Genomic DNA, 56,636 nt, shown 5'->3' on the forward strand with positions numbered 1-56,636 from the left:
GCCACACGACCTACACGACGTTCCACGCGGACAGCGTCGGCGAGGTGCTAAAGCGATTCACTACCGAGCCAATCAACGTCTCCAAGACGATGTTCACGGCGCTCGACCTGGTCTCCGTCCAGACGTCGACGCGGGTACAGGGACGGAAAGTCCGCCGGAACAAGTCGCTGACCGAGATCAACCACTACGACGCCGAGAACGACGAGATCAACGTCCAAGATATCTACCAGTGGCAAGCCGAGACCGACCAGTATCTAGAGATGGGCGAGTCGAACACGCTCGAGGAGATAAAGTTCGACCGCGGCTGGAACCAGCAGACGCTTGAGGAGGAACTATTCAAGCGTGAGGTGGTCATCGCGTACCTCATCGACCGCGGGCTGAACACGTACACGGAAGTTGCGGCGACCCTTCAGGCGTTCATCAACGATGCTGACTCCATCCTCTCGCTGATAGCGACCGACGAACTCGAAGCGTCGCTCGAAGACCTCCGGGAGATGGAGTCGGTCCTCATCGACGTTGATCCCGAGATGGAGGCGATGGTCCCACGACCTGACCCGACCCCGGAAGTCATGGAACTCGCCGACGAGATTCTCGCACGAGCGGACGAAGACCTCTTTCCGCAATACCGCGAACATCCGACTGGCAGTATTGCAGAGGCGCTCGCTGACATCCGACCGGCCGAGCCCATCGAAGCACCTCCGTCCAGTGGCGAAGAGACATTCCCCGACCGTGATGGGAGTGATGACCGAGAGGAGACGTCCGCCACAGACGTAGGTGGAGATGACGAAGCCACTGCATTTGAGGACTGGGGCGACGCTGACGACGACCGGTTCGACGCGGGTATTGCCTTTAGAGAGAATCCTGGAGTAGGGGACGAACGCGACACTGACAGTGCGAGGGGTTCCCCCAACTCCGAGGCTGACAATACCACTGACCGCGGTGAAACCACCTCCGAAGAGACCGCATCCGATTCGAACGACGACGACTGGGAATTCGGCCGGTTCCACGATTCAAGTTCGCAGGCTAACCGCGATGAGGAGGAGGAGGAGGATCGATGAGCCTCAGGACGTCGCAGAGTGGGATGGGCGGCGACCGAGACGTACTCGGCGATGCGTTCTACCCGCTGTTCCAGCGCCTCTTTGACGAGGATGGTGACCTCGTCGACGATGTTGAGCGGAAACTTGCCGAGGCCCGGATGTCTACGACCGTCGAATTATACCTCTCACGATCGCTTGCCTATGGCGTCATCGTCGGGTTCCTGTTGTGGGTTGCCGGGACGCTGCTCGCGTTCATGCTATTCAATCTTGGTGTCATCACAGAGGAGATGCTCTCGCTCGGTGCACGCATCCCCAACATGAGGCTACTGAACCTCATCGTCGCCGCGAAGGTCCCAGTGGCCATCGGGCTTATCGGACTCGTATTCGGCTCTATCGGTTTTGGCATGGGCTTCGGAACGATGGTCGCGATTCCCTACTCGAAATCCTCCTCGCGGAAACGCGAGATCAACATGCTCCTCACCGACTCCGTCTCGTTCATGTACGCGCTGTCGGTCGGCGGGCTGAACCAGCTTGAGATCCTGCAGTCCATGGCAAAGGCTGAGGACACGTACGGTGAGGTTGCCAAGGAGTTCCAGAATATTGTTAACGAGACTGAATACTTCGGTATCGACTACCGGACAGCCATTCGCAATCAGGCGATCGAGACGCCAAGCGATGAACTCTCGCAGTTCCTCACCGACATGCTCTCCATAATCAACTCCGGCGGGGACATGGAGCAGTTCCTTGACGACAAGAAGGAGAAGCACATGCGCACCGCAAAACAGGAACAGGAGATGACCCTGGACACACTGGAGTTGTTCGGCGAAATGTTCATGACTCTCTCGTTGTTCCCCCTGCTACTGATCATCATCCTCGTCATCATGAGCATGCTCGGCAGCGCCGACGACGCCATGCTCTACGCGACCGTCTACGGGCTCATTCCGATGACTGGCATCGGCTTCTTGGTGCTGGTCTCGACGGTCAAGCAAGACGAGGTCGGCGACGGCTATCTCAGTCCGTCGGACTCCAGCACTCGTCTCAGAGGGGCACAAAGGGAGAGCCTGTTCCACCTCGGTCTCGTTGAATCGTTCGTCGGTGAACACAGCCTGTTCGATCGCGTCAGGTCCCGTGAGGGAACCTGGAAAACCAAGAAGCTCCTCACACAACCGCACCGCTTCTTCCGCGATCAGCCGGCGTACACGCTCGTGCTGACGGTGCCTGCGACCATTGCATTGCTGGCCGTTGCCGTCACATCCGGCTCTGCACCACGGTCATGGGAAGGCATGGTTGCCCAACCAGTCTGGGGGACATTCATCTGGATCTACGTTCCGATTTACGTGGTGGCAATCCCCTTGGCGGTGTTCCACACGTGGAACGTTCGCTCGCGCAACGCCATCATCGGGAAACTCTCGGATGACCTCCGGAAACTCTCGAGCGCCAACGATACCGGCCTCACACTTCTGGAATCGTTCAAGACTGTCTCCGAGACTTCCTCCGGAAAGCTCGCGAACGAGTTTGATATCATGTACGGAAAGGTGAAGTACGGGATGAGCCTCAAGGAGGCTCTGGTCGAGTTCAACAACAAGTACCACATTCCTCGGCTGGCTCGCACAGTCAAACTCATCACGAAGGCGCAGGAGGCGTCGAGCCAGATCACAGCCGTGCTGACGACCGCCGCTCAGGCCTCGGAGAACCAGGACGATATCGACCGCGAGCGCACGTCACGAACGCGCATGCAGATCGTCATTATCATCATGACGTACCTGACGATGCTCGCCGTCATGGCCATCCTGAAGACGCAGTTCCTCGATGTGATGTCCGGTCTGACCGCGCAGGCGGGTGGGAACAGTGGCAGCACACAGGCCGGAGGTATGAGCTTTGGTGGCGGTGTGGACACTAATGTCCTGTCGGTGCTGTTCTTTCACGCCGTCACGCTGCAGGCAATTCTCTCGGGGCTCATTAGCGGGTACATCGGGAGCGCCGACATCATGTCCGGCGTGAAATTCGTCGTCATCCTCCAGACGATCGCCCTCATGGTGTGGATGGTGGTCGGATGAACTGGCCGAAGGATAAGCGTCGGCGAACACAACGGCACCGAACGCTCCCCTCGCGGTTACAGCGGGATGGACGAGAGCGCTCGCGCGCCCAGACCACGGTGGACTTCGGCATCGGGGCCGGTATCTTCCTACTTGTCGTCGCCTTCACCGTTGCCTTCATTCCCAGTATGTTCCAGCCGTTCGATCAGGGGCTCCAGGAGGAGACGGTCGCCGCGGACCGCGTTACGGACCACCTCGCGGACGGAATACTTGCTCATCCAGCGGATCAAGGCACACTCGACATCGCCTGTACCGCGGCATTCTTCGATAACTCGCGCGACGACACCAGCTGTCGGTTCGACAACGCGGAACCGTTGGGCGAACGGGTCGGTGTCAGTGATCGAATTCGGGTGCGCGTGACAGTCATCGCCGACGCTACCGACGATGGAACGACCGGAACGGTCTGTCTCGCGGACGATGGAAACCCGAACAACGTCGGTCGCGTCGGTGAACGAACGGACGAAGGCGTCATCGCCGCGAATGGGGACAATCTCGGTCAATGCGAAGTCCCGTTTGAACTCGGTGGGACCTCACCCTCGGAGACCGGCTCGGTGGTATCGGCGCGGCGATTCGTGAGCATCGGCACCCTGGACGCCGCTCTCATTGTCAGGTCGTGGTGACAATGCGAGCACAGGCCCACACCCTTGAGGGACTCATCGCCGGGCTCATCGTGTTGAGTAGTCTCACCTTCGCGCTCCAGGCGATGGCGGTCACACCGCTAACGGCGAGTACGTCGAGTCAGCACATCGAGAATCAGCAACGGGCGTCGACGACTGGACTACTGAATGCGGCAGCGGATTCAGGCGCACTGAAGCGCGCGGTCCTCTACTGGGACGACACGGAACGCACCTTCCATGGCAGCAATCAGACGGGCTACTACGTCTCAAACAGCGAGTTGAGCAGGTTCACCTTCGGGCGAATGCTGACGAATGCGTACGACGGCCGAGGCATCGCCTTTAACGTCTACGTGAATTATCAACTGGCTGACGGCGACGTCCGCAGCAAGCGACTCGTCTATCGCGGTGAACCGAGCGACAACGCCATCACTGCTCGCAAGTGGATCACGCTGACCGATGGCGACCGGTTGTACGATGTTGACGAACAGCCAACTGGAACGGAACTGAATTCGAGTTCCACGTTCTATGCACCTGACGTCAGGAGTGGCCACCTCTACAATGTCGTCCAAGTGGAGGTGGTCGTATGGCGGATATGACTGTGCTGGATAGAGATCCCTCTAGTTCGAGGGATCACGCTGCCGTTGAGCGAGCCCAGATGTTTCTTATCGGTGGTCTCGCGTTAGCGCTCGTGCTTGTCGCTCTCGTCCTCGTTTTGAACTCGGCGATTTACACAGAAAACCTCGCGACGAGAGGCAGCGGCGGAGCGGGTGTTGATGCGACGCTTCAGGTGAGAGCCGATGTCCAGCAGGGGATGAGCGATATCGTCGAACAGTCGAACCGCGACCACGCGGCCTATATGGACCAACTCACCGCCATTCAGGCGGGGATTCCCGCGCTCGAATCGTTGTTCATGCGGTACGATGCTTCGGATGGCCGGTGGATTCGCTTGCAATACGTGGCCGGGAGTGACGAGCCGGGGATGCGTATCCATCAGGACACGGTAGCCGACTTCCAGGCAGATGCCGATGGGGACTCAATCGACGATCCTACGTGGACACTGGTTGAGCAGACACCAGCCGTCCGAAATTTCCAGGTCACGATTACGAACCGGACAGCGCTGGTGGGGACGGAGACTGACGCGTTTCGGATCGTCTTCGACCAGGACGCAACGACGACTGGCGATGAATGGACACTCTTACTCTACAACGACAGCGGCGCCACCGTCGTTGCGGTCGATGGCCCTGAGGGGTCGCTTGGCGAGTGTCATGACACGACGGGGACCGGAACAACCGTAGACGTGACCGCTGCGACCGTCGATGGTGAGCGCTGCCCGGCATTGGAGTTTCTTGAAGACATACCGGCCGACTTCGATCTCCGGTATGAGCATGGCGGTAACGCAACGGGAACCTACGAAGTCACCGGAAAGGAGGGCGAGTCAACTTCCCGCCCGTCGAGTCCGTATCTGACCGGAAACCCTGTTGCAAACGACTCAGTGTATGGTGTCACGGTCCACCTCTACACCCGGTCGTCAGACATCACATACGAAACTGACGTCCGGGTGGCACCGGGTGAGCAGGATGCGTGATGAGCGCGCGGCAGCGACGACGCTTGGTTATGCGTTGAACCTGACCGTCGCCACGCTTCTCGTCAGTGGATTGCTCATCGCCGGCGGCGGGTTCGTCTCGAGCGAGCGCGAGCAGAGCGTTCGAACCGAATTGCATGTCGTCGGCCAACAGCTCTCCGGCGACATTGGTGCGGCAGATAGACTCGCACGTTCGACGAGCGGATCGCCGGTTACCGTCGAACTGACCCGGCGCTTCCCCGAGGACATCGTTGGGGTACAGTACTACATTGCAGTTGACTGGAATGACGGCGACCCCTACCTCCAACTTGCAACGAACGATCCGGACGTGACCGTCCGCGTAGCAATCGCGAGCAGAACGACGCTGGCCACCAGCAGGGTGCAGGGCGGGAGCGTCCACGTTGTATACGACGCCACCAACGACCGTTTGGAGGTGACCGATGGTTGACCGGGCGGTGAGTGACACACTCAGCTTCGTGCTGGTCTTCACGCTGATCATCTCCTCGGTCGGCGTCGCCACAGTCTACGGAATCGGGAGCCTGCAGGAGACCCGTGACTTCGAACGGGTGAATAACGCAGAGCGGGCATTTGAAATTCTCGCGGACAATCTGCATGAGATCCATGCACATGATGCTCCGAACCGTGCGACGGAACTCAAGTTGGCCGACGCCCAACTCAAGCGGGGCGAGACGACCAGAATGACTGTCGAGATTACAAACGCCCAGTCACCGAACCCCCGGTTCAGCGTAGACACTGATCCGATTGTCTACACCGCAGCGGGGACGGACACCTCGATCGTCTACTCAAACGGGGCGGTTATCCGTGAGGATCGCGACGGTGCCATACTGAAGCGCGAACCACGGTTGCTGTTTGGTACTTCCGGGGGTGAGACGACAGCGGTAATTCCGTTCATTGAGACACGAATCAGGAGCGGAGGGGTTGGTGGCTCATCGACGGTTCTGATTCGAGCCGAACGCGCGAGTTCGGACCTGATCATCGGTGACGTCGAACCCGACGCCTCGGCCAATCCTAACGTCGGCGAAACATATGATGTGACAATGACTATCGAAACGACGACCAAACGTGGGCCGGTCTGGGACCGCTATCTCGATAACCAGCTTGAACCCATGACGGGGTCGATGAACAGCTGTTCCGAGTCCACCGGTATTGTGACGTGCTCGTTCTCGGTTCACGAACTCTACGTCTCCGCAACGCGAATCGACGTGAAGATCGAGTGATGGCGCTCGAGTGTCCTTGCCACCATCGTTTCAAACAGAAGCGGGAGATACCGTTTCGACCAGTGCTCCGAGGTCGATGTGCCGCAGAAGGTGAGTAGTGGTAGCGCCGCTGGACGTGCAGGGAGATGAAGTCCACGTTGGTCCAGGAGTGGATTGAACGCTGTCTACTTCTGGTGCGAAGATAAACGTCCTTCGAGCTACATCGACTGCATCAAGCGTCCAGACGGTCCTTGAGATGATTTCGTTCGGCCGCTATGTATCGATCTCGACGCCGTTCTCTGTAATGTGGAGGAAGGTGACGTATTGGTCCGACCCTTGGTACTCGATCGTTCCCGTTGATGCGTCCTCGCTGACCGTGTTCGAGTTCTTATCGTCGACGGTGAGGTCGAAGTCCGGTGAAATCAGGCCAAAGTAGTGATTGAGGAGACGTCCGCTCGTCTCCGTATCTCCGCTTGTGTAGGTCTTCGGCTCCCACTCGACAGTGTCTTCGTGTTCGTCGAACGTCGGCGAATTCACGAGTTGGCCGTTTGGATTGAAATGGCCGAGTTGACTCTGACTGAGCGAGGTATACGTGAGTGTCGGCCCTGGATAGGTGGGATCGAGGAACGTTGTGTCGAGGAGGATATTGTTGTCGGAATCACAGGAGGCGGTGAAGGCAGTATCCTGGGCCCATCCCTGGTAGGTGGATCCGCCGTCGTCGGAGTAGTACACCGTCATCGAGGCGATTGCGGGATTACTACAGGTCTTCCCACCGCCGCTCCTTCGCAGGTGAACCTCGAACTGCTGTTTGCCGTTGGCTCCCTCGGCCCAGAGCGACCACTGGAGATTCGAAAAATCCGCGCTGTCGGTGTTGTCCGGCCGGAGCGTCATACCGAATTCGTCGAGACTGTGTCCGCCCTCCAACCCCCGCACGCTGAGAGAACTATCTTCAGCTGGTGTCTGGAAAGGTCCGGATTGCCCCGTCGTGGTAAGGGTGAGTTCGACCTCCTCATTGGCGTGGTCGTAGACAATGTTTCCGTCAGTTCGGTCCTCGAAGTGCGACCCCCATGCTTGATAGTATCTACTCTGAACGGTAATGATGATTCTTCCCTCGTCAGTCGGATTGCGGTACTGTTTGCTGCTGCCCGTGTAGGTACTACTTGCGTCTGGGAACACCTTTTCAGAGGTTACATTCGGGTCCTTTTTCACCGTCGCCCTGACCGGCCCGCTATCGCTTTCACTCCCACCGGTGACACGGATGATCGGAAGCGTCAGAGTCGCGCCCCGGTAGTGAAACTCCGGCCGTGAGACCATCGTACTTTCGCTGCCCTGATGACGCCAGACGCCTCCTCCCTGATAGGCGATTTCCGTATCGCCATTCGCATAGACGAACGCGCCAAGCGGTTTCGAGAAGAGAACTTCGTCATTCGTCCCGTCCCAATTGACGTGAGTAACAGTGATTCGACCCGCTGACTTGTCGACCGAAAATGTCCCCTGAGTGCCCCCCACGTCAAGAGACCGCACTTCTGAGTCGCCAAGCGCAACCGTGGCGGCACCTGCGTCAAGCACGGTCATCGCGTGTTCAGTTCGCTGATTCTGGGTGTGTTCTTGTCTCTCAGTGATAAGGTCGGAACCAAGCGCAACGACCGTTGTCGTCCCAATAATGGCGATGGCGAGGATGAGAACAACACCGATGGTTTCAGACTGGCCGCGCCCATGTTGTTGACCCTCCCGCATTGCCGCCAATAAGCCGCTCTCGCGCATTATATCCAATACACAACCAGTGTACAAAAACACCGTTTTTCAACTTGGTAAGGAGTAGTTCGCACGGCACCAGTGTCAAACTCGAATATGAAGAAAAGTCTATGGTACAGGATGCGTTGGCTTGGCCCCTCATCAAGAGGTATATCTGATGCGGCGTCTACAACGGTAACCCATCAACAAGTTCAAACGAGATCTCCACTATCAACGGGATTCGACTTTAGTGGCAGGTTTGGAACCGTCAGTAGATTTCGAAATAAACTGAAACATTTATACTGCTTTTAGTTGAAACATGGTATTGGGATAGTTATTTTAGACATGGCCAACTTGAGTGAGGGTAGTGGGATCTGACTATCGCAGTCAAACAGATGGTTTTGAAGACGGGAATGCTGTCCACCGAATTTTGGCCACGATTTCGGAGGCTGTAAATACGGATGTAGTTGAACTCAGGCCTTCACTTGCTAATAAGCTTGACACTGATGCTCTTGAACAACTACTGCATAGCGCTGACGAGACTGTTCGCGTGACATTCCAGTACCAGCAGAGGGTGGTGGAAATTCGTGGCGACGGTGTCATTGTCGTAACTGACCGTTCGGGAGAAGAGTAGATGTACTGTTGTCTCTGCCAGAACTGCGATGAGGGTACACTCATCGAGGAACTCGACCATGCCGAAGAGTACTTCGACGATCATGCAAATCGCGGCTGCGAGGTCGAAATCATCAATGTGGAAGTAGCGATAGACTTGCTGCGTGGATCAACGGGACCATCTGTCTCACCACGTGATTTCCAGACAACTAACGAACAGAGCTCGGGCTATGAGACGGAGCCATCTGAGACTGAGATTATCGGGTTCTGCCGGCGGCTGAAGATTAAGTTCGGCTGGCCGTGACCAATGTGTTGTGACTTAACCCACTGTCCTCAGAAAGCCACCGTCAGTACCAGAATTAATCGAGTACGCCCGAAACGAACGGAAGCACACCTGACAACTGCTGCCGATAAAATACAGTCACCGTTGAGTTGGCAATCGAGTTTGCCCTTGGTAATCGGTGGTCACAATGTAGGGGAGCAATTTGAGAATACGACTGGAGTGGCGGCCACCACACTTAGATTTCAGAAGCTTGTTGATGAAATTAGGGGAAGAGACGGTACAGCCAAGTTGACCGCCGCTGATGACTGGTGCAGGACACCGGTGAATTGGCGGAGCTTGGTCGAGTTACGGTTGGGATTCAGACAGTGCATCATACCGTCCAAAAACGGGCTCAACTTCAGCACCACGTGACTGACCCCAATACTGACTCACACATCGACTTTCCAATTGAAACGAAGCACCAACTGGAAGAAGCGCTTGATACGATCATTCAGTCGGCATATGAAAACGGCGTGAACGTAAACGATATGGGGTATGACCTCCGCCACGACGATGTCGAGCGTATGGACTGGGAGGTACGAATCGTCCAATTAGCGAAAAAGAGTGACAACAACAAATAAAATAACATTATACCGGGCGGCCCGCATCCGGCGATTATGAGTACAGACCCTAAGACGATCCGCCAACCTCGTTAGAGACTCATCCCTCACTGAACGGACGACCCGTCGGTCGGCAATAAGCTCGCAAATATTCGCGCCGAGGCCGTCGCTGAGAAACCAGCGTTCCAAGGCGTTTTACAAACCGGAGGCACCTGGTCCCTGTCTTTGTGTATTATGAGCAGAAGCAGCTGCCTGGTGGCAAGCGGCTTCCTTTACGACTGATTCTCTACGAGGAACTCCACCCAGTACCCGACATCGACCAAGCGATCGACGACATTGTCGGCTTCGTCGACGTCAACACAACTCCGAAGTAACCGGACAGTGTCGCCCAGCCGAACATCGACCAGCGCGCGAGTACGTCGAGTGGAGCGAGTTCCCTCAAATCCTTGACGAGGCCCTGGAGGTAGCGGTCGAGACGGGCCGCCTGGGGCTCGTTGACGGTGACGAACCGCGGTATAGGGTCCCCTGAGCGGCCCGTCTTTCAGCCGATTCCGCTGTCTTGACTGTAAACAACGGATGTTCCTCGGCTGTTTTTGATCGATGAAGATAGGCAGTCCTTTGGGTGACTGAGTCTACGAGAGTCTCTTTAAGAGTCATCCATTCGCAATTGCATATTCTGTTTTATAGTGGGACTTAATACAACCACGAGACACAGAATAATTGGGTGCATCTGGTGCCCGTGCGCTCATAACGGCTCGAAGTAGTCGAGGAGCACCTGCTGACGTGGACGAGCCGATTGCAGTTCAATGGGTCACCTGACGAACAGGGGGAAACACGAGGGCGTCGGTTCATTGTCGTGCCAGAGGTCATCTGCACGGTGGTCGGACCGTTTCCACGACCCCCCGACGTCCTATTGTCACGCGCTATCCGCTGGAGCGCGTGCGATAAACCGAACCTTCGATCTGCGACACTATCTCCACTAACGAGGACCTGAACAAGAAGCTCAGGCCGGCTAGCGGGTTCTTATGATTCTCGCTTCTCGACATGAAACGAAGGGGTGTGAACCTTCCATTCCCGGAGTGTCTGACGCTCCCCCAGATGTCTCTCTAGCTCGGTGTCTGCCTAATAAGATGCGAGATCCTCCCCGCCCTCGTCGAGGTGCCTATCAGCTGGGTAAAGTCAATAATTCAATCCGAACAGTGATATCACGTACTTGCTCTGTTTTGAGCCACCCCGATTCACCTCTTGGTGAAGATTCTCCATCTAAGCTCGGGTATTGATATGGTTGATGGCGATTACCACCAGTGATCCCGATCATCGTCCTCGGGGTCGTCAAACGGAGGCGGGAGATCGTCGACCGTTTCGGCCCCGAAGAGATACCCAAACCAGTAGCCGACGTGCCATGCGACGTGGTCTTCACCAACATCTTTCACAGTAATTTCCCCACTCGTGTAATACTCCAGCGCCGGGTCGGTGTCAGTATCCACACCCCATCGTCTACCTGAAGAGTTGAACCCGCCACCCTCGTCTAGCCGAACTATGACATGTGCCGCCGACTCATTGTCGGTCAGGGTCAGAGATGTGTTCGGTTGGAGGTTTGAGTCCTTGTCAGTCTCGTAGTAGTCAATGGCATGTTGGACTTCCTCTCTGTAATCCTCTCTGTTGTGGGGGCTCAGGTCGCCCTCATCGACGTATATGAACAGTTCGTTGACCAGCCACGGGCTGGGGCGGTCCAGAGCGTCCGGTTGGCTGACGTACGTTGTAGATGTCTCGGCCTCCATGAAATCGAACTGATCGGTGTCCGAGTGGTCGTACCCGAGCGTGTGGCCGAATTCGTGTTTTAGAATCTTAACAGTCGTCTTCCTCGTAAACCCTCGTTCAACCTCAACATAGGTGACGCCGTTGACCGTTGTTCCTGGCCGAATGTAATCAGCACAGCCCACGGTGTGTCCATCCTCGTTCTCGCAGTATCCGATATCATCTACGAACCGCACCGTGATGTCTGAGTACGGGCCGTCGACAATTGTGTAATTGAGCTCTCTCCCCGTCGATTGATTCTCCCAATATCGAACCGCCTCACGAACCATCCCTTCATGGTCAGCTCGAGAGTCTTCTGGTGCGAGGATTTCTACGCGGATGGGGTTGGCCTGCCATGCATTATTTGGAGGTACGGGTGTCGGCGTAGGGCTTGCAGTGGGAGATGGCGATGGACTCTGTGTTGGGCTGTCGGTGGGCGAATCCGATACCGTTGACGTCGGCTGCTCAGTTGGTGAAGCCGTGCCACCAGATGCACACCCTGAGATTACGAGGACAATGGCGATGATGACCGCCTTCTTCATATTTCGTCACTGACTACCCTCCTGATTAACATTTATCATCCTTCACATTCAGTGATAATTCCGACTGTATTCTTCAGTGATGGGATTAGTCAAGCCCTCGAACGAGTAAGAGCAGTCCGGCGAGACAAAACAACAAGCCGATAATCGCAGGGAAGTCCCCAATAACGAGAATTGCCCCGCCGACGAAGAGGAATATCAGTCCACCTCCTACTTCTTCGATTGACATGCAATTGGGGAGAAGTCATAATGTCATAAATATACTCTTTTCCTGGGGCTATATGATGGACTCCAGCAGCGACCCGCTGGAGTGACTCAAGCTCCAGCCGGTCACCGATCCGCGGGACATCCCGCGGCCTATACAAATCCAGCTCTAAACAATCGGCACAAGTGCCTGCAAAAACACACCACTTTTACGGAGTATCTAACGCTTTCCCCCGACATCGAGACCCGAATCAAACTCTCGAATGGCAATACGAGAATACCGGCCCCTGGGGAATGAGGCCAGCATTTGCGGGTCCGACAGTCAGGTAGTCAGCCCGCGCTGAGACAGGATAACGTCTCCTGATATAACAAAAACGGTCGTTGAGTGTCTTACCCCCAGACGTCCAACTTAGGCGCCTCGTACTGCCCGGGCGATTCGACTATCTCTTCCTCCTCGCCCAGAACACCAAGTAGCCGGACCCAGTAGGGGATCGTCGTCTGCATGACGCCGTCCACCCAGTATACCTCGGTCTCGAACTCCTCGCCCTCGTAGTGAATCCCCTGCGACGTTGCCGTCGCTTGCAACTCCCGGTCGGCGTACTCCCTGATGATCTCCGTAAACTCATCAGCGGCAGCGGAGCAGGCCGTCACCAGCACGGGAACGGAGAGCGCCTGCGCCAGCTGGGCGAGCAGCGCGGTCGAGATCTCCAGGAGGCGCTTATCGATGAACGACGGCACCTCTGAGTCTCTATAGTGAAACGCCATGTTCGAGGCGACGATTAACTCCGGTCGTGATGACGCCCGTCCAAGGACCGTCGCTGTTAACTCTACGAAATCTGGATTATCGTCGACAGAGAGAACGGCGAGTGACTGTGAAATGTCCATTGATATTCACGTGGCTACGGGTGGAGTGGGGGGGGGATTCAGGACAAATGCACTAAATATCATATCCTAACACCTGTCCAGCATCACTTCGCACTATTTCCTAAAGCCGTGATACTGGTTATCTATGGCCTCATTCTGGACGAACAAGAAGAGCCTGCCATATCGTCCAAATCCTAAAGTTGGTAATCGGAGGAATGAATATTTATATAAACGAGTCTTTTTCTTGAATGCAATGTCAACAAACGTTAGGATCGGTTTGGTAGCTGTCATGCTTATCGTCGCATCAGGGGCGTTCGCAGCAAGTGCGTACACGAGCGGGAGTGTTGAACGGTCGGCCAACGTCAACGTTGTGAACGACGATACGGGTCTCATCGCGCTTCAAGACGGAACCTCTGGTGACCTCGTGTTCCAGAACGCGACCGGTGCACTGGCAATCGACTTCACGGCTGGGGGTGCAGGCGGTGCGAACACCGCGGCCCACTACGAGCTCGGTGACCCGGCCAACGCGAACACGTCGTACGCCTTCAACCTGACCAACCTCGACGCTGAAAGTCACGACTTCACGGTCGCCTACAGTGGCTCTGACGGACAGGATACTGATGCGAACATCGAGTTCCAGGTCTACGACAGCACTGGAACTCTCGTCGACACCGCTAACGAAGAAGGCACTTCGGCTAGCCTCTCGGGCGTCGCGTCCGGTGAGACGCTCTACGTCGTCATTGTCGTGGATACCCACGGCCTCGACAGTACGGCCGATCTCTCCGGGACCCTGACGATCTCGGCCTAATCGGCACCACGAATTCGAAAAACCTTGCTTGGACGTATCGCGCTCATCATCGTCGTTTTTGCAGCCGTTGCAGTCACGACGCCGGCGTCTCCGGTCCAGGTCTCATACGTTTATTCGGATAGCATGGAACCCACGATCGGCCAGAACGACGGCTACCTCGTGGTTCCGGAAGGGAATATCGAACAGCGGGATATCATCGTGTTCTGGTCGTCCGAACGGGGAGAACCTGTCACTCACCGGGTCGTTGGTCGCTCGAGTGCTGGACTGCTAACGCAGGGCGACAACAATGACATTACGGACCAGGCTGCCGGCTATTCGTATGTCCAACGCGAGGAAATCGTTGGGACGGTCTTCACGATCCACGGTGAGCCGGTCACAATCCCTGGCCTGGGAATCCTCGTCTCGCTAATGGGCACACATCGTCTCGTCGTACTCGGTGCTGCTGGGCTCCTCATTGCTGGCAGCATGCTATACAACTCAGGAACTCACCACTCCCGCCCCGGTCGAGCAGTGGTAAGGGTGAACGATGTGATGCATCCGTTGTTTGCCGTAGCACTCCTCACAGGGATCGTGTTCTTGCTGATCGGGGCGAATGGCCACGAACTGACGTACGTGGCCGTGGACGGTACAGTGGGTGGGCCAAACACGCTCACGGTAGGTGAAGCTACGAACGAGACGGTTTTGATAACTGCTCCATCCATCCCATTCACGCATCGCATGGTGAGTACAGATGGGATGACGATTACGAGCCAAAGCGAGAACGCTTCGACCGTGACGGCGCAGGTGTACATCCCCGGACCGACAGAGCGTGGAGCCTACACGACGAGCATCCGTGTCTGTCGGTATCCGGCCGTTCTTCCCGAACAGACCGTCCGGACTCTCCATGCTGTTCACCCCACGCTTGCAGCATGCATCACGATGGGGCTTCTGTTCGCCCCGTTTTTCGTACTGTATGTACTCGTTCTTGACGGCCAGCAACCACTCCGGACGTCGCGCTCGCGTTGGCGATCTCGCCTGGGGGGGAGGAATCAATGAGGCCACGCCGATCACGCCGACGAGGCACGAAAGCCACGCTCCCGGCATTAGTTCTACTTTCGAGTGGGATACTCGTTGTCGCCGTCGTATTCGGGGCTGGAGGGATGGCAACTGCCTCCTTCACCACGGCAGACGCAACACGGAACTCGGCGGTCGACGTAACCTCCGACGAGCTGAGTGCGCATTCCCTCGATGTCGCATCGTCAGTTTACATCAATTCGACGGGCCCTCTCGTGAACGTGACCAATCGGCTCGGTCAGGACGTGACGATCACGGTCGCCCTTCGCAGTGACTCACAGCACATCGGCGATCTTGTCGTAGACGGAACGGTAGTCGGAAATGCGACTTCGTTTACCCTCACGAAAGGCGCGACACGAACAGTGGATATTGAGATTCCTGATGATAGTTCCCTCTCCGACGAAACAGTGTACTTCTCTGTGGATGCGTCGGCACCGGGACTTGAAGTGACAGCGCCGGATAGGAGGGCTTCAGTAAACGAATGACCAGCTTTCCTGGAGTTGCACGGGCGAAGCTCTTCATTTCCGAGTACGGTCCTGTACTCGCGGTCTGTCTCGCCATTATTGGTGTCATCACCATTGGGTGGGCAGGTTGGATATACACACATCCGCCGACAACTACCGTCACAGACAACACGAACAAGCAAACCATTCAATCTACCCTCCAGACGAGCGCCGTCGTCACCGGGGATAGCGCCCTCTATCGACAGGGTGATCGGGTAGAAAACCAGCCCGTGTATTTCCTGAGTGCGACTCCGGACGTTGTACTCACTGTACAGACGAATGTCCCCGATGAGCAGACGGTTCAGGTAGACCAGCGGATCGAACTAGTGATGCAGGCCTCCCACAGTGGAGAGATTTTCTGGAACCGGTCTCGCGTTCTTGAACAAGAAGTGTCGACGACATCGGATGGGACAGTAACAACGATGACTGAGCTCAATATCACGCAACTCAGGAGCCAAATCGCGCCAGTCCAAGCGGAGATTGGCTCGGCAGGTTCACTCACAATCCTCGTCAGCGTGACGGCATCGTATGAGACGAATCACTATTCGGGAACGCTAAATGACCAAACTCCGCTTAGGCTATCCGAGCGCACATACACGATTGACCAACTTACACTCGAAACGATAGAGAGTACACCAAAGACCCGGGAAATCGTCGTGCCATCGCGAGATGCATCTGCGTATACCCTTCTCGCAGGGATTGGAGTGAGTGCTCTTCTCGGTGCGGGAACAATCGCTGGCCTCTACCGCCGCAGGGAGCAATGGGGGGCTGTCAGGGACCAGCTCCATCAGAACCGATATGCTGAGTGGATATCCGAAGGGCGGCTCTCGGCGGAACATGGTGATCACCATGTACCCGTAGAGTCCCTCGAAAATCTCGTCGATATAGGTATCGACCAGAGTAAACGTGTTATCTATGACAGCGAGAGGGAGGTATACGCTGTTCTTGATGGGACATTTGTCTATCACTATGGGGGAGAGAGCATCTGGAATAGGAACGAAGAAGAATGAGTCCCCACTGACAATCTACCTTTATCGTTAGGGCGCAATCGAGATTCATCTACTGGAATAAAGGCGGTAATATCTCTGGGTAATGCAAACAGTCATTATACCGAGCTTGGTTTTCTTATGAACATACAACTCATGGCGGATACTAACCCCCCCTACGCACGACTAGTTGAAAATGCTCCAATTGGCGTCTTTCAGGTGATCGTCGACACTGAACACCTCGACGAGGTTTCTCGTGATCGAGAGCATTTGTACGTCAACGAGACCCTCGCGAATATCCTCTCGTTCGACTCTCGTGATCACTTCCACTCGGAGGTGGACTCCATAGAGTATGAGGACCCTCGTGACAGGGAAACATTGCAAGCGCAGGTACAAGAGACGGGTGACGTGGAATCCTTCGAGACGACGCTCGTCGATAACGACGGTGAACCGGTAGATGTGCTTATCTCAGGGACACTTCAGGAGGAGGAATTTACGGGATACGTCACCGACATCTCCGAACGAAAGCAGCTCGAGCGGAAAGCCCAGAAACAGGCCGAGGCAATCCTCGAACAGTCGATGCCGATCGTCCAAATCTGGGAAGGAATTACCCTCGCCACCGTAGTGGGAACCCTAGACACTAACCGGGCCCAACAGCTCACGGAAGAGTTGCTCACTGAACTTACGGAAACACAGTCTGCTGTCGCATTGGTCGATATCACCGGCGTTCCGAACGTGGATACAGCAACAGCTCAGCACCTAATCGACACCGTCAAAGCAGTGTCGCTCCTGGGAAGCGAAGTCATCATCACAGGTATCAACCCGGACATCGCACAGACGTTGGTCCAGTTAGGAATTACCATGGACGAGATTCAAACCAAGTCGTCATTGAGTAAAGGGTTAGAGCGTGGATTACACATTATTCAGGACGACGTCCAGACGACTGGAGACTCCTAGTGAGGGCCTCCATGAACGATGATACACATCTCTCCCTTATGCGGGTTGGAGAGAATATGATTGCTTCGCTCCCACCTCATCCGTCAGATAGTACGATTGATGAGCTCCAAGAGCGTGTCCTCACCCGTCTCAACCAAACGGACGCTGAGCGGATTAACGGGGTCATCCTCGATGTCGAATCCGTTCAAACGGTCGATTCATTCTTTGCTCGGACGATTGTCGAGACTGCGAAAATGGTTGAACTGATGGGCGTCAGGCCGGTCCTTGTCGGCATCAGTCCGCCAATCGCCATCACGGCGACTGAACTTGGGTTTGACCTCGGGAATATTGACACGGCGCTCAACACGGATACCGCATTAGACATGCTCAGCGATGACATCCAGTGACCCCATGACGACCGAGGAGGGAACACTCACCATCAGCACCGAGACTGACATCGTCACTGCGCGGACGACGATTCGCGAGGTTGCCACCGACGTTGGATTCGGGCTAACTGACACCACTAGAATCGTGACAGCAGTATCCGAACTCGCACGGAATGTCTATCTCTATGCTGATTCCGGGACGATGCACTGGCGGACAGAAACCAACCGTAGTCGACAATTACTTGAAATAGTTTTCGACGATGACGGCCCTGGTATCGCAGATGTCGAACGAGCACTTGAAGAGGGATATTCGACTGCAAACGGCATGGGGCACGGACTCTCCGGGACGCAGAAATTGATGGATGAGTTCGAGATAGAAACGAGTTCGGAGACCGGAACGACCGTGACAGTCCACAAGTACTTGTCATGAGGGCTCGCAGATGACGCTGCAAGACGAAGAGACGATTGCGGTCGGCGGGGAAGCTGACATCATCCTCGCTGGGAGTCGGACAAAAGCCCTACTCTCGAAGCTTAAATTCGAGAACTCCGCCATCGAGGAGATCGTGCTTGTGGTCCACGAACTGGCCTCCAATATCGTCAAACATGCGAATGAGGGCACAATCACCCTCATCCCCCAAAATTTAGATGAGCGGACCGGGATCGAGATCCGTGCATCTGATTCGGGGCCCGGAATCGACGATGTGGACAAAGCAGTCGTTGACGGCTATTCGACAGCCGACAGTCTTGGAGGTGGGCTAGGCGCAGTCCATCGGCTGATGGATGACGTCGTCATCAACTCAAGGGAAGAGCAAAATACTGGAGTCCAGATCGTGGCGACGTGGTGGAATAGGGCGACTTCGCCCGATCAATCCACTCCTCCACTCGAAGTCGGTGCAGCGACTCGTGCCATGCCAGGGCACGAACTGAACGGTGACGCCTTCCTCATCGAGCATGAAACGACCCAAACACTGGTCGGGGTAATCGATGGCCTCGGCCACGGACAGTTAGCGCATCAGGCCTCACGTACGGCAAAACAATACGTTCGGGCGCATTCTACCCAATCATTGGCCGACTTATTCGCCGGTGTCGAGCAGGCCTGTCACAAGTCGCGCGGCGTCGTGATGCTGCTCGCTCGTTTCGATTGGGATACCGATCAGGTCACGCTCGGGAGCGTCGGTAACATTTCTATCCGCGTCTGCAATTCATCAACTACCCCGTATCTCGTACCCAAGCGTGGTGTCCTCGGTGGCAACGCGCCAATGCCCACAATCCAAGAATGGAACTGGGACCCAGCATCCGTTATAGTAGTGCATTCAGATGGGCTCAGATCGGATTGGCAATGTGAGGAATTCGAATTCGGTGACGATTGCTCGGTGACCGACACCGCAGCAGAATTACTCCAGTCGCTCTCGACTCAGGACGATGACGCAACAGTGCTTGTTGTCTCGAGGGCCGATCGATGACTGGAACGCCCTCGGAAGACAAGGGGGTGACAAAGGAAGAGCTTCAGCAGGAACTCCGACGAGCACGGTCACAGATCCGGACCCTAGAGTCGGAACTGACGGAGACAAACGAAGGGATGGTTGCCCTGACGCTCGAACTTGAGCACGCAAAAGAACGGTACCAGACGATCTTTGAGGAGAGCACCGACGGTATCCTCTTGATCGACCCGGACCAGAATTCAATTCATGAGGCCAATCCGCAGGCATGTGACCTCCTCGGCTACGACCATGATACACTCGTGACCCTCTCGCCGGCGGAGATCTTCCCCGACGAGACCAACCGAACAGACACGTTTGCAGAAGTCGTCGTCCAAGGCTGGGCCGATGGATTCACCTGCCGGACGAAAAACGGCCGAAAAACGGATGTCGACATCTCGGCCTCTATCATCACACTGGACGACCGGTCGCTTCTGCTGGCGTCGTTACGTGACATCACGGAGCGTAAACGGCGCGAACAACGCCTCCAAGTTCTCTCGCGGATTTTCCGCCACAACCTCCGCAATGACGGTAACGTCATCCAGGGTCATGCGGACATCCTTTGCGACTCACTCTCTGATCAAAATTTGGAAGCAAGTGCGCTCCAGATCCGTGATACGATTGATGAGATATTGCAGCTGAGTAGTAAGGTTCGACGCGTTCAAGATATTCTCGATCGGAACCGTGTTCATCGGAGTCCCCTCAGCGAACTACTTACGTCTCACTACGAGTGGGTCGCGCAAACGCATCCGACGGCCACGCTGACGATTGATTTGCCCGAGCAGGATCTGTTCGTCGGTCGTCGGCTTAGCGTGGCCATTGCAGAAGCGGTCGAGAACGCGGCGAAACATGCGGAGTCGGAGCCAACTATCGAGATTACCGGGGAGGTTGACGGTGACTCTGAACGGATTTGGATCGAAATCAGGGATGACGGCCCCGGCATCCCCGAACAGGAACTCCAAGTTATGCAGAGTGGGAGCGAAACACCACTTACTCATGGAAGTGGGATTGGACTCTGGTTAATCTACTGGGTAATCGATAGTCTCGGGGGTGAGGTAACAGTTCAGAGCGATACGTCCGGCGGTACTCTCATTACAATGATCGTCCCCTTAGAGACAGAACAGACGGACTCAGAACACGATAACCGCCCCTCCACACCCACAACAAATGACTAGCAACGACAGGTCCGCGACAGTCCTCATAGTTGAGGATGAGCAGTCAATCGCCGATTTGTACGCACTCTCCATCGTCTCCAACTGCACAGTTCTCACAGCATACGACGGAACAGAGGCACTGAACAAGATGAATCCAAAAGTTGATGTTGTACTCCTTGATCGACGGATGCCTGGCCTTTCAGGTGAAGATGTACTTCAGTCCATCCGAGAGGAAGGATACAACTGTCGCGTTGCGATGGTAACAGCCGTCACCCCCGATGTGGATATCCTTGAGATGGAGATCGATGACTATCTTACGAAACCCGTCGATAGGTCGGAGTTGAACGAAACTGTCAGTCAACTATTTTCACTGAACGCCTACGATGAGCTCTTCCAGGAGTATTACCAACACTTCTCGAAGAAGGCGGCTTTGGAGGCGGAAAGACCAATCATCGATATCGAAGAGGATGAGGAGTACACTCGACTCACGAACCGACTAACCGAGCTCGAGACCAAGCTCGAAGCAAAACAGAAGACAGCCTCAGGGTCGGGGTTCTGTAATCTTCTCGACCGGCGCCGGTCACGCGCCGATGGCGACTGACGAATTCTGAGCAACGGATTGGTACTCGTTATCTGTTCTTCTCAGCTCCACCTGAAACACTTCAACTTGTCCAGTCCACCTTGAGATAGGAGTCTCCCTGACCCGACTCTCCAATAAGATTACCGGCGTGCTACCCTGCGACTTGATGGATCTGGAACCTTCACAACACTGCCGCATCCAGTGCATTTCCAAACATAAGATCCCAAGTTGAGAAATCCAATCGTGTCGCCAACACTGAGGTCCCACCGCAGGTCACATCGTGGGCAAGCATCGGGCCGATGTTTGTTTGCTCCAACCTGTTCTAGGTCAAGATTGAGTCGTTGCTTCGCAATCTCGATTCGTCGTTTGAGTCTTGCGTACTCGTCACTCCCCTCCAGTTCAGGTGTTGACTTTTCATTCTCGATCGAGATCTTCCGCGAAATGAGCGCAAGGAGTTCCTGTTGAGTGATATCGGAGTCTGAACGAAGGAGCAGTTCCTCGACCAGTTCCAGTAAATCCTCCCGAGAAATCGGTTTTTCGAGGTACTCGTCAATAGCGAGGTCAGCAACATCGAAGTCTGGAGCAATCGCAGTCACTAATGCAACTTGGCAGTCGAGTTTTCGATCTTGAATTACACTCAGAAGTTGGTCGCCAGACCATGTTTCCAATCGTCGGTCAAGTAATGCGACGTCAACCGCTTCGTCAAGTAATTCCAGTGCCTCATCGCCGGTGTAGGCCGTTCTTACAGTATAGATATCTTCAAGAAATCTCGTATACAGTTCAGCGAGACCCCGTTCGTCTTCAACGAGAAGAACGACTGGCTGATTGGCCTCTTCCTTATGGGTGGTCTCCTCCTCGTTTCCACCATTCCCTTTTGACATGATAGTTGGCTTGTTGACTGAGGCCTCAAAAGAATATATGCCTGTTGGAAACTCGGTATTCCACCCTCTGACACCTCAGCAGCGCAGATTGCTATCGTAAGGATGCCCAAGAAACGCCCATCGGAGTTAACCAACAATTCGTAGAATCCAACTTGTACGTTGGTTAAGGGTATTTTTCACTTCCATTCGTCGACTGCCGTGGACTTGACCCCGACGCTTCTAATAGAGACCTAACCAATGTCTGGCGGTTTGCGCTTCACTGTGAGTAGGGCGGCCCAGGGAATCATAATAATTTCAGTTCCGCTGCCCGTCCATGACTGACGTACAAGCATCCCTCTGATGGTAGTTCAGGTGTTTACGCCAGAAATCGCCGACATATCGACCTGCCAACGCTCCAGCCCAGTACCACGCTCCTTGACGTCGACGGCGAGCTCGGCCGCAAGCCACTCACTACGCTTGTCGTCGACAGCGCGGCCAGCTCCCAACGCGTTTGCCTCGAATTCGAGACACTGGGATGCACCCCGAGTTCAACCGTGCAGATCAGCAGGCGATCGCTGTGAGCGAGGCCGATATCTAAGAGGGTCGCATCCACATGAGTGACGAAGTGAAGGCTAAGTACGGCCTCGACGAGTACGCTCGTAAGCCCATTGTCTCGAAGCTGGACGACTCCGTCGACGAGAAGACCGCTGGACCTAGCACACGTAGCCGCAGACCACCTCGGCGAACCCCTGGACCGCGTCGTCGGCGACTGGCTCAAGGATGCGAGGCGGATCGTAGAGTTGAGCAACCGAGCCAATGTCCCGACGCCCTAGGGGACGACGATGCAGCTGTACCAGCGCGGCTTCACGCACATCAAGGACCTCCGCCTCGCGGACGTCCACGAGCTCGATTTCGTGAGCATGTATCCCAACATCATTCGGGAGAACAACGTCTCCCCCGAGACCGTCCGCTGCGGTTGCTGTGGTGAGGACAACGCACGCGATATCGTCCCGGAGTTTGGCTACACTATCTGCCAGGAGGAAGGCTACCTCGGGGATATCCTCGGCCCGCTGATCGACGACCGCGACGCCATGAAGTGGCCATGCAGAGGACCGACGACCCGGCGGAACGAGCGAGGCTTGAGGCGCGCTCGTCGGCCATCAAGTGGATTCTCGTCTCGTGTTTCGACTACCAGGGCCACGGGATCGTCGACTCCATCTGGGTCACGCCAGCCGCCGACGTCGCCGATAGAGACCGTCGGCCGCTTGTGGAGATCGCCGCCGAGGCCAGCAGCGTGTCTCGAAGCAAGTCGAGGAGTACCGACAGGAGACGCTCACGGTCTGCGCGCTCCGGCGGATGAAGCGCCAGGGGGCACCGCTTGCTCTTGGACAGACGATTGAGTACACCGTTGTCGACGTCGACGCCCATGGGACCGAGCGCGTTCGTCTCAGCCACGAGCATGCCGACGAGTACGACGTCGACTGGTATCGTGACCAGTGCATCCGAGCTGCGGTGGGCGTGCTCTCGCCCGCCGGGTACCACGAGTCGGCGATCAAGAACTCCCCCAGGGAAGGCTCAACGCCGTCGATTCAGTCGTATGAATGAGCCATCTCTCCTAGTAATTTCTCCCTTGAGGCGAGTATGCTATACAGTGATGAACCCCAGGGGTGCCCTTTCGGCTGTTCGGCCTTGTTGACATCTTCATCATATGATCGGTTTTCGATGTCGTGCTAAGTACAGGTGGAGAACAAATCGATTGGTCGGGTTGAGATTGAATCGGATCTCTTACTGTACTCATAATAACAATACCTCCATCCGTCTTCGGCACTAACTCATTTGTATGACCCACAACCTCGCGCAATTGGGAGGAGTTCAACGCCAGTACGACTGGTCGAACGTCTCACCAACTGTGGCTATCATCGAAACGGTGGCTATCTTCGAAAACGGCGAACTAACAGGGGCGGCAGACGTGCTTGAAACACCTCTTGACGAGCACGTCAGTACTGACGCGCTTAACAAGCTTGTCAGGAACGATTCGCTCACAGCCGTTTCGCTCAAGATTGCTAACTATCATGTCCGAATCAGCGGGAATTCCGTAGGTGTCGCTCCTGCAGAAACCATCTCCGACATAACTTGGTAATCAGTTTGCTGGCCCACTGAGCGTCCAGTCACCTCTAAGGGAGGCACTCAGGACCAAGAATCTCAGTATGTCTGAAGAGTTCGAAATCTGTATTACCACATTTGCAGGAACCACATGTCCCGATTGGTCGCAGACGATTCTCTGTACTTTGCTGAACCGGATACACGCTCTTACATTCCGTACACCTCCCAAGACCACTTGGCTCACCGCCGGAATGCATGTCATTGACTACCATGCGTTAGTCGGTATGAATACCACCCGCTTATAGATATCTAGTAGTTTGAGTGAGACTTAGTTTGGCAGAGATTCACCAGTTCTCGGACATCCAGCGGTCCCCAGTCAGGTGAGGAAAGGACGCTACATACAGTTGCCCGAATTCGCAATTTGAATCCGGGGAGTCTGAGGTATTTTGCTCTGCGGGCGCACGTTAAGACGATCATCCTGAGGGGATTATACACAGTGAAACAGAGAAATATACTCGCATGGAGCGCGGTCCAGATGGACGATTTCACTCCCCAGGATACGCCCCAGGTTGTTATTACCGGCGTCTGGTGGACTGATGTCGGTTGTGTTTCGTAAGAACCGGAATTCGAAGACTCCTTCGTCGGTAGCTACGCAGACCTACTTAGCGGGCGTTCCGTCGCAGACGGACTGAAGCGAACGACGACCGTCTGCTGAATACTCCTCTGTATTCCGCACGCACCATCTGTCAGTGATGGAGCGGTCCAACAGAGCTGACCGCTCACCTCATACGATTCATCGTGGTCACGACCTGGCGTGAGCCCCGTCACGATTACCCGCTTATGGGTTTGTCACGCCACAGTCGGGACAGAATTCGTACCATCGCCCTTCTTCGTGACTCCGATTCTGACACTGATTTGGGTCCGCCTCGAGCGATAGGAGGTCCCACGTTGGATTTGGCTTTTCGCTCAAGAAGAGGTCAGTCCGTTCGTCTGGATACCCCCGCCGATCGGTGAGTAAGTGGACCGGACAGTGCTGGCAGGCGCGAAGTTCCACCTTGGCAGCCCCTCCCCAGAGAGATTCCGGAGACCTCCATTCGTGGAACCCTTTTGGTCCAGGGCACGGGTCAATTTCAGGCCTGTCGGCGAGTGCTTTCTCTAGCACTGCTTCCTCATAGGATTGAACCAGCGGCTTCTCGAAATCACCTGCCAGAGACACTCCGACAAGCGTGTTCTTCAGAACGCGGATCGGCAAGTCGGGGGTTGTAATCGACTCGGGATTGTAGACGTACTCGGAAGCTTCCTCGTCGTATTGGCGGCGAAGGGTACAGGGCCGGCTGGTACAGATTTCGTAGTCTTCCTCACAGGTGAGGACGTACCCTGGTACGGTTCCCCAGCTGTGTTCGCCGCCATAGTTGTAGCTCTCACAATTCAACAACAGATTCGGAGACTGGTTCCGTACGCTGTAACCGCCCCCACCTCCCGAGGTGAAGGCCTCGTCGATGACCGTGTAGTCTAACTGCTCCTCTCCGAAATCCTCGGATGAGAGCCAGACGACTGAATACCCCAGCGATAGATAGTCGTGAGTCGTCGTTCGCACATCCTTCTCGTGGTGCTTGTGCTGTACCTCGACGACGAGTCCGTTGCCGAAGAATGGGTTCTCAGCAGCGAACTCCACCAGCACGTCAGCCCGGCGGGTGCGGTTCCCACTTCCACTTTCCGAGACGTCGATTTCGACCTCCGCGGCACATCGATCGGTTTGCGAGCCGAACGCCTCCTGGAGTGCTGCGACGACGAGCGCGACACACCGGGCGTGAGTCGCTGATTCGCCAGGCGAGGTCGAGGGACACCCCTTCCCAGCGCTCGTGTTCACGTGGTAGAAGTGTCGAGCGCGGGTTGCCCCGCCGCGAGCGTACATCGTGTCGCCGCACTCGTGGCACGTAACCGGCTCTTGATTCGGGACCGTGGCTGGGACGATGATTTCCCCGTCCCGCAGGGCCCGAAACGGCATAGTTGCCCTCACATGACGCCCAGATTTCATGTACCTGCCGGTCAAACCAGTACGTCACCGAGGACCTCAGTAGACATCCGGCCCCTCACCTGCGCGGGTAGCTCCAGGAGCACCAGCCTCGATACCCCCAGGACGGGGCAGCGGTTCAAGCTCCGCCCGAGGCGGGTGATGAGCTTGAAACGCTTCATCGGAAACCTGAGAACAGACACCGACCGCGCCGACATCCCGCTGGACCCGGACGACGTCTATCGCATCCTTAGCCGTGAGCGCCGGCGTCAGCTTGTGGTTGCTTTCGCCCGCGCTGGCGACGAGTAAGTCTCGTTGGCGGAGCTGGCGCGGGGGATCGCCGCAGCAGAGACCGGCGCCCCGCCCCTGGAGGTCCCACCAAACGCGTACGAAACTGCGTATGTGAGTGTCTATCAGAGCCACATGCCGGTCCTCGACGCCTCTCCCGCCGATATCGTCTATTCGGCGAATCCGTTGCCCGAACGGCGCCGTTTCGGCGGTCGTTCCGACGTGCGAACGACGAGTTTCAAGACGCATCCCCGATTACGAGTGTCTTGTAGTCTATCTGGTTATTTGTAGAAGACTAAACTCCGGTTCTCTGGTGTTTGAGGCGGCGCCAAAATATATCGCAGCATGAAGTTTATATCGAGTGGCCGTCCCTATCCCTCGACGAAGAGTGTCGAGAGCGTGGAGTCCATAGCAGCTCGCCGGTGTGAGCGTCGTTCAGCTTCCGAGAGATAGTTCGAGAGGACGACATCGGCGCTCGTACTGCCCTGATCGGCCGCAATGGGCTCGAACTGCTCAGCAAGGTCGCGGACAACCTCCCCGTAGAGCGAATACCAGAAGCGGCGACAGAGCTTCGGTGTGGGGGCACTACCCGCGACTGTGACGTCAGCCCGGACAGCGATATCAGCGAACCAGCGCCGAAGCGTCCCGGTCGTGAGATGCCCAGCGGTGGCAGTCGAGGATGGAAACAGGTAGCCGTTCCACTCGCTGTCGTCGGCAAGTGCATCGATCCGGGCCTTGAGGTTGTCGAGCCCAGCGAGGAGACTGACCGTCCCTGGTCCGTTCTTCCGTTCTCCATCCGTGAATCGGATGTACGGGTGATCGTCATCAACAGGCGCCAGAACGAGCTGGCGGGTGTGGAGTGCGCACAGCTCCGAGGGGCGAATTCCCCACCCAGCTAACCCAACGACGATGAACCGTTCTTCAGGCGTTTCGGCGGCCGCGTAGAGTGCCTGGATTTGGTCGCGTGTGAGGGCCGGGTTGTCCCACTCCGGCCGATCCCAGCCGAATCGCTTCTCCATCTCGGCTAGCGGGTTGTAGAGCGCGTGTCCGGACCGTATGAGGTGCTTGTAGAAGCGGCGCGTGTCCTCGAGGTACTTGAATTTCGAGGCAGGAGTCCCGAGCACTTCGTTGAGGATATCGAAGACGGCCAGGGCACGATCGATTTCGGCTGGCCGCTCGGCCTCGTCGCGGAGCGGGGCAACGAAATCAGCGGTCTCGTTGACCTCAGCGTACACCTGAACGTACTTCTTTAGGCGCGACCGGAGGGGGTAGACCGTCGTTTCAGGGTGGCCACGCCGGTTGAGTAGCTCATCAATGTAGCTGGAAAGGAGATTACGGACGAGGTCGTGCTCAATCCCCCAGTACTCGTCCTCCGCCTCGGTGGTTCCGACGTCTATCCGGTCGTAGAACTCGGTAGGCGTGAGTCCGTGATCTCGCCGGAGTGCCTTGATGAAGCCGGAGAAGCCGTGCTCGACCATCCATGTGTACGTAGGGCGTTCTGTAGCGGAATCGAGCCCGTCGGCCTGCAATGCAGGCTCAACCTCGGTGTAGTAGAACTGCTCGAGATCGTCGAGGTTCTTCGTCGTCCAGCGGTAACTCATACTGGTCGTGGCCGCTGTAACCCCCGTGAGGTGCCTGATCGGTCGATAACGGGCGGGAGAAATCCAATAGCTCCGTCTGAACCTAATTCTAAGACGGTCATTTTCAGTGGATAGCCGTGTTCTTCCAATTGCCATAAACGTTGGCTTGTGGATTTGTCCAACGTAGACAAACTGACAAGCCCGCTATAGCCCCCACATATACCCATCGCGCATGAACCGAATGCTGCTATACAAAATTTCAGTTGAGAATGAATACTCGCCAATTCGGCTGAGAGGGCAGATTCCGGCAGCTACAACGCTGACAGTCGACTATTGAAGCGCCTCATGCAGGGACCGTTCGCTAACGAAAGAGAGTTGGCGATCTCCGGGCCCTAGTGAAAAGCGGACTGTCGGGAGAACTAGGACGGAGGTGCGCCATGGTCATCCCAGTTTAGCAACTCGATCGAACTGTTCCGTCGCCTTCTACGAGAGCTACAGGGAGAGCCTTTTTCGCTCGCCGTGCACGCGAAGCCCAACCACTGCGCGCATCGGTCATGTGATATGTGAATGAAGCCTCACCGCAGGCGTAGGCGTCCCTCGAACCAGGGTTCGAGTCGGTTGGCCATAGTTAGTGAGTATAGGTGAAGAGCATAGGTAGAGCCGACAGGTGACAGCTATAGGTCGCCCCTCGTTGAAGCCGGATCACGAGTTGTCGGCGGGACTAGCACCGACAAACGACAGCCAAAACATGCAGTTGGAGAGTATAGCTATAGAGTATAGTTGGATGGTATGGCTACACCCAGTAGCCGAACAGAATAGTCATATATCCCACCTATACAATGCACGTACTGTACCTGCCGTAATGGAATAGTTAATAGCAACCCATAGCCACAGAGTATAGCTGGCTGGTATAGCTACAGACTATAGCTATAGAGCACAGCGATAACGTCTGACTTAGATTTATGCCCATGGTCTACGGCTACCATCCATATGCTAACCTACACGCCGGTTTCGGAAGCTGGTGGCGTCGGGAAGACGACGACAGCTGCGACGCTCGCAGCGAGTCACGCGCGCGCGGGACAAAACGTCTTGATCATCGATATGGACACGCAGAACGGGAGCCTCACGTACTTCTTCGGGCCGGAGTACGATCGGGGCGACCCCAATGTCGACAATCTCGTTCGCCACCTCGTAGGCCGGCCGAAAGGGGAGTTCCACGACCTCGCTCACACTGTCGAGGACGGCATCGACCTCATACCGTCGCACAACATGCTGGAGGACGTCCACGAGTTCCTCCTCAACGAGAAAACACAGGCGGAGAAACTGGGTGAGTCATACAGTATGTACCACCAGCTCCACCGCGTGCTGAAAGACGCGAACGTACGAGACCAATACGACGTCCTCATCGTGGATTCTGCCGGGAAAGCAGGGCCAATTCTATACAACGCGCTCGTCGCAGTCCGCAACGTTGTTATTCCGTTCGAAGCAACTGCGAAAGGGCAAGAGTCGATCGAGGGGCTCGACGACCTCGTCGACGGGCTCGAGGGTAGCATCGGTGTCGATGTCGGTGTCCTCGCCGTCGTTCCGATCGGCTTCAAGAATACACGCGACCAGCGGGAGATCCTGGCTGAGCTTCGCGAGAGTGGGTTCCCCGTTCCAGTCGTGATCGGAGAGCGCGGCTCGCTGATGGAGGGCTGTTGGAAGCAGCAATGTAGCCCATATCGCTATATCGACGAGCACCGCGAGCGCAAACGTGACTACGAGCTCGATACGCTCGAACAGTTCGATACGCTCGCTCGCCATCTCGAGCAGGAAGCAGGGCTAAAAATCCCCGAGGTGACGGCCTGATGGGACTCAAATCAGGATCGCGGGACGCAGGGCTCGATGAAAACGACGAGACGGACAACCAGTCGACCGACGAAGAGACGTTCGAGGCTGACGAGAACGCACGCTCCGAGAGAACCACCGAGACCGCCGCTGAAGAGGTAGAGCCCGAACCTTCGACCTCCGAGGCAACCGCCACGGCACAACCAATCCAAGAGAGCGAGACGACCGAGTCTGTGGCCACATCACAGCGGCCAGCGATGAACGCGATCCCCTACAAGTTGCGGCGGGAGAAGGTGAACGAGGGGCGCGAACAGGTTCCCTACTTCCTCCGGGAGGACGTCATCGAGGCAGAAGACGAACTGCAGGACACGCTTGAAACCATTCTCGGTGAAGACGTGTACAAATCGGACTACCGGGAGGCTGCGATGGTCGTCGCACAACGCAACCCCGAACTAATTGCCGAAGTCCTCCGCGAGTGGGGCTACGATCTCGACGAGAGGTGACGAGAGGCAGCGCACTCGTCACCAGCGACGACTCGATAGTGAATTCCGCAGGGGTGTCGTTCTCAGTCACTACTCACCAGAGTCAACTGGCCCCTTGTACTTCGATTTCACCTTGTCTCCATCCCTCCACTGGTAGTAGTAGTAGCGGTTGTCGTTGATGTTCTTCACGACGATACTCGCTTTTCCAGGGACGCCCTTCGGACGATCACTGTCCTCAGTGGTCTCCTCACGGACTGCATCATCCTCCTCCGGCGTATCTTCAGCGTGAGCGTCCTTCCACGACGCAAGCTCTTCAGCATGCTTGGCGATGACCCGGAGCGTCCGGGGGTCCTGGCGATTCAACGCGTCCACGACGTACTGTGGGAGGTCATCTGGAACGTCAGGTGCCGAGTCCGTTTCCATCTTAACCAACACATAGAACCCCTACACGATAAATGTAGGTTAAGATAACGGAGGGGCATGCACTGTGCACTGCGCTGAACGCAGGGGATTCCTAGCTCGGTGTGACGGTCCCGGTGGAGAATACACGACGAACTCGATCTGACCCTCTCCTTCCAGACGACGCCGTTCGCGTCAGCAAGTCCACAAAGATCGTTGGACTGCTCGCCGACGACGATTTCTCCTCGAAGACCGAGAGTGAACTATAGAACGGGACGCAAAGCTGGTACTGTTAGTAGTTTCCCGAGAGCCCGACCGGCCTCTCGTTGATTCAGTATTCGAACCTCAGGAGATTTTGGGAGAACTGTGTTACGACCGCAGCGCGAGGGGCTCAGTCGCTGTCGCTTCGAAGGCGTTTTAGAAGCGGCGGTAGATGGCATGCGTCCTGCCCGGCGTCCGGTCCGCTGTGGTGAGCGAGACGATCGATCACAGCGCACTTTCGCTGAATTTCCCACAATTCACCGCGCCACATCTCCCGCGGACCAAACGTACGCGCAACGGCACCACGTGACTCCTGCTCAGTCCCCGCTTCCCGTTGCTTGGGGCGCCCACTCCCGAACCGTGGCCGTCGGGTCGTCGAGTTCGAAGTCGATAGTCGGGCCGCTGCGCCCCTCCAACTCCTGAATCACGTCCTCGATGCGGTGGCGGAACGCCCGGAGCGTCTGCCGGCCGGAGGCTCTGGCGCTCACGTACTTCGATTTGCTCGACACAGCGTCGACCTCGATGTACGACTTCTCCTCGAGCGGCTCGATGATGTGCTGGCGGAGCTTGCCGTACCGCGCCTTCCCGTCGGCGCTGTCCCGGAAGCAGTCGAACCCGAGTTCCACGCCCATGTCGATGATGGTCCGGTACTTCGTCCGCCGCGTCTCCGTGTTGCAAGCGTCGATGACGGCGAGGGCAGCGAGCTGGTCGCGCGTCGGCGAGTCGATCGGGTAGATCTCTAGTTCCTCGGCGGTTCCCAGCGCCTCTCCCGCCGGCAGTTCGGTGTCGACGATCGTCGCGGAGTTGGAGGCGGCGCGCATCGACGTGACGACCGTCGCCGTAGACCTGTTCGACATGTACGGCGTGCTCGGCGAAGTGACGACCATCGCGGCCCAACACGCCGAGGATCTCGTCCACGTCAACGTCTCGACGGGGACGAAGCTGTCGGCGATCGGTGCTGCAATCGCCTGTATGGAACTCTCGACCAACGCGACTGCGTACTACGTCCACCCAGAGGAGTACGCTCACGGCGATATCGACGAACCGCTCACGTCGGAGTACGCTGACGACGAAGCGCTTCCAGGGTACCCGATCGATTCGCCGACGGCCGAACAGGTGGCGGTCATGGACTACGTACATCGGAAGGATACTACCGTCTACACGCCGAAGAAGAAGGACCTCATCGAGTTCGGGAAGCAGGCGGCTCTCCCATTCTATGCAAATTCGACCGCGAAATCCGACAAGGCAGCGTTCGGCCGCCTGAAGAGTCGGATTCTGGACCCACTCACCGAGCGCAAGTACGTCACCGTCGAGCACGTCGGTCGGCGCAAGCAGGTGTCCCTCACGGAACTCGGCGAGGATACGCTGCGAGCGTTTCGGCACAAGTTGTCGGAGTCACCGGAGTGCGGCGTCGTGACTTCTCCCCGAAATCGTCCGGGAAATGACGACGACTAGTCCAGGAACCAGCGGCCAGTCGTAGAGTAAGTTCTAGCGGAGTCCTCGTCCAATGCGACACCGTTACACAGTAAACGCCTAGGGAACGGTGCCAGACTTGGCGCGCCCGCGACGGTGTTACCCCCCATCCCTGGCCGTGATGATGGGAACGGGTGCCGAGTGGACGGTCTGTTCTGCGACGCTGTTCGGGAGAATCCGATCAGTACCGCGCTACCCCGTCGTCCCTTCGTTACAGCCCAAGGAGGTCTACCTGCGAACGCGGAGAGTTCATTGCGAGGACAATACCTGCCGTATCGATCGGAAGACACCCCTCTATCGATGTGTTCATGCGAGCGATTGGCACTCGATTTTGTGGAGCCCCATGAAGTCGCCATCACGTCAGCACACGATACACAGAGTGAACTCATAATTCAGTCGGACTGGGACGGACACACCCCTCTATCGATGTGTTCGATCTGTCTTGAGGATGGACGGATACGGCGGCTACACGGTCGTGGCTGTGGTTCTTTACTCGAAGTCAACACGGAGAGGCAATGAGATCGCCATTTCGTGAATCGGGAACCCGTCTTTGTCCGGCCGAGGATACACCGAATCACGGTGCTCCGGTACCACCAGGAACTCGGTCAGGAGGATCACATCGAACACTTCGATAGGGGTGTGTGTGTATGTTTGTACTAGAAAGCTAGAAGAAGAAGAGGCTAAACGCAGCTATTCCACTCCAACCGCCGGTCCGCAATTGGACGGAGACGTTCTCAGACGCCTCAAATAGGCTTGTAGTGGTGGTCTCCACATCGTGAACATACGAAGGGACCCCCCGTCCGGAGGAGACATCGAACACATCGATAGGAGGGTGTCTGTCTCACCACCGTCCTCGAGCGAACGTCCACAATACACTTCGTCAGCCGTCAGGCGATTACAGATAACTCACCGTACAAAACCCACAAATACCCCGAATCAGCGCTCTTCTCCGCGAATTACACATCGATAGGGGTGGGCAACACTTTTGACCCCGGCCTGTCTGCACTGTCCTATGGGTACTGACGACTCCGATGACCACCGTAATTTGATGGAGTCATCGGAGGACGAGTCGCCGGCCCAGGGTGACCCCGAACACGCCTCCTCCGAGCATGGGCCAGCGATGGACCCCACCGGAGCCTCGGATACGGATTCGGTCCTCCCTACCGAGCGTGATCAACATTCGGCTGAGGCGTCCGCCAACTCGACAGTCCCCGGCGATTCGCAGTCGATCGAGGACATGCTCCTCGAATTTGACGAGCAGGAGGGGCTGATCCGTGATCGGTCACTTCTCGACCCGAATCATGTCGTGGAGGAGGATCGGATCGTTGGTCGCGACGAGCAGCTCCAGGAAGTCACGAAGATGCTCCGGGTTGCCCTCGGGGACAACCGGCCACCGAACCTCTTCCTGTACGGTCCGTCGGGGACGGGCAAATCACTCATCACCAAAGCCGTCTGCAAGAACATCAGCCGGATCTGCGAGAGTCGGAACATTCGCTTCGGGACGGTCGAGGTCAACTGCCAAGATCTCGATACGCTCGGCGTCGCGATCTACGAACTCGCGCAGCGTGCAGCAGACGAAGCCGGCGTCGAGGTCGAGGTACCGAAACATGGTGTCGCGACGAAGGACAAGTGGGACGAACTCTACCGGATCGTCAACGAGAACTTCGATTCGGTCGTGTTTGTGCTCGACGAACTAGACATGCTCGTCGGCCGGCGTGACAAACAGGAGCCGGCGTTCTCCCGGCTTCTGTATCAGCTCTCGCGCGCGGGGGTCAACGACGACCTGACGGCGTACATCTCCGTCGTCGCCATCTCAAACGACACGAAGATGATGGAATCGGTGGGCAGCCGGGCCCAGAGTTCCTTTACGCCGGAGGACGTCCACTTCGACGACTACGACGCTCAGCAACTCCAGGCAATCCTCCGCCGACGCGAAGACGCGTTCCATGCCGGTGTCCTCGATGACGATGTCATCCCGTTGGCGGCGGCGTTCGCCGCCCAGACGAACGGTGACGCCCGCAAGGCGATCGATCTCATGCGTGTCGCCGGCGAACTCGTCGAGCGGGAGGGCGATGATCGCGTGCGTGAGGAGCACGTTCGCGACGCCCAGGATAAAGTCGAGAAGAATCGCGTCCTCGAGGTCGTGCGCGGTATCAGCACCCAGAAGAAGCTCTGTCTATATGCAACCGCGGCCGTGGCGGCAGAATCCGACGGCGGCTCCGCGCGGAGCACGACTGGCTATCGCGTGTACCAGTTCCTCACTGAGTCGATCAGCGCCGACCAGTACCACCAGGAGACCTACGTGAACAAGATGAAGGAACTGACGACGTACTCGCTCGTCGATTTCGAACGCCGGAGTCACGGCCCGAGTTCGGGGATGTTTCTCGAGTTCCAGTTCGGCGAACGCCCGAAGACGATTCTCGAGACGCTCCGCGAGGACTCCCGAATCGAGAAAGTCGAACCCGAGGAGGTACAGACGGTCGCCAAAGCACAGGTGCAAAACGAAACGTAGTCCCGGGAGTCGCACGCGACACCTATCTCCCCATCCAGTCCCGGCAAGACACCCCTCTATCGATGTGTTCGGAACCGAGTGTACTTAGCAGGTAACATTGTTGCTAACGGTGCTCACAACGGTGGATTCAACGTTTTCCTTCGTGTAACCTCATGGCCGAGGACACGCCTCTATCGAAGTGTATTCCTCCACGAGAACCGTTGAACTCCGCCGCTTATGGAACAGATTGGGGTTATTGAGATGTTGTTGCTTGGATTGTAGTTCCATCCTGAGAGTGTCGCCAAAACGCTCTCACAACGTCCCTCCGAGCGAATAGTTACCCCGTCTGTGTGACTCGATGATTGCATCGCCGGTGAGTTCGGTCACTTCGGCGACGACGTACGTGGTGCCGATTCTCCCGACATCGTGTGCATCCGACGGTTACGTTGGATTCAACCCGAGGTCATCCACGCACTCGGTCAACGTTGGATATTCGTTCAGTGCCACACCGTCTTCGGTGACCTCGATCAGCTCCGCTCCAATGCGCTCACTCAGCTATCGGATATCCTCGGGTTCTGGAGTTGCTATCTACGATTCCGCTGAGAACATGCTTTATGTCCCCTACCGCTCCACGAATACGGACTAGCAAGAGCGCTATCAATTCAAGAATGATCCGCTGGTGAGTACAGCCAATACGGCGATTGCCGTAGGGACGAGGGCTTCGCTGAAGGAGGGTTTGTGCAGCATCACTCACTCGCAGCCGCCTGGATCCATATAACGACACCCCTCTATCGATGTGTTCTCATCGCCATTCCCGAGTTGAACACCCCTCTATCGAAGTGTATCAGAGGGCAACCACGTGCGGGTTGAGGTCGATGATTGGCAATCAACGTCCGCTGTGGCCGTACTCCCAGTTTTGCCCTAGGCCTGTCCGCAGTCCCGCTCATGTCTGTAAGCCACCCCCGAATATGTCCGCAATTACGGTCGAGGGAGAACCCGCATTGAGCTGGAGGGGGGCGTGGGGGGAACGTCCCCGAGCGAAGGCCAGGCTCACCGTCGAAGGTCGTCAGAACTGTCACGGCGCGATTGTGGCTGAGGACGGCAGGACTGTCCGCCTTCCTTCAACCGAATTCCAGGCACGAGATACGAGGATTCTACGTCGGTTCAGAGCCGGTCCCGAAATCAGCACACCTTATTACGAATCGTCTCCCCTCTGTTCACCAAATGTACGACCTCACTGGCTTTCAGCGCGATCTGCTCTACTGTGCTGCAGGGTTCGAGGAACCGCATGGCCTCGCTATTAGAGACCAACTGGAGGACTACTACGGGAGCGAGGTTCACGCTGGCAAACTCTATCCGAATCTCGACACGCTTGTGGAGAAAGGCCTCATCAAGAAGGGTGAGCTGGATAAGCGGACGAACTTCTATACGGTCACTCAGCGTGGCCAGCGCGAACTCGAGGCACGCCGGGTTTGGGAGACCCAGTACGTCGACGGCTAGAGGTCGAAGCGACTGATCTCGTCCCGATCACACTGCGGGCACGTCGTCCGCTTACACTCCATGCTTGTTCCACAATAGCGGCATTCACAGACGGTGTCCGGATCGTTCGCCCGGCCGAGCAATTGGCTGAGGATGGGGGTCATGGGTTCATGTTACTGAGGATGCACCACTTCCGAGCAGTGCGGGCAGTCGGCCCAGATGCCCGTCTCGTTATCTTCACGATACTCGATGAGGACATCTCGGGCGTGAATGTCGGTCTCACAGTGCGGGCAGACACCAAGTTGTCTATCTGAGGATGCCATTATCTGGTGTAGATCTCCGAACTGCTGTCTTGGACTCTCGACGGGGTGTATTTGGCTATTCACTTGGGACACTCTTAACTCCGGAGGGCAGTGTGAAAGTGAACCCCCGCGACGAGCCACTGACACTGTATTTGACAGTCGATTATCTGGTGGTAGGGCGGGGCGCGTTCTCGTACTTAACCATCTTCGCGGGTTTGTCGGCGATCGTCTCGTAGATCCGCTGTAGCGTCTCCTCAGCCGCCAATAGGTTGTGCTCTTCGAGGAACGCACGCCCTTCATCGGTCAGCCCGTAGAACTTCCAGGGGTAGCCCTGCCGACGCTCGCCGTCGGGGAGGATGACCTCCTCCACGATGCCGGCGTCGATGAGCTTCTGGATGTGTTTGTACACGGTGGCCTCACTGACGCTCGGTTTGAGCTGTTCGAGCTCGTACATCGAGGGCGACAGCTGAGACGAGGAACGAAGTCGCGGGGGCGACGTGGCCCCGCGTCGAGTTCGAGTTCCACGTTCAGCACCCGATAGCTGAGCTTTACCTTCGACTCATCACACCGGGCGACCTCGGCAACCTCACCGAGCGTTCGCGTGTACCCGTCACATCGACACGCCGCGTAGAGGCTTCCTGCCGCGATCATCTCGACTGACCGGCCTCGAATCAGGTTCTCCGCCATCGCCTCATGATAGATCGCAGCGCCGCGTTCCGCCACCGATCCGGGAAGCTCGAGCGAGCTCGTCATCCGGTAGAGTTCTGCACAGGCGTGGCCGGGGTTCTGCTCGGCTGTCGACCAGAATTGACTTCGGTCATGTTCGGGCCGAAGTCGCCCGAGCTGTACGCGTTTGGATCCGGACGGGGCTAACTTAGTTCCGTCTCGTGTCCAGCCAATCTCGGTCGAAAGGCCACGATCGTGTCGTGCCTCCGTGAGTGGCGTGCCAACCCGGCTGTGACTATCATCGTCATCGTCGAACGAGCGCCACTCCGGTCCGCGGTGGAGCCGCTGTGCAGTGATGACGAGCCCACAGTCGGCATACCGCCGCTCACCTGCATCCGCAATGCCGGTGCTACTATACTCGAGACAGGTCGCGGTAAGATCCTTGTCGGCCTGTTCGTCAAATCGAATTTCACAGATATATCTACATAACAACATTATTCACGCAGGGGTAATCAAGGTTGCCCTGCATCATTCGGGGGGTAGACAAAATCTGCTAAGAGGCGATCACTTAATGGATTACTGACGTTAGATGGGTACCTATACGAACTCGTTGACAGTAATCACAGTAATACCGAATTGCCTAGTTCGATCACGCTTGCTAACGGTGAGTCAGCGGGGGACAACGTCTACCTTGTGACGTTGCCTCGTTCCTCCTCAGTCCGTCAGGGAGTTCCGATGATCACTCCGGATACCACGTGTACCTTTAGATTCAATCCGTTTCCGGAGGATTGCTGACCTATTAGTTGCAGTTCCAGGCCCGCAATTTGTTGAATTGGCCGCAGTGTTCCAAGCGGTATACTCGTCCATGAGCCACATTCCCAATTCATTAGTCGTGGGGTGTCAGAGACTCGAGCGAGAACGATCCGAGAGGACCAGCGAGTAACCCCTTAGAAGGGACTCGTTCAGTGGCCACCTCTGCAACGAGTGGTTCGATAGAGCATCGAACCATCAGTCGACCGTACGACGATCACTACCGAGAACGAGATTATGCGGTATCAGTTGACTCTTGACGTAGCTCGACTGTAATGGATTCGTGGTCGTCGACGGAAACGAGGCAATTGCTGTACTCAAATGAGACGTGACCCGACCGGCATGCAGTGCTCTCACTCCAGAATTCGAAAAGCATGTCCAGTGCATCCGGGGCAAGGGTCTCGTTCAGTGGCGGCAATGACTATGGAGAACAGTGTTCGGTCGAACTCACCGCATCGACGATGGCCATACTGATGGACTGCTCTGGACCGATCTCGAATACCACACCTAAAGTCGGTGTCAAAGTCGAATAAAGACTTGGGTTTTTCGCGTCCCGGCGGCGACGACTTGATACGGGGAGGTAACTCAAGAGGATTACTACTATACTAGCTTATGCGTTCAGCGGTGATGGATTGAACGAAGGGCGTTATCACTGCGAAATCAACCAGGTAAACTGACTTATCGAATCGTCCATGTGTACTTTAATTCAAGTGCCATCCTCGGAGTGAGTCGCGTCCGATCACCCCGTTAGAGAAGATAGCAACTGATCTCTTCAGACAAGATAGGCCTTGGGGATGTCAATTCGATATGACGCCTACTTTGGAGGGAGATGAGCGTGGTCATCCGGGCATTTCCGTCTAATTGGATCGGTAATTACCTATCGTTCTCCGACTCCGATGATCAGACATCCACCATCGTGCTACGACATATGCACCTTGAGCGAGGGGGGACGCGGTGGAACCGATGGTCGTCGAATACGATACCGTTGAGAAGGAGCGACGCCAGAACCGTCGACCACGTGGATACTGAATACAGAGTATGCCCGAAAGCAGTTCCCAGGCACTTTTATCAGACCCGGCGAACGGTGAGTACAGGTGAGCCACTTACCGTCCTCGATTCCTACCTGGAGCAGCCGCCGGCCAACGAGACCGAATCGTAAACCGATAGCGGTCCAGAGCGGGTCACCGCTTCCGATACAACTTTAGACGTGAAACGGAGCAGGTAACACTTCAAAACATAGGTTCTTGTCAGCGGCTGCTTCAGTATTCACTCGACGAAAATATCGCCGGTACGATGCTGAAAACACCCTTTGTAGTTAGCAGCCGGATTGTGACAAGGACAGGGTAGTTCGAAAACGGACCTACAAAATACAGGGCGCATATTCACCGTACCTCCACGTTAGTTGCTCTCAGTTCATATTTTAGTCGCCCGAAACCCAGCTCCTCGGATATAGTGAGAATTCAGCGGTGTATCTACCAGGCCATCGTCGACACGTTCATATCACAACGCCCGTTTTACACATAGGAGAACTGATACCGTGGCACCTTCTTTCACCTCCCGGATATTTTCTGTCTCGAATCCCCGCAAACTGTGGCTCGTTACAGGTGCCCACGCGGTCAACGAGTTCTACAGCATCGCACTCCCACCGATTCTGCCATTGTTGGTGAACGACTTCGCAATTTCCTATGGCGAAGCGGGTGTGCTACTCACGGTCTTTTTCGTCACGTACTCAATCTTTCAGTTACCCGCAGGCGTTCTCGCTGACCGGATCGGCCAACGATGGCTCCTTGCCGCAGGGATGGTCACGCTGTCGACGGGTATTTTCATTGCCGCGGGGGCACAGGGCTACGGGACGCTCGTCTTCGCTGAGGCGCTCGCTGGCATTGGCGGAAGCACGTACCATCCGACCGGAATGTCACTCATCAGCGACCTGGAGACTGGCGACACCGAGGGAAAGGCCATGGGAATCCATGGTCTCGGTGGAGTCGTTGGAACCGCTCTCGCGCCAGCGCTCATCGGCAGTCTGGCTGCGCTTTTCGACTGGCGACTTGCTCTCACGGTCAGCGCGATCGTGGGGATCGCCTATACGGCCACGTTCCTCGTCCTTTTCCGTGATACCGATACTACCGACAACGCGGCGCCAACCGAACCCGATGGAGGGGATAGCCCGAAGGTGGAAACCAAGACGACCACGGAGGGTCCCGAACGTCGGTGGTCCCAGCTCGCTTCGCTCCTCCCGGTTCCACTCGAACGTTGGGTCGCGGTGCTGTTTCTTGCTAATCTCGCCATAGCTACCGAGATTGGTGCGGTCCGCACGTTCGTCACCTCCTACCTCGTCGAGCATGCGGGAATGACCACCGTCGTCGCCAATGGGATTTTCTTCGTCATGCTCGTCGGAGCTGCTATTTCCTCAGTCGGTGGGGGTACCCTCGCAGATACCGTCGACCGGCGGTCACTCGGCTTCGTGACGATGGTGGTTTCGACGGTCATCTTGGGCGCGACCGCGCTCATCCCCCTCGTTCCAGTAGCGCTATTTGCGTGGTTCTTCCTCCTTGGGATCGTGCTCTGGGCGGCCATCCCGGCGATGAATGCGATCACCTCGCAGTACTCCGAACAGGAGTTCAGCGGGAGCCTCTTCGGTGTGATGCTCACCGCAGGATCGCTCGGCGGGGCAGGGGGACCCTTGCTGTTCGGTGTTGCCGCCGAGCGGTTCGGCCTGGGCGCGGCATTCCCCTTTGTGGCCAGTGTGAGTATAGTCGGTGCCGTCTCCTTTCTTGCAATGCGTCGGTTCTGAAGGATCAGTGCTTTTCCATAAGGCAAAAGCACCGGTTACGATACTGCCGTTTCTTCGCCTGGTTGTGGCGGACGCCTCTGAAGCCGTGCTTGCTCGGGATAAATACGCTCTGGACCCTGCACGTCGCTTCTACCGGCATCTGAGTAAGTTTCAGCGATTGTGCTGTATAGAAGGCGCGTATTCAGCTACCGAACTACGTAAGACTCAAGAGAACACCTGGCACAACATAGCCCACATGACTACATCTACTCAGCTTAGGCCATCATGAGTTCCTCCGTGGATGATATCGCCTTTCTCGTGAATTCGGAAAACTGTGTGGCCGTCCTCCGCAGCCTTCTCGATGGCCCCCACTCACGGCAGTAGCGGAGAAAACAGGCGTCTCACGGGTGATTCTCGGTCGAACCCCCGACCAACTCGAAGACTGTCAGTGGATTACCCAAGGGGGCTATGTTTGCGACATCACACCGCTTGTAGCGGAATGGGTGGCCGTCCATCGACTATCTCCGTCCCGATCTGTGACTGTGGCTTGAGAACGACCTGTATGGCGTTGTCGAAGTCGTCAGCGGGCTGGTGTTCTTGCACGGATTGGATTCTGAATGGATCGAAGAACGCAATCCAAGCGTCGAGGTAGAATTCGCGGATTGCGATGACCAACGGATAGCCCTCTGTGTCGCGAGCGATCTGAGAGCCACCGTGGGTCCAGACGCAGACCGCATCGATGGCGGTGAATGGGTGGCGGGAGTTGCTCGAGCGCCCGACGGTGTTGTCGGTCATCTGAGCGACGCCTGGCGACCGCTGGACGGCCTCGCGGCTGACAAGCACGTGGCCGAAAAATTCCGGGGAAACAGTTAGTATCTGCGATTGAGAAGCTGTACCGTGGCAGTAGATACGACATCCGAGTCGCCGGTCGAGGATATGCTGGTGGTCGACTGTGACGTTCACCAGGACTGGGCGACGGACGCGGAGTTCACGAAGTACCTCCCGAAGCACTACTGGGACCGCGGCGTCACGACCCCGGGGCAACCCGGGTGGAACAATCCGGTCGCCGAGAGCGGGATTTCTCGGAACGATTCCCTCCCGGAGGACGGGGGCCCGGCCGGGTCGGACCGCGACCTGCTCGGCGAGCACCTGTTCGAAGATTTCGGCGTGAACTACGCGGTGCTGACCGGACCGGGCGCGAACAACGCGTTCGGCTGGCACCCGAACCTCCACTACGGGACCGCGGGCGTCGAGGCGTACAACGACTGGCTCATCGAGGAGTGGCTCGACCGCGACGAGCGGTTCCTCGGGTCGCTCAGCGTGGTCCCGGCCGACCCAGAGCACGCGGTCGAGGAGATCGAGCGCGTCGGCGACCACGACCAGATGGTCCAAGTCATCCTCCCGGGGTCGTACGAGAATCCATACGGGCACAAGCGCTACTGGCCGATCTACGAGGCGGCCGAGAACGCAGGCCTCCCGATCGCGACCCACGTCTCCTCGTCCAGCAGGGGGACGTCGTGGGCCCCAGCGACCGGCGCCGGCATCCCATTGTCGTACATCGAGAAACACGCCGTCGTTCCGATGCCGCTGGTCGGCAACCTGGCCAGCGTCGTTCTGGAGGGTGTGTTCGTGGAGTTCCCGGACCTCCAGTGGCTCTTCGTCGAGGGACGGTTCACCTGGCTCCCCGACATGATGTGGCAACTGGACAAGAACTGGAAGGGACTGGGGAACCAGGTACCCTGGCTCGAGCGCCAGCCGAGCGAGTACATCCGCGAGAACTGCTGGTTCAGCACGCAGCCTGTCCCAGAACCGGAGAACCCCGAGCACCTCACCCAGATGCTGGATATGGTCCACGCCGAAGAGACGCTCGTGTATGCCAGCGACTACCCCCACTGGGACAACGACAACCCGAAGGCCATGCTGAACGGCGTTGACGAGGACGTCCGTCGGAAGATATTCGGCGAGAACGCCCGCGAGATCTACGGCCTCTAACTTTTCTCGCTGACTCCTCCTATCGGTCGGACACGCAAGCGTGCGGTCTCGTCAATCACCCGCGTCGTGACCGGCCATCCCGACGGACCGTCGAACTATCGTCCGCCCGGACCGCCGGCCCGTCGTTCGCTCGTAACTCAACATTGATGATAGCTCGAGCCGTCGGATAGCACCTATCGATGGAATCCAGTGTCCCGTCGGAGGATCGCCAGCGGGCCGCCCCCTCCGACAACCCGCGGGTCGCCTACCGACACCAGATGCTCGGCCTCTGCACCGCCGGGTCGTCCTTCTACCTCGCGGGGCGGATCGTCATTCCTCCGCTCGCGGTCCCGATCAAAGACGGCTTCGGAATCGGGAACGCTGAGTTTGGCCTGGCGCTTTCGATCCTCTGGGCGGCGTACGCGCTCATGCAGTTTCCCGGAGGCGTGACGAGCGACGCCACCGGGCACAAGGCGGTGCTCGTCGGGAGCATGCTCATCTCGGGCGTCGGGTTCGCCTTGCTGGCGACCGGTGGAACGTACGAGGCGTTCCTGGTCGCCGCCCTGGTCACCGGCGTCGGCGGCGGACTGTTCATGATCGTCCAATTCCGATTTCTCTCGGTGCTCTACGGCGACAACAAGGGGCGTGCGTTCGGACTGAGTGGCGGCATCACCGGCATCGCGGGCGTCGTCGCGCCGATCGCAGCAACGTCAATCGTCGGCGTCGCCTCGTGGCGGCACCCGTTCGCGGCGATGGTCGTCATCGTCATCGCCGTGGCGCTGGTTCTCCACGTCCGGGTGCGCGAGCGGTACGTCTTCGAGCGGCCGGCGCTGTCGGCGGCCGTCTCTCGGTCGATCGACCAGATATCCTCGGCGAAGATCCTGCTGCTCATGGCGATCACGGCCATCTTCTCGGTCGCCGTGCAGGCGGTCACGACGTTCATCCCGCTGTTCATGTACGAGGTGAAGGGACTTTCGCTCTCAATGTCGGGGACGATGCTGTCGGTCTACTTCCTCGTCGCGGTCGTGGCCAGGCCGATCAGCGGGACGCTGAGTGACGTCGTCGGCCGACGAACCGTGGCCGGGAGTGCGCTCGTCTTCTCGGGCGTCCTCCTCGCGTACGTGGTCCTGGTCGCCAAGCCCTTCTACGCGCTGCTCGTCTCGTTCGCCCTGTTCTCGTGGGCGATCGTCTCGTTCTCTCCAGCGATGGACGCCTACTACATGGACCTGTTCGCCGACGACAGCATGGGCGGCGCGTTCGGCCTCGCGCGAACGTTCATCCTGTTCGTCGGGAGCACCGGGCCGTACCTCATCGGTGTCGGCGCGGAGACCAGCGGCTTCGCTAACTCTTTCGCGATCATCTCGGGGTGCTTGGTGCTCGCAGGGGCGATGCTCCTCGCGACGACGAGAGCGTTCTAACTTCGACGAGAGCGTTCTAACTTCGACGAGAGCGTTCTAACGGCGATGAAGGCGACCAACGCCGACGATCAGCGCGGACGTGAACCGCCCGACGAAACGCGCGTTTGACTCGCAGCGCGGCGCCAGACGAAACGAGGGGCCCGACCGGCAACGGACGGGTCCGGGGGGTGTCACTTCTCTGATCGTTAGGCCAGGGATGAGCGGTAGATTCCGACAATACGAGCCGATATTGTGAAGGCGTGTGGGTGGCTCGTTGACGCAATCCCTGTCAATGAGTACCGCGCGAAGAGATGTGATGTAGCTGTCGAAAATCGTTCGTTGGCGCTGAATTCAAGTGCGAACCGACTGATCCTGGCGGTCAGACCAGCGACGCCGTCTTCGCCTCGTCGAGTCGAGCGAACTGGTCGTCGGTCAGCGAAACGTCGTCGGCGTCGAGGTTCTCCTCGAGCTGCTCAACGGTGCTCGCGCCCACGATCGGCGCGGTGACGTCCGGGTGGTGAAGCTGCCACGCGAGCGCGACGTGGGCGACCTTCGCGCCGACTTCCTCGGCGATGGCGGTGGTGACCTCGAGTACGTCGAAGTTCTCCTCGGTCAAGTAGTGCGACTTGAATCGGGCGTCCGCGGCGGCGGTCGAGTCGTCCGGGAAGTCGCGATCGCGCGAGTACTTGCCGGTGAGGAACCCCCACGCGAGCGGACTCCAGGGGACGATCCCGAGTCCGTAGTCCCGGCACATGTCCATGTAGTTGGCTTCGATCTCCCGGTCGACGAGGTTGTACCTGGGCTGGGTGACCGTGAAGGGCTCGTACCCGCGCCGGCGCGCGATCTCGTTCGCCTTGACGATCTTCCACTCGTCGGGCGAACCCGACGAGATACCAAGGTAGTTGACCTTCCCTTCACTGACGAGGCCGTCGAGCGTGCGCATGAACTCCTCGGCCGGCGTTCGGTCGTCCCACCGGTGACAGTAGAGCAAGTCGACGTAGTCGGTCCCCAGGCGGTCGAGGGAGATGTCGATCTGTCGGCGGAGATGCTTGCGGTTGAGCCCCTCGCCGTTCGGGTCGCCGGGGCGTCGGGGGCGGTGGATCTTCGTCGCGATGATGAAATCTTCGCGGTCGCGGTCGGCCAGCCAGTTTCCGATCCACTCCTCGCTCTTCCCGTCGCCGTACTTGTCCGCGGTGTCGATGAAGTTCCCGCCCCGCTCGGCGTACGCGTCGAGTAGATCGGCCGCCCGCTCCTCGTTCGTCTCGACGATACCGTCGTCGGAGTCGTACCGCTCCTCGCCGTCGATAAGCCGCCGGCCGAACCGCCACGTTCCCATGGCCAGTCGGCTGACTTCGAGACCCGTTCCACCGAGCGAAACCGTTTCGAGCGTCATCTCCGAGAAGGGGTGCTCTTCCGTAATAATTGGAACTGATGCACGAATGATAATTTGACAAACTGGACGCGTCTTCAGACCAGGCCGAACAGGTCGATCGCGGTTCCGCCCATGATCCCTTCCACGTCGTCCCGGTCGACACCGCCATTGACCGCGGAAAACACCTCGTTCGGAGTGTCGAAGTCCGGGTGCGGGTGGTCGGTCGAAAAGAGCAACGTGTCCGCGCCGCCGGCCATCTCCACCATCCATGCGACGTGTTGGTAGTTCTCGGTGTGGCCGAGGGGCTGGGTCGTGAGGTAGAACTGATCGCGGATGTACTCGCTTGGCATTTTGGTGAGCGACGGGAGGTCCTCGGAGTTCTGGAGGTAGTGGTCGTCGAGGCGCCACATCATCCAGGGGAGCCACTCGAATCCGGGCTCCTGGAGGACAAACTCGAGGTCGGGGAACCGCTCGGGAACGCCGTTGAACACCAGAGAGATGAGATGCCACATGAACTCGGCGGGGAACGTGAACGCGTGGCTCTCGGTGAACGTCTCCGCCCACCTGCGCTGAACCGGGAACGTGACCGCCGCTTGGATGTCGTGGCTGTGCATTACTATCGGAAGGCCCCGTTCCTGTGCGGCCTGGTAGATAGCGTCGTACTGCCAGTGGCCCGCGGGCGGAACCATCCCCGCCCCGGGCATCTGTACGCCGACGACGTCCTTCTCGTCGCCGATCCGGTCGATCTCCTCGGCGGCGCGGTCGGGAACCTGGTTCGCGACGGCCATGGTCGCGAATAGTCGGTCGTCTACGTCGAGGAACCGGTCGACGAGCAGGTCGTTGTACGCGCTCGCGAGCGCGACGGCCGTCGGGTCGTGGTTGACGGTCCCGAGCATGATGTTCGGGGAGAAGACGCTGTAGTCGATGTCGAACTCCTCCATAAACTGGATCTTCCCCTCGGGCGTGTCGGCCCCGGAGCGCGCGGGGTTGGTGCCGCTCTCGTCGTAGCCGAGGTGATCGTTGGGAAACGCGGGCGTCGCCCTCGTGTTGGTGAAGATGTCGGATCCGACGTTGTCGGCCTTCGCGATCATCTGTTTCGCCGCACTGTCGCTCGGTAGGTAGGACGCGAGCACGTCGTAGTCGGTTATCAGGTGCGAGTCGGTGTCGACGACGGTCACCGACTCGATCGAGAGCGGTTCAGTCGTCTGTTGTTGTGGTGACATAGGTTGAACTTCGGCCATTATCTATAAATAATGCACTGCTCGCTTGCGGAAGAGGGCCGCCTCGACCCACACCCGCGGGCAACGGGGCGGAGTCACGCTCCGCAGCGGCGGACGCGCGCGTTTGCTCGTGTTGCCGAACGCGTCGAGAGACTCGACCGCACAATTGATATATGCGGCCGAAATGAACCAACCTACGGATGGCCACCCGACAGAAGATAGCAAACGCGGACGAGCTGCCGAACAACGGCGACCGAATTATCGCCGAGGTCCAGGGGATAGAGATCGCTGTGTTCCGGTTCGACGGCGAGTATTACGCGCTGGCGAACTACTGCGTTCACCAAGGGGGGCCGCTCTGCGAGGGGGCGTTGAGCGGGCGGACAGTGGCGGGTGACGACGGATGGGAATGGGCGTACGACACCGACGAGAAGTACGTTCGATGCCCCTGGCACGGGTGGATCTTCGATATCACGGACGGTCGCAATGTCGATTCCGACCGATACGTGACGCCGACCTACGACATCGAGGTCGAAGACGGAGAAATCTTCGTCCACCGATAGGGAGACGACTGCGACGAGTTCGGTATGTCCAGCGTCGGCCGGAACGCGCCCGACGATGACGCGGACGGTCCGTACTGTCGAATGCCCACGCATGGATGGACCCCCCCGGAACGGGAGTGCAACGGCTGAAGGCACCGATCGCGGCGGTCGTCACGGCGAGCGAATCCGTTGAAATCATTCGCTAAATACCGACTCATCAACGAGTGGATTACAATCATATCGGAGTAAAGCGATGATAGGTATCACCATGCATGACCCCTGATACCCCCTCGCAATCCAGGGAGATGCCCGCACGATTCGGTTATCGCGGCGAGGCCGAACGCTCCGTCGGAGGAGGAAACCGGCGCAGTCAAGTCCTCCGTGCACCGCAATTCCCCGGCGTTCGACCGTAATCGCTCGAGGAAGGAACCTTGTGAAGACCTAGTTTGCCGTCGGACCGCGAAGGAGTCGATCGCCGGTCCCTGTGAGACTCAGGAAGGGGCGACGTGGCCCGACGACTGTATCAGTTATCTCCCATGACTGGGATGACGAGGCGGTCGGATCCGAGGAGCATTGCCTGAGTGATGCTCCCGGACAGCGCCCTCCCGACCGGGGAGCGCTTCCGACCACCGCCGACGAGAATCGCGCGTCGGATTCGTCGACGGCGGCGAGTATCTCCTCGGTCGGGTCTCCTACGCGACCTGCCGATCGGACGTCGGCGCTCCGCTCGAGCGTTCGCGACGCAACGTCAGCCGCGATATCCGCGGCGTCGTCTACCGCCAGTCGACATAATACCCGTTTTCGTCGGCGATGCCGCCGTACTCGAAGATTGGCAACCCCGATTGATCCGAACTGACCTACGAGCGGTCCTCGGTCAACTACTCGAGGAGCGCGTCGTAGTACTCCTGGCGCAGCACGTGAAGTACGACGAGTTCGTCGTCGAACGCGCTCGCGAGGTTGTTGCCGACGGTCACCGCATCGTCGCTCTCATGCTCTCCGCCCGTCACGACTGGCATCGCCATGCGCGGTACTCCACCTCGCCCGTCATATACGTTCGCCCATCACCGGGGGCAGTGGGCGAACTGGGATCCCCGGTCAGCGCCGTTCGATGACGACGTGCGTCTCGGTGAGGTCGACCACTTCGCCGTCGATCGACGCGTGTTGGGCGTTGCTTAACCCCTCCGGGTCAGGCGCGGCGATGACGTCCCCGACCAACACCCGCTGGCCGGTCTCGACCGTCGGCTGACTCGGGCGAACGAACCCCTCGTAGGCGGCGTTCGTCAACAACGGAATTCGGACCATGTCGGGGTGGATCGCCGTCGGTTCTGTCTCGTGCCCGCCGCCCTCCCAGTCGTACGCGTCGAGGACGTCGATGTAGCCGCCGTCCTGCACCCCGTCGGTGGCAATGTCCCGATCCAAGACCAATACGGCGTTGGTCCGCTTGCGGACGCCGAACGCCGCCGGCCGTTCGTGTATCTCGTAGCACCAGCCCGGCCCGCCGTCGGCGAGAACGCGGTCGTCGCCGACTTCGCCGCTGTCCAAACCGGCGGCCTCAAGGAGAACTGTGGCGGGCGTCCCTATGGGGACGTCGAGACAGCGGTGTCGGGGAAGTTCTCCGTCGACGTGGACGAACTTCCGGGTGACCGGTGTCTCCCGTCTGATAGCCTGCAAGGCGTTGTAGAGCGACTCTGTGTTGTGGACAATCCAGCCGTGGTCGGTCGGAAGATCGTCGCCGATCTGCACCCCGGCGCACACCATGAGCAGCACCGACTCCTCGCTGTAGGTGTAGACGTTCGGCGTGTAGACGAGGACCACGCCGCGCTCAGTCGTCGCGTCCACCGGCAAGTCGGCCGCCTCGTAGACGGTCGGTTCGAGCGCCGACTCGAGTTCGTCGGTCCAGACGCCGCGGTAGCGCTCTTTCGTGCCGACCACGATGACGTCGAACACGTCGTTGAGGAGGGCCTCGAAGAACGACGCGAACTCCGCCGCGCGGTTTCGGGCGAGCCACTTGTCGGCGTAGTAGTTGGGTTCGCTCTCCTGGTGGTTCACCAGAAGGTATGAGACGTCCTCGGGGGACTGCCACTTCACGTAGGACGGGAATCCCGCGCCACCCGCGCCTGCGACGCCCGCCGACTGGAGCGCGTCGGCAATGGTCGCCGGATCTATCTCTCCGAAGGCTACCGTATCGTCCATGGTCAACCCTACCGCGCCCCCGGACCTAATAAGTGATCGGCTCGACGCCTGCCGGGACGGTGAGGACTCCGCAGAGGGCCGTCGTCCGTCCACCACGTTCGGACGGACGATCCGCCGCAGACGAGCGTCTCGAGCGCGCTCGGACGGTGGTTTCGGTCCGGACGGGAGTGCCGACGGTGCTCGGTGTATCGCGCACCGGTCATCGGCGAGAACTCACGGGACGATTTGTTCCCCGTCGTCGTAGATTACGATCGCGTCTGCCGGGCAGGATTCGGCGGCCGCTATGGCCTCCTCGACGGCGTCCGACGGGATCTCGCGGACGAACACGTCGTCGTCCCGCTGGTCGCTGTTCGCGAGGTCCGCTTTCCCCTCGGGGAGGTTCATCGTGAACTCGTCCCATTTCTGGACGCACTGAAACCAGCCTCCGCAGGCCATGTAGTCGTACTCCATGCGCATACGAGAGGCGAATCGCATCACGGACGTATTATAGTTGGCGGTGCCCGCGCGTGACCCGCCCGTCGGCTCACGCGAATCCGGACATCGCCTCCACGGATTCGCCCATGATCGACCTGACCTCGTCGTCGTCGAACATGGCCGTTCGCGGTCAGCGGGTGGAAGAGTTCCGCGGGCGTGTCGAAGTCGGGGTGCGGGTGGTCGGTCGCGAACAGGACCGTGTCCGACCCGCCGGCCATTTCGAAGGCGGCGGCGTGGTGACGGAGGTTCTCCGTGTGTCCGAGCGGCTGGATCGTGAAGTAGAACGACTCCCGAACGTACTCGCTATACAACCTGGTCAGGCCGGGGACGTTCTGCGAGTTCTGGAGGAGTGGTCGTCAAGGCGCCACATCATCCAGACCACCCACTCTACACCCGTCTCTTGGAGCACGAATGTGACGTCGGGGAACCGCTCCGGTACCCCCTGGACCACTTGAGTTCAGATACCATATCCCTTCGACGGGGAACATGAACAGGTGTCCGCAATGAACGTCTCGCTCCACTGCCGCTGGACTGGAAAGACGGACGTTGACGAACTGGTCCCGATGTGCATGAGCACGGGGAGTGTCCGGTCTTCGGCCACCTCGTAGATGGGGTCATATCAGTGGTGACCCGCGGGCGGAATGAGCACGGAGGGGGGGAACTGCACCGCGGCGGCCGCGTCCTCTCATCGATCTCCTCGACCGCCCTGGTGTGCGACGAGAACAACCGCCTTGAGCCGGTCGCTCGCGTCGTAGAAGGTGTCCGCCATCAACTCGTTGTACGCGCTCGTGAGCGCGACCGCCGTCTGGTCGTGATTGACGCTCGCCAGACCCAGGTTGATGCCGGGCGTGAGGACGGAGTAGTCGATGTCGAACTCGTTCTTGTACTCGAGTTTCACCGCCGGACCGTCGGGGCGCGAGTGGACGTTGTCGCTGCTCTCGATGCGCTCGCTTGCCATGATCTGTGCGAATCCTGGAGTGATCCACGTCGACGAGAAGATCGTTGTGGCGACGGCCGCCTTGCTATCCAGGTCGGCGATCACCGGGCGGACTCCCTCGTTGCGCACGTACGGGAGGAGGTCATCGATGACCCGCTCTCCAACGTGTAAATCCATATCGACGAGGGTGCAGTCGGCGTGCGAGAGCACCTGTTCAATGGCCTGCGTTCATACATGCGTCAGCGATTACCATTGTTCTTCTTAAAAGCGAGATCGGCGCGTTCGTCTCGCGTGCAGCGGCCGCCACCTTACGTGCGCGCCAACAGTCCGGGGATGCGTCGAGCAGGCGGATCGGTGCGTCGATACCGAAATTGGGGTGCGAACCCGTGCCAGGTGCGTAACAGTGATTTTCGAAGCCGCTGGAGTGACGGTATGGACGGCTTGAATCCGCAGCGTCGGGCGAACCTTCCGCCGGGATACGACGAGGAGGACCCGTACGAGGACCAGGATCTCGAATCGTACCCGGCGTGGTGGCGCCGGAACGTCGCCGAGTTTCGAGCCTACGGGCTCCGCCCGTATCGGCCAGCACGTTTCGAGGACGGAGCGTTCACGGCGGCAGTGGTCGGCGAACTCGAAGCCGAACTGGGCATCGAGGTCCGGCTACGCACGGTCGACCCTGGGGTCGATCGTGCGTGGGAGGTCTGGGTCAACGGTGCGTTCCTCGAACGCATAGACAAACGCCGAGACGGCGGGGGATACTCGGAGTTCGGGATGGAGAGCGAGGCGTTTCGCGAACTCGTCCGGTCGAGCGTGGACGTCGACGGGTCGCGGTGACCGTCGGCGGCGCGGCGTCGCGAGAAGTCGGCGTGAGGACGAAGATGCGTTGCCCGGACGGGGCGAGCGAGCGTCGGACTACTCGATCGCCTCGTAACCGACCGCGTCGCCGGTCCCGGCGTCGAAGAAGTAGAGTCGGTCGCGGTTGAGTTCCATCCCGACGATTTCGCCCTCCTCCAGGTCGTGGTCGGCGGAAACCGTGGCCCGGATCTCGCCGTCGTGCGTGGGGCCGTCGACGGTGGAGAGGATCCGATCCCCGATGCGCTCGACCAGCTGGAGGCGACCGGAGAAGTCACCCTGCCCATCCGGGAGCAAGCTTACCGCTTCAGGCCGAACGCCGACGACGACGTCGTCGGATCCCGGTTCCCGATCGAGATTCACGCTCAATCGGACTCGCTCGTCCCCCGCCGCCATGTCGACGGTATGTGTCGAACTGTCGTACTCGGCGTCGAGGAAGTTCATGCTCGGATTCCCGATGAACTGCGCGACGAACATGTTCTTCGGCTTGCTGTACATCTCCTCTGGGGTCCCGATCTGCTCGATCCGCCCGTCGTTCATCACCGCGATGCGGTCGCTCATCGTCATCGCCTCCTCCTGGTCGTGGGTGACGTATAGGGTCGGATTCTTCACGCGTTTGTGGACGCGCTGGATCTCCTTTCGAACTTCGACCTTGAGCTTGGCGTCTAGGTCTGACAGCGGCTCATCCATGAGGAACGCCGACGGATCCTGGACGATGGTCCTGGCCAGGGCGGCGCGCTGGCGCTGGCCGCCGCTTAGTTCCCCGGGGTACTTCTCGAGCATGTCCGGAATCTGCATGATCTCCGCTGCCTTCTTCGCTTCGTCGTACCGCTCCGCCTTGACGACTCCCCTGACCTTGAGCGGGTAAGCGATGTTGTCCTTGATCGTCATGTGGGGGTACAGGGCGATGTTCTGGAACATCATCGCTAGGTTCCGTTTGTTGGCCGGAACGTCGCTCACGTCCCGATTCCCGAAGAGGATGCGCCCACTCGTGGGCGTCTCGAGCCCAGCGACACACCGAAGGGTGGTGGTCTTCCCGCAACCGGAGGGGCCGACGAGCGAGACGAACTCGTTTTCCCCGATCTCGAAGTTGATGTCGTCGACCGCAACTTCGACACCCCCGATCACCTTGAACTCCTTTCGTAGGTTGTCGATGGTTACCGTCCACGAACCGCCGACGGAATCCTCGGCTGACGGTGAGCTACTTGTTGACGCCATACAGGGTCGAAGACAGGTTTACTAATAATTGTTCTGGTCGTTCAGCCCCCTCACGAACGCCAGAACGCCCGATCCGGACGCCTAGGAGGAACCCCGTCCACGTCGACACCGCTCGGGGATCAGGTCCACCGAGAACGCGTTCGCCGACGGTCAACCCCGACTACCGCTACAGTTAACCGGGCGAGCGTCGAGGCGGGTGCCATGCGGATCACCGAGATAGACGTCTTCGTCACCAACCAAGCACGAACTACGTTCTCGTCAAGCTCACAATGGCGGACGGCCTCGTCGGCTGGGGCGATGCAAGTCTCGGTCGGCGGTCCAAGGCGGTCGAAGCCGCGCTCGAACACCACGTGCTGCCGGAACTCGAGGGGTGCGACACGTCGAGAATCGAAGACATTTGGCAGTCGCTGTTTCGCCACACCTACTGGCGGGGTGGACCGGTGTCGTCGCTGAGTGGTTTCACGCCCGTCTCTACACGGATGGGTTCGACGCTAGTAACGTTCATCGGTTGACGTCGTCGGGACCCGGCAAACACCTGTATGCTCAGACGGACCGCGCATCACTGACCACGCGAGGCGGGTGCGTTTCCATGTCGAGGTAGGTGAAATCGAACCGATCATCGTCGCCGATGTGGTCGGCGATTGCGGTGCCGACCCGTCCGTGGGCGCCGATTATCAATACGTTCATGGCGCCCAAGCGCGTGGACCGCTTAGCTGTTCCGTCGGTGACCGCGCCGGGGCGTCGCTCGCAAGACAACCGACGAGTGCAACCGACGGACTCACTCGTGGCCCGTTATCTCGAGAGGCCGGTATGGTTCTTCGAGGTAGTCGATTTCGCTCGCGGCGAGCGATACTTCGACGGCCTCGACGGCCTCCTCGACGTGGCTGATGTCAGTTGCCCCGACGATGGGCGCGTCGACCCAGTCCTTGTGGAGAAGCCAGGCAAGCGCGATCTGCGCCATCGACGCACCCTTGTCGTCGGCGATCTCCTCGACGCGGGCGTTAATCTCCTTGCCGCCGCCCGAGAGGTAGAGCTCGGCCCGTTCCTTGTACAGGGGTTCCGTCCGCGCGCGCTTCGTAGCGTTCATCCGGGAGAGCGGACGGGTGAGAAATCCCTTGGCGAAGGGACTCCACGGGACGACGCCGATGCCCTCGTTTCGACAGAGCGGGAGCATCTCGCGTTCCTCCTCGCGGTAGGCCAGGTTGTAGTGGTTCTGCATCGTCGCGAACCGTTCGAGACCCAGCACATCGCTCGCATGCAGCGCGTCGGCGAACTGGTGGGCCCACATCGAACTGGCGCCGACGTACCGGACCCGCCCTCGCCGGACGCAGTCGTTGAGGGTCCGGAGCGTCTCCTCGATCGGCGTGTCGTAGTCCCACCGATGGATCTGGTAGAGGTCAACCGACTCAAGCCCCAACCGGTCGAGGCTGTTCGCCAGTTCCTGCTCGATCGCCTTGCGCGAGAGCCCCGAGGAGTTCTGGTTCCCGGGTTTCATCTCCCCGTTGACCTTGGTGGCGACGACGACGCGCTCGCGGTCGTACTCATCGAGAGCCATTCCGAGGATGGACTCGCTCTCGCCGGTCGAGTACACGTTCGCCGTGTCGAAGAACGTGATACCGAGGTCTATCGCCCGTTCGAGGATCTCGACACTCCCTGATGTGTCGACGCCCCACTCTCGTCCGCTTCCGAAGTTCGAACACCCGAGGCAGAGGCGACTCACTGTCATGCCGGTATTTCCAAGCGTCGTGTATTCCATGCGTTTGACCGCTCGCACCTGGGATATATCAATATGCAAGTAGACGGTCGGGTGATCAGTGACCTAAATGAGGGATGGGCGATCAGAAGCTGCTCCGGCGGAAGTTCGAGGGGCGTGTCGGTCGGCTCCAGACAGACCAAGTCCGAAAGCGGGCCGGTGAGCCGGGAGATGGCGGGTTATCCGACGCCGCCGGCGCGGAATCCGCGGAGGAGGTACTTCTGGAGGAAGTATACGAACAAGAACGACGGGATGACCGCCAGCGCGCTCGCGGCCATCAACTGCCCCCAGAGGACACGGTTCTGAACGATGAAGCTGAACATCCCGATGCTCAGAACCCAGTTCTCGTTGGAGGTCAGAAGAACCTGCGGGATCGTGAACGAGTTCCAGGCGACGGCGTACGAGAAGACCGCGATCGCTATCATCCCCGGCTTGGCCATCGGTAGCGCAATCTCGTAGAACGCCTGGAATCGAGACGCGCCGGCCATCTGCGCGGACTCCTCTAGAGAGATTGGTACCGTTTGGAAGAACTTCCACATCATCCAGATGGAGAAGGGGAGCGCAGTCGCCGTCTGCGCTAGGATCAGCCCGCCCAGGCTATTGACCCACCCCAGCTGGCGCCAGAAGATGAACATGGGAATCGCGAGTAGGATCGCCGGGAACATGTACCCGAACAGGATGACTCGGGCGAACAGCTGCTTTCGCGGGATATTGATCCGGGTGAGCCCGTACCCGGCGAGCGTCGCCGTGAACGTCGTGAGCAGCACGACGCCGCCCGCGAAGATTAGGGTATTGACGTACCAACGGACGTAGCCGGTTTCGAATAGGATATTCTCCATGTGCTCGAAGCTGATTGGGTTCGGCAGGAGCGGGGAGGGGAGCGCGAACACCTGGGCGTTCGTCCGGAACGCGGTGCTGAACATCCAAGCTAGTGGGGCCAGGATGATGAACATGGTGAGCGCGGTGAAGAAGGTATACAGGCCCTCGACGATGCGCTTTCGCATCGGGTAAGAGAGCCGCCCCCAGCCCGGAATGTTGTCCCCGTCGAGTCGGACGTGTAGCTGTTTCGACTTCCGGTTGCTCATTCGACGCGCACCTCCTTCGAGGGTTCGAAGGCGTAGAAGTAGATCATCGCAGCGACGATGAGCATGACAAACAGCAGCGTCGATATCGCGGCCGCCTTCCCAAGTTTCAGGCTCGTGAAGGCCGTCTCGTACGCCCAGATGGGAACGGTTGTCGTCTTGTTGAGTGGCCCGCCCTGGGTTAGGATGTAGATGATGTCGAACTTGTTAAACATCCAGACGCTCCGGAGCAACAGCACGATGAAGATGACTCCCTTCAGGTTGGGGAGCGTAATGTCGCGGAACTTCTCATAGGGAGTCGCACCCATCACTTCAGCTGCCTCGTAGAAACCGTCCGGGATGCTCTGTAGTCGAGCGAGCACCATGATCGTCACGAATATCGACAGCTTCCAACTGTCGGTAACGATCACTGCGAGCATCGCATAGTCGGGGCTTCCGTAGAACGGGATGAACTTGTCGACGAGACCGAGGCTGACGAGAACTTGGTTAATTATCCCGAACTGGCTGTTCGCCATCCACAGGGAGATGAACCCTAGCACCGCGGTCGGGATGAGGTAAGGAAGCATCGCGACGGCGCGGACGACCTTTTCGAACCGGAACGTGCGGTTCAGGAGGAACGCGAGCGCTATCCCGTAAGATAGTTGGAGCGCGACCGACCCGCCGGCGAACACGACCGACCGCCAGAGGACGACATAGAACTCGGGGTCGGTGAGGATGTCGACGTAGTTCGCAATTCCGATGAACGTCCAGTCGGG

At 58.2% G+C, this 56,636-nt stretch carries 58 protein-coding genes and 3 pseudogenes (2 of these 61 cut by a window edge); 36 read left to right on the plus strand and 25 right to left on the minus strand.

Going from position 1 to position 56,636, the window contains the following annotated elements:
* From HUG10_RS19800 to HUG10_RS19830, 7 genes are all read left to right on the plus strand, one after another.
* Positions 1–1,058 carry the end of a type II/IV secretion system ATPase subunit gene (locus HUG10_RS19800; protein WP_179171539.1) on the plus strand. Its footprint begins 1,912 nt before the window's first position, so only the last 1,058 of its 2,970 coding nucleotides appear in the window; its start codon lies off the left edge, out of view; its stop codon occupies positions 1,056–1,058.
* A complete protein-coding gene (locus HUG10_RS19805; RefSeq protein WP_179171431.1) occupies positions 1,055–3,094 on the plus strand; it encodes a type II secretion system F family protein in 2,040 nt (679 codons plus the stop codon). Before HUG10_RS19800 ends, HUG10_RS19805 begins: the two co-directional genes overlap by 4 nt.
* Before the next feature lie 98 nt (positions 3,095–3,192).
* On the plus strand, positions 3,193–3,753 hold the full coding sequence (locus tag HUG10_RS19810) for a DUF7287 family protein (protein WP_179171432.1): 561 nt from the start codon (positions 3,193–3,195) through the stop codon (positions 3,751–3,753).
* A 2-nt stretch (positions 3,754–3,755) separates the two neighbouring features.
* Entirely contained in the window at positions 3,756–4,346 is a 591-nt protein-coding gene (locus HUG10_RS19815) for a DUF7288 family protein (RefSeq protein ID WP_179171433.1), read from the plus strand.
* Positions 4,334–5,335 carry a hypothetical protein gene (locus HUG10_RS19820; RefSeq protein WP_179171434.1) on the plus strand — a complete coding sequence of 334 codons (1,002 nt, stop codon included), beginning with the start codon at positions 4,334–4,336 and terminating at the stop codon, positions 5,333–5,335. The genes HUG10_RS19815 and HUG10_RS19820 overlap by 13 nt, the downstream gene beginning before the upstream one ends.
* Positions 5,328–5,780, plus strand: coding sequence for a DUF7266 family protein (locus HUG10_RS19825; protein WP_179171435.1), 453 nt, complete (start codon positions 5,328–5,330; stop codon positions 5,778–5,780). The genes HUG10_RS19820 and HUG10_RS19825 overlap by 8 nt, the downstream gene beginning before the upstream one ends.
* Positions 5,773–6,570, plus strand: a complete 798-nt coding sequence (locus tag HUG10_RS19830) for a DUF7289 family protein (RefSeq protein ID WP_179171436.1) — start codon at positions 5,773–5,775, stop codon at positions 6,568–6,570. Before HUG10_RS19825 ends, HUG10_RS19830 begins: the two co-directional genes overlap by 8 nt.
* A 252-nt stretch (positions 6,571–6,822) precedes the next feature.
* Here HUG10_RS19830 and HUG10_RS19835 read toward each other — a convergent pair whose 3' ends face one another.
* Entirely contained in the window at positions 6,823–8,313 is a 1,491-nt protein-coding gene (locus HUG10_RS19835) for a DUF7289 family protein (protein ID WP_179171437.1), read from the minus strand.
* A gap of 337 nt (positions 8,314–8,650) precedes the next feature.
* Between HUG10_RS19835 and HUG10_RS19840 the strand changes: the two genes are divergently transcribed.
* From HUG10_RS19840 to HUG10_RS19850, 3 genes are all read left to right on the plus strand, one after another.
* Positions 8,651–8,917: a HalOD1 output domain-containing protein gene (locus HUG10_RS19840; protein WP_179171438.1), complete on the plus strand. Its 267-nt coding sequence runs from the start codon at positions 8,651–8,653 to the stop codon at positions 8,915–8,917.
* On the plus strand, positions 8,918–9,199 hold the full coding sequence (locus HUG10_RS19845) for a hypothetical protein (protein WP_179171439.1): 282 nt from the start codon (positions 8,918–8,920) through the stop codon (positions 9,197–9,199).
* Positions 9,200–9,486: 287 nt separating this feature from the next.
* Positions 9,487–9,798: a hypothetical protein gene (locus HUG10_RS19850; protein WP_179171440.1), complete on the plus strand. Its 312-nt coding sequence runs from the start codon at positions 9,487–9,489 to the stop codon at positions 9,796–9,798.
* Between the two features lie 1,274 nt (positions 9,799–11,072).
* On the opposite strand, the gene HUG10_RS19855 is transcribed toward HUG10_RS19850, so the two are convergent.
* From HUG10_RS19855 to HUG10_RS19865, 3 genes are all read right to left on the minus strand, one after another.
* The gene (locus HUG10_RS19855) at positions 11,073–12,116 is read right to left on the minus strand and encodes a matrixin family metalloprotease (protein ID WP_179171441.1); all 1,044 of its coding nucleotides are present in this window, start codon (positions 12,114–12,116) and stop codon (positions 11,073–11,075) included.
* Positions 12,117–12,201: 85 nt separating this feature from the next.
* Positions 12,202–12,342, minus strand: coding sequence for a hypothetical protein (locus HUG10_RS19860; RefSeq protein WP_179171442.1), 141 nt, complete (start codon positions 12,340–12,342; stop codon positions 12,202–12,204).
* 365 nt (positions 12,343–12,707) lie between these two features.
* On the minus strand, positions 12,708–13,202 hold the full coding sequence (locus tag HUG10_RS19865) for a hypothetical protein (protein WP_179171443.1): 495 nt from the start codon (positions 13,200–13,202) through the stop codon (positions 12,708–12,710).
* 232 nt (positions 13,203–13,434) lie between these two features.
* Between HUG10_RS19865 and HUG10_RS19870 the strand changes: the two genes are divergently transcribed.
* The 10 genes from HUG10_RS19870 (at position 13,435) to HUG10_RS19915 (ending at position 21,086) form a co-directional block, all read left to right on the plus strand.
* Positions 13,435–13,989, plus strand: a complete 555-nt coding sequence (locus HUG10_RS19870; RefSeq protein ID WP_179171444.1) for a hypothetical protein — start codon at positions 13,435–13,437, stop codon at positions 13,987–13,989.
* Positions 13,990–14,013: 24 nt separating this feature from the next.
* A complete protein-coding gene (locus HUG10_RS19875; RefSeq protein WP_179171445.1) occupies positions 14,014–15,024 on the plus strand; it encodes a signal peptidase I in 1,011 nt (336 codons plus the stop codon).
* 104 nt (positions 15,025–15,128) lie between these two features.
* Positions 15,129–15,527: a hypothetical protein gene (locus tag HUG10_RS19880; RefSeq protein ID WP_179171446.1), complete on the plus strand. Its 399-nt coding sequence runs from the start codon at positions 15,129–15,131 to the stop codon at positions 15,525–15,527.
* Complete coding sequence (locus tag HUG10_RS19885) at positions 15,524–16,555, plus strand: DUF5305 family protein (RefSeq protein ID WP_179171447.1); 1,032 nt, start codon at positions 15,524–15,526, stop codon at positions 16,553–16,555. The genes HUG10_RS19880 and HUG10_RS19885 overlap by 4 nt, the downstream gene beginning before the upstream one ends.
* Before the next feature lie 132 nt (positions 16,556–16,687).
* Complete coding sequence (locus HUG10_RS19890; RefSeq protein WP_179171448.1) at positions 16,688–17,488, plus strand: STAS domain-containing protein; 801 nt, start codon at positions 16,688–16,690, stop codon at positions 17,486–17,488.
* An 11-nt stretch (positions 17,489–17,499) separates the two neighbouring features.
* On the plus strand, positions 17,500–17,874 hold the full coding sequence (locus HUG10_RS19895) for an STAS domain-containing protein (protein ID WP_179171449.1): 375 nt from the start codon (positions 17,500–17,502) through the stop codon (positions 17,872–17,874).
* 4 nt (positions 17,875–17,878) lie between these two features.
* Positions 17,879–18,283: an anti-sigma regulatory factor gene (locus tag HUG10_RS19900; protein WP_179171450.1), complete on the plus strand. Its 405-nt coding sequence runs from the start codon at positions 17,879–17,881 to the stop codon at positions 18,281–18,283.
* Between the two features lie 10 nt (positions 18,284–18,293).
* A complete protein-coding gene (locus tag HUG10_RS19905) occupies positions 18,294–19,316 on the plus strand; it encodes an ATP-binding protein (RefSeq protein WP_179171451.1) in 1,023 nt (340 codons plus the stop codon).
* The gene (locus HUG10_RS19910; protein WP_179171452.1) at positions 19,313–20,506 is read left to right on the plus strand and encodes an ATP-binding protein; all 1,194 of its coding nucleotides are present in this window, start codon (positions 19,313–19,315) and stop codon (positions 20,504–20,506) included. Before HUG10_RS19905 ends, HUG10_RS19910 begins: the two co-directional genes overlap by 4 nt.
* Entirely contained in the window at positions 20,499–21,086 is a 588-nt protein-coding gene (locus HUG10_RS19915) for a response regulator (protein WP_179171453.1), read from the plus strand. The genes HUG10_RS19910 and HUG10_RS19915 overlap by 8 nt, the downstream gene beginning before the upstream one ends.
* Before the next feature lie 119 nt (positions 21,087–21,205).
* On the opposite strand, the gene HUG10_RS19920 is transcribed toward HUG10_RS19915, so the two are convergent.
* A complete protein-coding gene (locus HUG10_RS19920) occupies positions 21,206–21,946 on the minus strand; it encodes a response regulator (protein ID WP_179171454.1) in 741 nt (246 codons plus the stop codon).
* 872 nt (positions 21,947–22,818) lie between these two features.
* Between HUG10_RS19920 and HUG10_RS22305 the strand changes: the two are divergent.
* From HUG10_RS22305 to HUG10_RS19935, 3 genes and pseudogenes are all read left to right on the plus strand, one after another.
* Positions 22,819–23,216 (plus strand): annotated as a pseudogene (locus tag HUG10_RS22305) (DNA polymerase domain-containing protein); the annotation flags it as partial.
* Positions 23,217–23,281: 65 nt separating this feature from the next.
* On the plus strand, positions 23,282–23,530 hold the full coding sequence (locus HUG10_RS19930; protein WP_179171456.1) for a hypothetical protein: 249 nt from the start codon (positions 23,282–23,284) through the stop codon (positions 23,528–23,530).
* Positions 23,531–23,765: 235 nt separating this feature from the next.
* Positions 23,766–24,065, plus strand: coding sequence for a HalOD1 output domain-containing protein (locus tag HUG10_RS19935; protein WP_179171457.1), 300 nt, complete (start codon positions 23,766–23,768; stop codon positions 24,063–24,065).
* An 801-nt stretch (positions 24,066–24,866) separates the two neighbouring features.
* Here the strand turns inward: HUG10_RS19935 and HUG10_RS19940 are convergent.
* Positions 24,867–26,036 (minus strand): hypothetical protein, encoded by a 1,170-nt coding sequence (locus tag HUG10_RS19940; RefSeq protein WP_179171458.1) that lies wholly within the window; start codon positions 26,034–26,036, stop codon positions 24,867–24,869.
* 168 nt (positions 26,037–26,204) lie between these two features.
* Between HUG10_RS19940 and HUG10_RS19945 the strand changes: the two genes are divergently transcribed.
* Both HUG10_RS19945 and HUG10_RS22310 read left to right on the plus strand, forming a co-directional pair.
* Positions 26,205–26,351: a hypothetical protein gene (locus tag HUG10_RS19945; RefSeq protein WP_179171459.1), complete on the plus strand. Its 147-nt coding sequence runs from the start codon at positions 26,205–26,207 to the stop codon at positions 26,349–26,351.
* Positions 26,352–26,357: 6 nt separating this feature from the next.
* A complete protein-coding gene (locus tag HUG10_RS22310; protein ID WP_449272363.1) occupies positions 26,358–26,621 on the plus strand; it encodes a DUF7344 domain-containing protein in 264 nt (87 codons plus the stop codon).
* 80 nt (positions 26,622–26,701) lie between these two features.
* On the opposite strand, the gene HUG10_RS19950 is transcribed toward HUG10_RS22310, so the two are convergent.
* Positions 26,702–27,931 carry a site-specific integrase gene (locus HUG10_RS19950; RefSeq protein WP_179171460.1) on the minus strand — a complete coding sequence of 410 codons (1,230 nt, stop codon included), beginning with the start codon at positions 27,929–27,931 and terminating at the stop codon, positions 26,702–26,704.
* Positions 27,932–28,900: 969 nt separating this feature from the next.
* Between HUG10_RS19950 and HUG10_RS19955 the strand changes: the two genes are divergently transcribed.
* Both HUG10_RS19955 and HUG10_RS21910 read left to right on the plus strand, forming a co-directional pair.
* Positions 28,901–29,758 carry a ParA family protein gene (locus tag HUG10_RS19955; protein WP_179171461.1) on the plus strand — a complete coding sequence of 286 codons (858 nt, stop codon included), beginning with the start codon at positions 28,901–28,903 and terminating at the stop codon, positions 29,756–29,758.
* The gene (locus HUG10_RS21910) at positions 29,758–30,240 is read left to right on the plus strand and encodes a hypothetical protein (protein WP_246310509.1); all 483 of its coding nucleotides are present in this window, start codon (positions 29,758–29,760) and stop codon (positions 30,238–30,240) included. Before HUG10_RS19955 ends, HUG10_RS21910 begins: the two co-directional genes overlap by 1 nt.
* 69 nt (positions 30,241–30,309) lie before the next feature.
* Here HUG10_RS21910 and HUG10_RS19965 read toward each other — a convergent pair whose 3' ends face one another.
* Both HUG10_RS19965 and HUG10_RS19970 read right to left on the minus strand, forming a co-directional pair.
* A complete protein-coding gene (locus HUG10_RS19965; RefSeq protein ID WP_179171462.1) occupies positions 30,310–30,642 on the minus strand; it encodes a hypothetical protein in 333 nt (110 codons plus the stop codon).
* Positions 30,643–31,196: 554 nt separating this feature from the next.
* On the minus strand, positions 31,197–31,700 hold the full coding sequence (locus tag HUG10_RS19970) for a DUF6293 family protein (RefSeq protein WP_179171463.1): 504 nt from the start codon (positions 31,698–31,700) through the stop codon (positions 31,197–31,199).
* Here HUG10_RS19970 and HUG10_RS19975 point away from each other — a divergent pair.
* The 3 genes from HUG10_RS19975 to HUG10_RS19985 all read left to right on the plus strand — a co-directional run bounded on the left by HUG10_RS19975 (position 31,663) and on the right by HUG10_RS19985 (position 36,343).
* A complete protein-coding gene (locus HUG10_RS19975; protein WP_179171464.1) occupies positions 31,663–32,334 on the plus strand; it encodes an HFX_2341 family transcriptional regulator domain-containing protein in 672 nt (223 codons plus the stop codon). The two genes, HUG10_RS19970 and HUG10_RS19975, sit on opposite strands and share 38 nt — an antisense overlap.
* A gap of 1,255 nt (positions 32,335–33,589) precedes the next feature.
* Positions 33,590–34,864 (plus strand): orc1/cdc6 family replication initiation protein, encoded by a 1,275-nt coding sequence (locus HUG10_RS19980; RefSeq protein WP_246310517.1) that lies wholly within the window; start codon positions 33,590–33,592, stop codon positions 34,862–34,864.
* Positions 34,865–36,067: 1,203 nt separating this feature from the next.
* Positions 36,068–36,343, plus strand: a complete 276-nt coding sequence (locus tag HUG10_RS19985; protein WP_179171465.1) for a PadR family transcriptional regulator — start codon at positions 36,068–36,070, stop codon at positions 36,341–36,343.
* 152 nt (positions 36,344–36,495) lie between these two features.
* Here HUG10_RS19985 and HUG10_RS22315 read toward each other — a convergent pair whose 3' ends face one another.
* The 4 genes and pseudogenes from HUG10_RS22315 to HUG10_RS22235 all read right to left on the minus strand — a co-directional run bounded on the left by HUG10_RS22315 (position 36,496) and on the right by HUG10_RS22235 (position 38,476).
* Complete coding sequence (locus HUG10_RS22315; protein ID WP_449272362.1) at positions 36,496–36,645, minus strand: DUF7837 family putative zinc-binding protein; 150 nt, start codon at positions 36,643–36,645, stop codon at positions 36,496–36,498.
* A gap of 142 nt (positions 36,646–36,787) precedes the next feature.
* Positions 36,788–37,084 (minus strand): annotated as a pseudogene (locus tag HUG10_RS19990) (PadR family transcriptional regulator); the annotation flags it as partial.
* Between the two features lie 128 nt (positions 37,085–37,212).
* Positions 37,213–37,785 (minus strand): annotated as a pseudogene (locus tag HUG10_RS22230) (transcription initiation factor IIB); the annotation flags it as partial.
* A gap of 550 nt (positions 37,786–38,335) precedes the next feature.
* Complete coding sequence (locus HUG10_RS22235; RefSeq protein WP_394355008.1) at positions 38,336–38,476, minus strand: hypothetical protein; 141 nt, start codon at positions 38,474–38,476, stop codon at positions 38,336–38,338.
* A gap of 1,161 nt (positions 38,477–39,637) precedes the next feature.
* Here HUG10_RS22235 and HUG10_RS20000 point away from each other — a divergent pair.
* Entirely contained in the window at positions 39,638–40,894 is a 1,257-nt protein-coding gene (locus HUG10_RS20000) for an MFS transporter (protein ID WP_179171468.1), read from the plus strand.
* Between the two features lie 459 nt (positions 40,895–41,353).
* Here HUG10_RS20000 and HUG10_RS20005 read toward each other — a convergent pair whose 3' ends face one another.
* Positions 41,354–41,836, minus strand: coding sequence for a hypothetical protein (locus HUG10_RS20005; protein ID WP_179171469.1), 483 nt, complete (start codon positions 41,834–41,836; stop codon positions 41,354–41,356).
* On the opposite strand from HUG10_RS20005, the gene HUG10_RS20010 reads away from it, so the two are divergent.
* Both HUG10_RS20010 and HUG10_RS20015 read left to right on the plus strand, forming a co-directional pair.
* Positions 41,816–42,865 (plus strand): amidohydrolase family protein, encoded by a 1,050-nt coding sequence (locus HUG10_RS20010; RefSeq protein ID WP_179171470.1) that lies wholly within the window; start codon positions 41,816–41,818, stop codon positions 42,863–42,865. The two genes, HUG10_RS20005 and HUG10_RS20010, sit on opposite strands and share 21 nt — an antisense overlap.
* Positions 42,866–43,044: 179 nt before the next feature.
* Positions 43,045–44,262, plus strand: a complete 1,218-nt coding sequence (locus HUG10_RS20015) for an MFS transporter (RefSeq protein WP_179171471.1) — start codon at positions 43,045–43,047, stop codon at positions 44,260–44,262.
* A gap of 358 nt (positions 44,263–44,620) precedes the next feature.
* Here HUG10_RS20015 and HUG10_RS20020 read toward each other — a convergent pair whose 3' ends face one another.
* The gene (locus tag HUG10_RS20020; RefSeq protein ID WP_179171472.1) at positions 44,621–45,634 is read right to left on the minus strand and encodes an aldo/keto reductase; all 1,014 of its coding nucleotides are present in this window, start codon (positions 45,632–45,634) and stop codon (positions 44,621–44,623) included.
* Between the two features lie 74 nt (positions 45,635–45,708).
* Positions 45,709–46,836: an amidohydrolase family protein gene (locus tag HUG10_RS20025; protein WP_179171473.1), complete on the minus strand. Its 1,128-nt coding sequence runs from the start codon at positions 46,834–46,836 to the stop codon at positions 45,709–45,711.
* 197 nt (positions 46,837–47,033) lie between these two features.
* On the opposite strand from HUG10_RS20025, the gene HUG10_RS20030 reads away from it, so the two are divergent.
* A complete protein-coding gene (locus HUG10_RS20030) occupies positions 47,034–47,393 on the plus strand; it encodes a Rieske (2Fe-2S) protein (protein ID WP_179171474.1) in 360 nt (119 codons plus the stop codon).
* 857 nt (positions 47,394–48,250) lie between these two features.
* Here the strand turns inward: HUG10_RS20030 and HUG10_RS20035 are convergent.
* From HUG10_RS20035 to HUG10_RS20050, 4 genes are all read right to left on the minus strand, one after another.
* On the minus strand, positions 48,251–48,394 hold the full coding sequence (locus tag HUG10_RS20035; RefSeq protein WP_179171475.1) for a hypothetical protein: 144 nt from the start codon (positions 48,392–48,394) through the stop codon (positions 48,251–48,253).
* A 73-nt stretch (positions 48,395–48,467) separates the two neighbouring features.
* Positions 48,468–49,658, minus strand: coding sequence for an NADH dehydrogenase subunit (locus HUG10_RS20040; protein WP_246310441.1), 1,191 nt, complete (start codon positions 49,656–49,658; stop codon positions 48,468–48,470).
* 120 nt (positions 49,659–49,778) lie between these two features.
* Positions 49,779–50,015 carry a ferredoxin gene (locus tag HUG10_RS20045; protein ID WP_394355006.1) on the minus strand — a complete coding sequence of 79 codons (237 nt, stop codon included), beginning with the start codon at positions 50,013–50,015 and terminating at the stop codon, positions 49,779–49,781.
* A 709-nt stretch (positions 50,016–50,724) separates the two neighbouring features.
* A complete protein-coding gene (locus HUG10_RS20050; protein WP_179171477.1) occupies positions 50,725–51,153 on the minus strand; it encodes a hypothetical protein in 429 nt (142 codons plus the stop codon).
* Between the two features lie 255 nt (positions 51,154–51,408).
* Between HUG10_RS20050 and HUG10_RS20055 the strand changes: the two genes are divergently transcribed.
* Positions 51,409–51,810, plus strand: a complete 402-nt coding sequence (locus tag HUG10_RS20055) for a hypothetical protein (RefSeq protein ID WP_179171478.1) — start codon at positions 51,409–51,411, stop codon at positions 51,808–51,810.
* Between the two features lie 78 nt (positions 51,811–51,888).
* On the opposite strand, the gene HUG10_RS20060 is transcribed toward HUG10_RS20055, so the two are convergent.
* Positions 51,889–53,046: an ABC transporter ATP-binding protein gene (locus tag HUG10_RS20060; RefSeq protein ID WP_179171479.1), complete on the minus strand. Its 1,158-nt coding sequence runs from the start codon at positions 53,044–53,046 to the stop codon at positions 51,889–51,891.
* Positions 53,047–53,315: 269 nt separating this feature from the next.
* Between HUG10_RS20060 and HUG10_RS20065 the strand changes: the two genes are divergently transcribed.
* Positions 53,316–53,558: a hypothetical protein gene (locus tag HUG10_RS20065; protein WP_179171480.1), complete on the plus strand. Its 243-nt coding sequence runs from the start codon at positions 53,316–53,318 to the stop codon at positions 53,556–53,558.
* 31 nt (positions 53,559–53,589) lie between these two features.
* On the opposite strand, the gene HUG10_RS20070 is transcribed toward HUG10_RS20065, so the two are convergent.
* The 4 genes from HUG10_RS20070 to HUG10_RS20085 all read right to left on the minus strand — a co-directional run.
* A complete protein-coding gene (locus tag HUG10_RS20070) occupies positions 53,590–53,733 on the minus strand; it encodes a hypothetical protein (RefSeq protein WP_179171481.1) in 144 nt (47 codons plus the stop codon).
* A gap of 91 nt (positions 53,734–53,824) precedes the next feature.
* The gene (locus HUG10_RS20075; RefSeq protein WP_179171482.1) at positions 53,825–54,802 is read right to left on the minus strand and encodes an aldo/keto reductase; all 978 of its coding nucleotides are present in this window, start codon (positions 54,800–54,802) and stop codon (positions 53,825–53,827) included.
* A 176-nt stretch (positions 54,803–54,978) separates the two neighbouring features.
* On the minus strand, positions 54,979–55,884 hold the full coding sequence (locus HUG10_RS20080) for a carbohydrate ABC transporter permease (RefSeq protein WP_179171483.1): 906 nt from the start codon (positions 55,882–55,884) through the stop codon (positions 54,979–54,981).
* On the minus strand, positions 55,881–56,636 hold the 3' portion of the coding sequence (locus HUG10_RS20085; RefSeq protein WP_179171484.1) for a carbohydrate ABC transporter permease. Its footprint extends 228 nt past the window's final position; 756 of the gene's 984 nt are visible here — the last part of the coding sequence; the start codon falls outside the window, past its right edge; it ends in the stop codon at positions 55,881–55,883. The genes HUG10_RS20080 and HUG10_RS20085 overlap by 4 nt, the downstream gene beginning before the upstream one ends.

It is taken from the genome of Halorarum halophilum, from assembly GCF_013401515.1.
GTDB lineage: Archaea > Halobacteriota > Halobacteria > Halobacteriales > Haloferacaceae > Halorarum > Halorarum halophilum.

Excerpts from the sequence above, each read along its gene's own strand:
- HUG10_RS19805 (WP_179171431.1), top strand. The coding sequence starts at position 1,055 with ATGAGCCTCAGGACGTCGCAGAGTGGGATGGGCGGCGACCGAGACGTA.
- HUG10_RS19815 (WP_179171433.1), top strand. The coding sequence starts at position 3,756 with ATGCGAGCACAGGCCCACACCCTTGAGGGACTCATCGCCGGGCTCATC.
- HUG10_RS19820 (WP_179171434.1), top strand. The coding sequence starts at position 4,334 with ATGGCGGATATGACTGTGCTGGATAGAGATCCCTCTAGTTCGAGGGAT.
- HUG10_RS19825 (WP_179171435.1), top strand. The coding sequence starts at position 5,328 with ATGCGTGATGAGCGCGCGGCAGCGACGACGCTTGGTTATGCGTTGAAC.
- HUG10_RS19830 (WP_179171436.1), top strand. The coding sequence starts at position 5,773 with ATGGTTGACCGGGCGGTGAGTGACACACTCAGCTTCGTGCTGGTCTTC.
- HUG10_RS19835 (WP_179171437.1), bottom strand. The coding sequence starts at position 8,313 with ATGCGCGAGAGCGGCTTATTGGCGGCAATGCGGGAGGGTCAACAACAT.
- HUG10_RS19845 (WP_179171439.1), top strand. The coding sequence starts at position 8,918 with ATGTACTGTTGTCTCTGCCAGAACTGCGATGAGGGTACACTCATCGAG.
- HUG10_RS19855 (WP_179171441.1), bottom strand. The coding sequence starts at position 12,116 with ATGAAGAAGGCGGTCATCATCGCCATTGTCCTCGTAATCTCAGGGTGT.
- HUG10_RS19860 (WP_179171442.1), bottom strand. The coding sequence starts at position 12,342 with ATGTCAATCGAAGAAGTAGGAGGTGGACTGATATTCCTCTTCGTCGGC.
- HUG10_RS19865 (WP_179171443.1), bottom strand. The coding sequence starts at position 13,202 with ATGGACATTTCACAGTCACTCGCCGTTCTCTCTGTCGACGATAATCCA.
- HUG10_RS19870 (WP_179171444.1), top strand. The coding sequence starts at position 13,435 with ATGTCAACAAACGTTAGGATCGGTTTGGTAGCTGTCATGCTTATCGTC.
- HUG10_RS19880 (WP_179171446.1), top strand. The coding sequence starts at position 15,129 with ATGGCAACTGCCTCCTTCACCACGGCAGACGCAACACGGAACTCGGCG.
- HUG10_RS19885 (WP_179171447.1), top strand. The coding sequence starts at position 15,524 with ATGACCAGCTTTCCTGGAGTTGCACGGGCGAAGCTCTTCATTTCCGAG.
- HUG10_RS19890 (WP_179171448.1), top strand. The coding sequence starts at position 16,688 with ATGGCGGATACTAACCCCCCCTACGCACGACTAGTTGAAAATGCTCCA.
- HUG10_RS19895 (WP_179171449.1), top strand. The coding sequence starts at position 17,500 with ATGAACGATGATACACATCTCTCCCTTATGCGGGTTGGAGAGAATATG.
- HUG10_RS19900 (WP_179171450.1), top strand. The coding sequence starts at position 17,879 with ATGACGACCGAGGAGGGAACACTCACCATCAGCACCGAGACTGACATC.
- HUG10_RS19905 (WP_179171451.1), top strand. The coding sequence starts at position 18,294 with ATGACGCTGCAAGACGAAGAGACGATTGCGGTCGGCGGGGAAGCTGAC.
- HUG10_RS19910 (WP_179171452.1), top strand. The coding sequence starts at position 19,313 with ATGACTGGAACGCCCTCGGAAGACAAGGGGGTGACAAAGGAAGAGCTT.
- HUG10_RS19915 (WP_179171453.1), top strand. The coding sequence starts at position 20,499 with ATGACTAGCAACGACAGGTCCGCGACAGTCCTCATAGTTGAGGATGAG.
- HUG10_RS19920 (WP_179171454.1), bottom strand. The coding sequence starts at position 21,946 with ATGTCAAAAGGGAATGGTGGAAACGAGGAGGAGACCACCCATAAGGAA.
- HUG10_RS19930 (WP_179171456.1), top strand. The coding sequence starts at position 23,282 with ATGAAGCGCCAGGGGGCACCGCTTGCTCTTGGACAGACGATTGAGTAC.
- HUG10_RS19935 (WP_179171457.1), top strand. The coding sequence starts at position 23,766 with ATGACCCACAACCTCGCGCAATTGGGAGGAGTTCAACGCCAGTACGAC.
- HUG10_RS19940 (WP_179171458.1), bottom strand. The coding sequence starts at position 26,036 with ATGCCGTTTCGGGCCCTGCGGGACGGGGAAATCATCGTCCCAGCCACG.
- HUG10_RS19945 (WP_179171459.1), top strand. The coding sequence starts at position 26,205 with ATGAGCTTGAAACGCTTCATCGGAAACCTGAGAACAGACACCGACCGC.
- HUG10_RS19950 (WP_179171460.1), bottom strand. The coding sequence starts at position 27,931 with ATGAGTTACCGCTGGACGACGAAGAACCTCGACGATCTCGAGCAGTTC.
- HUG10_RS19955 (WP_179171461.1), top strand. The coding sequence starts at position 28,901 with ATGCTAACCTACACGCCGGTTTCGGAAGCTGGTGGCGTCGGGAAGACG.
- HUG10_RS21910 (WP_246310509.1), top strand. The coding sequence starts at position 29,758 with ATGGGACTCAAATCAGGATCGCGGGACGCAGGGCTCGATGAAAACGAC.
- HUG10_RS19965 (WP_179171462.1), bottom strand. The coding sequence starts at position 30,642 with ATGGAAACGGACTCGGCACCTGACGTTCCAGATGACCTCCCACAGTAC.
- HUG10_RS19970 (WP_179171463.1), bottom strand. The coding sequence starts at position 31,700 with ATGCGCGCCGCCTCCAACTCCGCGACGATCGTCGACACCGAACTGCCG.
- HUG10_RS19980 (WP_246310517.1), top strand. The coding sequence starts at position 33,590 with ATGCTCCTCGAATTTGACGAGCAGGAGGGGCTGATCCGTGATCGGTCA.
- HUG10_RS19985 (WP_179171465.1), top strand. The coding sequence starts at position 36,068 with ATGTACGACCTCACTGGCTTTCAGCGCGATCTGCTCTACTGTGCTGCA.
- HUG10_RS22315 (WP_449272362.1), bottom strand. The coding sequence starts at position 36,645 with ATGGCATCCTCAGATAGACAACTTGGTGTCTGCCCGCACTGTGAGACC.
- HUG10_RS22235 (WP_394355008.1), bottom strand. The coding sequence starts at position 38,476 with ATGCTTTTCGAATTCTGGAGTGAGAGCACTGCATGCCGGTCGGGTCAC.
- HUG10_RS20015 (WP_179171471.1), top strand. The coding sequence starts at position 43,045 with ATGGAATCCAGTGTCCCGTCGGAGGATCGCCAGCGGGCCGCCCCCTCC.
- HUG10_RS20020 (WP_179171472.1), bottom strand. The coding sequence starts at position 45,634 with ATGACGCTCGAAACGGTTTCGCTCGGTGGAACGGGTCTCGAAGTCAGC.
- HUG10_RS20025 (WP_179171473.1), bottom strand. The coding sequence starts at position 46,836 with ATGTCACCACAACAACAGACGACTGAACCGCTCTCGATCGAGTCGGTG.
- HUG10_RS20030 (WP_179171474.1), top strand. The coding sequence starts at position 47,034 with ATGGCCACCCGACAGAAGATAGCAAACGCGGACGAGCTGCCGAACAAC.
- HUG10_RS20035 (WP_179171475.1), bottom strand. The coding sequence starts at position 48,394 with ATGGCGATGCCAGTCGTGACGGGCGGAGAGCATGAGAGCGACGATGCG.
- HUG10_RS20045 (WP_394355006.1), bottom strand. The coding sequence starts at position 50,015 with ATGGAGTACGACTACATGGCCTGCGGAGGCTGGTTTCAGTGCGTCCAG.
- HUG10_RS20050 (WP_179171477.1), bottom strand. The coding sequence starts at position 51,153 with ATGGATTTACACGTTGGAGAGCGGGTCATCGATGACCTCCTCCCGTAC.
- HUG10_RS20055 (WP_179171478.1), top strand. The coding sequence starts at position 51,409 with ATGGACGGCTTGAATCCGCAGCGTCGGGCGAACCTTCCGCCGGGATAC.
- HUG10_RS20060 (WP_179171479.1), bottom strand. The coding sequence starts at position 53,046 with ATGGCGTCAACAAGTAGCTCACCGTCAGCCGAGGATTCCGTCGGCGGT.
- HUG10_RS20065 (WP_179171480.1), top strand. The coding sequence starts at position 53,316 with ATGGCGGACGGCCTCGTCGGCTGGGGCGATGCAAGTCTCGGTCGGCGG.
- HUG10_RS20070 (WP_179171481.1), bottom strand. The coding sequence starts at position 53,733 with ATGAACGTATTGATAATCGGCGCCCACGGACGGGTCGGCACCGCAATC.
- HUG10_RS20075 (WP_179171482.1), bottom strand. The coding sequence starts at position 54,802 with ATGGAATACACGACGCTTGGAAATACCGGCATGACAGTGAGTCGCCTC.
- HUG10_RS20080 (WP_179171483.1), bottom strand. The coding sequence starts at position 55,884 with ATGAGCAACCGGAAGTCGAAACAGCTACACGTCCGACTCGACGGGGAC.